Annotated in this window: 46 protein-coding genes (2 of these 46 cut by a window edge); 26 read left to right on the plus strand and 20 right to left on the minus strand. The window is 67.2% G+C overall.

The genetic code is table 11. The annotated features are described in order from the left end of the window. Positions 1 to 785, minus strand: the 5' portion of a protein-coding gene (locus IT355_15740; GenBank protein MCC7054724.1) for a glycosyltransferase family 39 protein. Its footprint begins 784 nt before the window's first position; only the first 785 of its 1,569 coding nucleotides appear in the window; the start codon lies at positions 783 to 785; the stop codon falls past the left edge of the window. Between the two features lie 600 nt (positions 786 to 1,385). Between IT355_15740 and IT355_15745 the strand changes: the two genes are divergently transcribed. Next, a complete protein-coding gene (locus IT355_15745) occupies positions 1,386 to 2,300 on the plus strand; it encodes a sugar phosphate isomerase/epimerase (GenBank protein MCC7054725.1) in 915 nt (304 codons plus the stop codon). 121 nt (positions 2,301 to 2,421) lie between these two features. Here IT355_15745 and IT355_15750 read toward each other — a convergent pair whose 3' ends face one another. Further along, positions 2,422 to 3,825 carry a hypothetical protein gene (locus IT355_15750; GenBank protein MCC7054726.1) on the minus strand — a complete coding sequence of 468 codons (1,404 nt, stop codon included), beginning with the start codon at positions 3,823 to 3,825 and terminating at the stop codon, positions 2,422 to 2,424. A gap of 374 nt (positions 3,826 to 4,199) precedes the next feature. On the opposite strand from IT355_15750, the gene IT355_15755 reads away from it, so the two are divergent. The 4 genes from IT355_15755 to IT355_15770 all read left to right on the plus strand — a co-directional run bounded on the left by IT355_15755 (position 4,200) and on the right by IT355_15770 (position 10,727). Next, the gene (locus IT355_15755) at positions 4,200 to 4,976 is read left to right on the plus strand and encodes a CbbQ/NirQ/NorQ/GpvN family protein (protein ID MCC7054727.1); all 777 of its coding nucleotides are present in this window, start codon (positions 4,200 to 4,202) and stop codon (positions 4,974 to 4,976) included. Beyond that, positions 4,976 to 6,943, plus strand: a complete 1,968-nt coding sequence (locus IT355_15760; protein MCC7054728.1) for a VWA domain-containing protein — start codon at positions 4,976 to 4,978, stop codon at positions 6,941 to 6,943. Before IT355_15755 ends, IT355_15760 begins: the two co-directional genes overlap by 1 nt. Before the next feature lie 754 nt (positions 6,944 to 7,697). Continuing rightward, positions 7,698 to 9,428, plus strand: coding sequence for a hypothetical protein (locus IT355_15765; protein ID MCC7054729.1), 1,731 nt, complete (start codon positions 7,698 to 7,700; stop codon positions 9,426 to 9,428). A gap of 459 nt (positions 9,429 to 9,887) precedes the next feature. Continuing rightward, positions 9,888 to 10,727: a hypothetical protein gene (locus tag IT355_15770; GenBank protein MCC7054730.1), complete on the plus strand. Its 840-nt coding sequence runs from the start codon at positions 9,888 to 9,890 to the stop codon at positions 10,725 to 10,727. An 83-nt stretch (positions 10,728 to 10,810) separates the two neighbouring features. Here the strand turns inward: IT355_15770 and arsA are convergent, their stop codons facing one another. Further along, positions 10,811 to 12,658 (minus strand): arsenical pump-driving ATPase, encoded by a 1,848-nt coding sequence (arsA, locus tag IT355_15775; GenBank protein ID MCC7054731.1) that lies wholly within the window; start codon positions 12,656 to 12,658, stop codon positions 10,811 to 10,813. A gap of 11 nt (positions 12,659 to 12,669) precedes the next feature. Next, positions 12,670 to 13,104, minus strand: coding sequence for an arsenite efflux transporter metallochaperone ArsD (gene arsD / locus IT355_15780; protein ID MCC7054732.1), 435 nt, complete (start codon positions 13,102 to 13,104; stop codon positions 12,670 to 12,672). 145 nt (positions 13,105 to 13,249) lie between these two features. Between arsD and IT355_15785 the strand changes: the two genes are divergently transcribed. The 6 genes from IT355_15785 (at position 13,250) to IT355_15810 (ending at position 19,441) form a co-directional block, all read left to right on the plus strand. Beyond that, on the plus strand, positions 13,250 to 13,648 hold the full coding sequence (locus IT355_15785) for a winged helix-turn-helix transcriptional regulator (protein ID MCC7054733.1): 399 nt from the start codon (positions 13,250 to 13,252) through the stop codon (positions 13,646 to 13,648). A 128-nt stretch (positions 13,649 to 13,776) separates the two neighbouring features. After that, complete coding sequence (arsB, locus tag IT355_15790) at positions 13,777 to 14,820, plus strand: ACR3 family arsenite efflux transporter (GenBank protein ID MCC7054734.1); 1,044 nt, start codon at positions 13,777 to 13,779, stop codon at positions 14,818 to 14,820. Next, positions 14,817 to 15,110 (plus strand): hypothetical protein, encoded by a 294-nt coding sequence (locus IT355_15795; GenBank protein ID MCC7054735.1) that lies wholly within the window; start codon positions 14,817 to 14,819, stop codon positions 15,108 to 15,110. The genes arsB and IT355_15795 overlap by 4 nt, the downstream gene beginning before the upstream one ends. Further along, the gene (locus tag IT355_15800) at positions 15,007 to 15,285 is read left to right on the plus strand and encodes a hypothetical protein (GenBank protein MCC7054736.1); all 279 of its coding nucleotides are present in this window, start codon (positions 15,007 to 15,009) and stop codon (positions 15,283 to 15,285) included. The genes IT355_15795 and IT355_15800 overlap by 104 nt, the downstream gene beginning before the upstream one ends. 6 nt (positions 15,286 to 15,291) lie before the next feature. Next, positions 15,292 to 16,053, plus strand: a complete 762-nt coding sequence (locus IT355_15805) for a metallophosphoesterase family protein (GenBank protein ID MCC7054737.1) — start codon at positions 15,292 to 15,294, stop codon at positions 16,051 to 16,053. Between the two features lie 910 nt (positions 16,054 to 16,963). Continuing rightward, positions 16,964 to 19,441: a hypothetical protein gene (locus IT355_15810; GenBank protein ID MCC7054738.1), complete on the plus strand. Its 2,478-nt coding sequence runs from the start codon at positions 16,964 to 16,966 to the stop codon at positions 19,439 to 19,441. A gap of 91 nt (positions 19,442 to 19,532) precedes the next feature. Here the strand turns inward: IT355_15810 and IT355_15815 are convergent, their stop codons facing one another. Together IT355_15815 and IT355_15820 are read right to left on the minus strand one after the other, a co-directional pair. Beyond that, a complete protein-coding gene (locus tag IT355_15815; GenBank protein ID MCC7054739.1) occupies positions 19,533 to 19,778 on the minus strand; it encodes a hypothetical protein in 246 nt (81 codons plus the stop codon). Between the two features lie 221 nt (positions 19,779 to 19,999). Next, positions 20,000 to 20,323 carry a hypothetical protein gene (locus IT355_15820; protein MCC7054740.1) on the minus strand — a complete coding sequence of 108 codons (324 nt, stop codon included), beginning with the start codon at positions 20,321 to 20,323 and terminating at the stop codon, positions 20,000 to 20,002. Between the two features lie 232 nt (positions 20,324 to 20,555). On the opposite strand from IT355_15820, the gene IT355_15825 reads away from it, so the two are divergent. Further along, positions 20,556 to 20,909 (plus strand): YnfA family protein, encoded by a 354-nt coding sequence (locus IT355_15825; GenBank protein ID MCC7054741.1) that lies wholly within the window; start codon positions 20,556 to 20,558, stop codon positions 20,907 to 20,909. A gap of 142 nt (positions 20,910 to 21,051) precedes the next feature. On the opposite strand, the gene IT355_15830 is transcribed toward IT355_15825, so the two are convergent. Next, positions 21,052 to 21,801: a cation transporter gene (locus IT355_15830; protein MCC7054742.1), complete on the minus strand. Its 750-nt coding sequence runs from the start codon at positions 21,799 to 21,801 to the stop codon at positions 21,052 to 21,054. 146 nt (positions 21,802 to 21,947) lie between these two features. Then, a complete protein-coding gene (locus IT355_15835) occupies positions 21,948 to 22,313 on the minus strand; it encodes a winged helix-turn-helix transcriptional regulator (GenBank protein MCC7054743.1) in 366 nt (121 codons plus the stop codon). A 282-nt stretch (positions 22,314 to 22,595) separates the two neighbouring features. Between IT355_15835 and IT355_15840 the strand changes: the two genes are divergently transcribed. The 5 genes from IT355_15840 (at position 22,596) to IT355_15860 (ending at position 31,635) form a co-directional block, all read left to right on the plus strand. After that, complete coding sequence (locus IT355_15840) at positions 22,596 to 22,970, plus strand: hypothetical protein (protein ID MCC7054744.1); 375 nt, start codon at positions 22,596 to 22,598, stop codon at positions 22,968 to 22,970. Positions 22,971 to 23,211: 241 nt separating this feature from the next. Beyond that, positions 23,212 to 24,534 carry a TolC family protein gene (locus IT355_15845; protein MCC7054745.1) on the plus strand — a complete coding sequence of 441 codons (1,323 nt, stop codon included), beginning with the start codon at positions 23,212 to 23,214 and terminating at the stop codon, positions 24,532 to 24,534. Positions 24,535 to 24,537: 3 nt separating this feature from the next. After that, a complete protein-coding gene (locus IT355_15850) occupies positions 24,538 to 25,824 on the plus strand; it encodes an efflux RND transporter periplasmic adaptor subunit (GenBank protein ID MCC7054746.1) in 1,287 nt (428 codons plus the stop codon). Further along, positions 25,733 to 29,071 (plus strand): efflux RND transporter permease subunit, encoded by a 3,339-nt coding sequence (locus tag IT355_15855; protein MCC7054747.1) that lies wholly within the window; start codon positions 25,733 to 25,735, stop codon positions 29,069 to 29,071. Before IT355_15850 ends, IT355_15855 begins: the two co-directional genes overlap by 92 nt. Positions 29,072 to 29,337: 266 nt before the next feature. Continuing rightward, positions 29,338 to 31,635 carry a heavy metal translocating P-type ATPase gene (locus IT355_15860; protein ID MCC7054748.1) on the plus strand — a complete coding sequence of 766 codons (2,298 nt, stop codon included), beginning with the start codon at positions 29,338 to 29,340 and terminating at the stop codon, positions 31,633 to 31,635. Between the two features lie 36 nt (positions 31,636 to 31,671). Here IT355_15860 and IT355_15865 read toward each other — a convergent pair whose 3' ends face one another. The 5 genes from IT355_15865 to IT355_15885 form a co-directional block, all read right to left on the minus strand. Next, a complete protein-coding gene (locus tag IT355_15865; protein MCC7054749.1) occupies positions 31,672 to 32,145 on the minus strand; it encodes a hypothetical protein in 474 nt (157 codons plus the stop codon). A gap of 104 nt (positions 32,146 to 32,249) precedes the next feature. Beyond that, positions 32,250 to 33,530 carry a hypothetical protein gene (locus tag IT355_15870; protein ID MCC7054750.1) on the minus strand — a complete coding sequence of 427 codons (1,281 nt, stop codon included), beginning with the start codon at positions 33,528 to 33,530 and terminating at the stop codon, positions 32,250 to 32,252. Continuing rightward, positions 33,527 to 34,030, minus strand: coding sequence for a Rieske (2Fe-2S) protein (locus IT355_15875; GenBank protein ID MCC7054751.1), 504 nt, complete (start codon positions 34,028 to 34,030; stop codon positions 33,527 to 33,529). Before IT355_15875 ends, IT355_15870 begins: the two co-directional genes overlap by 4 nt. A gap of 7 nt (positions 34,031 to 34,037) precedes the next feature. Beyond that, entirely contained in the window at positions 34,038 to 35,222 is a 1,185-nt protein-coding gene (locus IT355_15880) for a hypothetical protein (GenBank protein ID MCC7054752.1), read from the minus strand. A 526-nt stretch (positions 35,223 to 35,748) separates the two neighbouring features. Then, positions 35,749 to 36,084, minus strand: coding sequence for a MerC domain-containing protein (locus IT355_15885; protein ID MCC7054753.1), 336 nt, complete (start codon positions 36,082 to 36,084; stop codon positions 35,749 to 35,751). Between the two features lie 370 nt (positions 36,085 to 36,454). On the opposite strand from IT355_15885, the gene IT355_15890 reads away from it, so the two are divergent. Beyond that, positions 36,455 to 36,865 carry a MerR family transcriptional regulator gene (locus IT355_15890; protein MCC7054754.1) on the plus strand — a complete coding sequence of 137 codons (411 nt, stop codon included), beginning with the start codon at positions 36,455 to 36,457 and terminating at the stop codon, positions 36,863 to 36,865. A gap of 144 nt (positions 36,866 to 37,009) precedes the next feature. Here the strand turns inward: IT355_15890 and IT355_15895 are convergent, their stop codons facing one another. From IT355_15895 to IT355_15925, 7 genes are all read right to left on the minus strand, one after another. Then, positions 37,010 to 37,987, minus strand: a complete 978-nt coding sequence (locus IT355_15895) for an alpha/beta hydrolase (protein ID MCC7054755.1) — start codon at positions 37,985 to 37,987, stop codon at positions 37,010 to 37,012. Positions 37,988 to 37,989: 2 nt separating this feature from the next. Continuing rightward, positions 37,990 to 40,419: a cation-translocating P-type ATPase gene (locus IT355_15900; protein MCC7054756.1), complete on the minus strand. Its 2,430-nt coding sequence runs from the start codon at positions 40,417 to 40,419 to the stop codon at positions 37,990 to 37,992. Positions 40,420 to 40,445: 26 nt separating this feature from the next. Next, positions 40,446 to 40,811 carry a four-helix bundle copper-binding protein gene (locus IT355_15905; protein ID MCC7054757.1) on the minus strand — a complete coding sequence of 122 codons (366 nt, stop codon included), beginning with the start codon at positions 40,809 to 40,811 and terminating at the stop codon, positions 40,446 to 40,448. 54 nt (positions 40,812 to 40,865) lie between these two features. Then, positions 40,866 to 44,153 (minus strand): efflux RND transporter permease subunit, encoded by a 3,288-nt coding sequence (locus IT355_15910; protein MCC7054758.1) that lies wholly within the window; start codon positions 44,151 to 44,153, stop codon positions 40,866 to 40,868. A 4-nt stretch (positions 44,154 to 44,157) separates the two neighbouring features. Further along, complete coding sequence (locus IT355_15915; GenBank protein MCC7054759.1) at positions 44,158 to 45,495, minus strand: efflux RND transporter periplasmic adaptor subunit; 1,338 nt, start codon at positions 45,493 to 45,495, stop codon at positions 44,158 to 44,160. Continuing rightward, positions 45,495 to 46,790: a TolC family protein gene (locus IT355_15920; protein ID MCC7054760.1), complete on the minus strand. Its 1,296-nt coding sequence runs from the start codon at positions 46,788 to 46,790 to the stop codon at positions 45,495 to 45,497. Before IT355_15920 ends, IT355_15915 begins: the two co-directional genes overlap by 1 nt. A 385-nt stretch (positions 46,791 to 47,175) precedes the next feature. Further along, entirely contained in the window at positions 47,176 to 49,428 is a 2,253-nt protein-coding gene (locus IT355_15925; GenBank protein ID MCC7054761.1) for a heavy metal translocating P-type ATPase, read from the minus strand. 512 nt (positions 49,429 to 49,940) lie between these two features. On the opposite strand from IT355_15925, the gene IT355_15930 reads away from it, so the two are divergent. The 8 genes from IT355_15930 to IT355_15965 all read left to right on the plus strand — a co-directional run. Beyond that, the gene (locus tag IT355_15930; GenBank protein ID MCC7054762.1) at positions 49,941 to 50,318 is read left to right on the plus strand and encodes a BlaI/MecI/CopY family transcriptional regulator; all 378 of its coding nucleotides are present in this window, start codon (positions 49,941 to 49,943) and stop codon (positions 50,316 to 50,318) included. 21 nt (positions 50,319 to 50,339) lie between these two features. After that, on the plus strand, positions 50,340 to 51,389 hold the full coding sequence (locus tag IT355_15935; GenBank protein ID MCC7054763.1) for a M56 family metallopeptidase: 1,050 nt from the start codon (positions 50,340 to 50,342) through the stop codon (positions 51,387 to 51,389). A gap of 51 nt (positions 51,390 to 51,440) precedes the next feature. After that, complete coding sequence (locus IT355_15940; protein ID MCC7054764.1) at positions 51,441 to 51,956, plus strand: nuclear transport factor 2 family protein; 516 nt, start codon at positions 51,441 to 51,443, stop codon at positions 51,954 to 51,956. Between the two features lie 335 nt (positions 51,957 to 52,291). Further along, on the plus strand, positions 52,292 to 52,984 hold the full coding sequence (locus IT355_15945; GenBank protein ID MCC7054765.1) for a methyltransferase, TIGR04325 family: 693 nt from the start codon (positions 52,292 to 52,294) through the stop codon (positions 52,982 to 52,984). Between the two features lie 568 nt (positions 52,985 to 53,552). Beyond that, positions 53,553 to 53,972 carry a nuclear transport factor 2 family protein gene (locus IT355_15950; protein ID MCC7054766.1) on the plus strand — a complete coding sequence of 140 codons (420 nt, stop codon included), beginning with the start codon at positions 53,553 to 53,555 and terminating at the stop codon, positions 53,970 to 53,972. Positions 53,973 to 54,152: 180 nt separating this feature from the next. Next, entirely contained in the window at positions 54,153 to 55,532 is a 1,380-nt protein-coding gene (locus IT355_15955; GenBank protein MCC7054767.1) for a TonB-dependent receptor plug domain-containing protein, read from the plus strand. Further along, positions 55,490 to 56,851 (plus strand): TonB-dependent receptor, encoded by a 1,362-nt coding sequence (locus IT355_15960; protein MCC7054768.1) that lies wholly within the window; start codon positions 55,490 to 55,492, stop codon positions 56,849 to 56,851. The genes IT355_15955 and IT355_15960 overlap by 43 nt, the downstream gene beginning before the upstream one ends. A 97-nt stretch (positions 56,852 to 56,948) precedes the next feature. After that, on the plus strand, positions 56,949 to 57,671 hold the beginning of the coding sequence (locus IT355_15965) for a hypothetical protein (GenBank protein MCC7054769.1). 789 nt of this gene lie beyond the right edge of the window; 723 of the gene's 1,512 nt are visible here — the first part of the coding sequence; it begins with the start codon at positions 56,949 to 56,951; the stop codon falls past the right edge of the window.

Below are 57,671 nucleotides of genomic sequence, written 5' to 3' on the forward strand. Positions count from 1 at the left end.
CCGGCGAGGTTCTGCAGCAGCGACACGACGGGGGTGGTGCGGCCAGCGGCGCGGCCCGACTGGAACCGGAACGAGATCCAGTCGTGCTGCGCGTTCCAGGTGAACACCGGGATCACGCAGGCCAGCGCGATCCCGATCGCCACGTACGGCGCGGGGTGCCGCAGCCAGCGTCGTGCGCGCGCGTCGGTGGCGACGAAGGCCAGCAGGCCGGCGCCGAGAAGTGCGGCGTGGTACTTGGACAGCCCCGCGGCACCGAGGGCGATGCCGAGTGCCAGCCAGGCCGTCCACGGCCCGTGGCGGGCGGGTTCGCGCCCGTTGCCGGCGGACACCGGCACGGCGTGCGCGAAGGCGAGCGCCGCGGCCGCCGTGGCGCAGAGCAGCGGGCCGTCCGGCAGCACCCAGCCGCCGCTGCTGAAGCCGAAGACGGGCATGACCTGCGCGACGGCCAGGGTCCAGAGCCCGGCACGTTCGCCGAAGAGCCGCGCGCCGAGCCGGTAGAGCAGCCACGACGTGGCGACGAAGAGCAGCACGAACGGCAGGCGGAGCACGAACGGCGATTCGCCGCCGATCGCGGCGGCGGCGTGGGTGATCCAGAAGACCGCTGGCGGGTGGTCGAAGTAGCTGGCCGAGAGCGTGCGGGCGATGACGGCCTCGTACGACTCGTCCACGCCGAGGGGGAGGAGCGCGGCGGTGAGGAGGCGGAGGGCGGTGGCGGCGCCGAGGACGGTGAGGGCGCGGCGGTGTGTGATGTCGCGGGCGCGCGGGTCCGGGTGCGGCAGGGGCATCCTCGTCGGCGGTGCAGGGCGTGCCGGCGGTGGGTGACGGCGCGGTCTCGGAGGGAAGAGGGTAACCGTGGCCGCGCCACGGTCCAAGGGCGGCCGCGGCGGCCCGGATTCAGCGCGCCATGCGGTGCGCGCCAATCGGTGACAGTGCACGAATTGCCAGCGCCAATCGGTGACAGTGCACGAATTGCCAGATCCGGTGACGAAATCCGGTGACAGTGCACGAATTCTGGAAATCCGGTGGGTGGAAATCCGGTGACAGTGCACGAATTCTGGAAATCCGGTGACAGTGCACGAATACTCCTGTGGAAATCCGGTGACAGTGCACGAATTCGCGAAATCCGGTGACAGGGGAAATCCGGTGACAGTGCACTAATTCGCCGAAATTCGGTGACACGAAATCCGGTGACAGTGCACGAATTCTCCTGAAATGCGTGCACTGTCACCGGATTGGGCCTGTCACCGATTTGGCCTGGAATGCGTGCACTGTCACCGATTTCGCTGTCACCGATTTCGCGGCCCGGAATTGCCCCGGTGTGCCCGATCCGCGAGTTTCGTGCACTGTCACCGAATTGCACCCCGCCTCCCCAGGAGCCTGTCCCGATGCAGTCGCCCCGTGCCGTGAAGCTCCCGCTCGCCAGCGCCCTGATCTTCGCGCTGGCCGCCTGCGGCAAGCCACCCGCACCGCCGGCCGATTCCACGGCCATCGCCACGTCGCCGGCCAGCGTGGCCGGTGACTTCCGGGCGCCGCTCGGGGTCCAGTTGTGGAGCTTCCGCACACTCTCCAAGGACGTCCCGGCGATGCTGGCGACGGTCCGCGGCATGGGCTTCACCCACGTCGAGACAGCGGGCCTCTACGGCAAGTCGCGCACGGAATTCGTCGAGGCCGTGCGCACGGCCGGCCTCACGGCGACCTCCATGCACGTCGGGTACGACGACCTGAAGAACCATCCCGACAGCGTGATCGCCGACGCCAAGGCACTCGGCGCACAGTACGTCGGCATCGCCTGGTACCCGCACGACTCGACCGGCTTCACGCTCGCCAACGCGCGCCAGGCCGTGCAGGACTTCAACGCCTTCGGGAAGACCCTGAAGGCCGCCGGGCTCACGTTCTTCTACCACAACCACGGCTACGAGCCGGTGCCGCATGGGGACGGCACGTTGCTCGACCTCATCATCACGGAGACCGATCCGTCGCTGGTGAGCTTCGAGATGGACGTGCTCTGGACGTGGCTGCCCGGCCAGGACCCCGTGGGGCTGATCCGCAAGTACCCGGGGCGCTTCAAGCTGATGCACATCAAGGACATGAAGCCCGGCCTGCCCCGCGGCTCACTGGCCGGCGGGATCGCAGACTCGCTGAAGGCGCCGATCGGTGCCGGCCAGGTGGACTGGCCCGCACTGCTGCAGGCCGCGGAGCGCGACGGATTCACGCAATTCTACGTCGAGGACGAAACCACCGACCCGGTGCACAACGCCCCGCTGAGCATCACGTATCTCCGCGGCATGAAGTACCGGTAACACGCCGCACGCGGCGCCGGCGCGACACCAGGGCGTCCGGGGGGCTCCACGCGGTTGCACCCCCCTGACGCCCGACCGGACGCCGACTGCGCAGTGGTCCCGCCCGCGACGGTCGTCTCCGTCAGGGACGCCGTGTGGCGAATGCTGCAAAACGCGCGTCGAACACGGGCGTGGCCCTGTCCACCGCATCCCAGGTGTCGGCATCCAGCTGTGGCTCGTCGTGGCCGAATGGCCCCTTCCGCGCGCCGAACACCGCGATCAGGTCTGCGGTGATCCACACATCGCCTAGCCGGTGGAACCACTGGTACGCGAGGCTGCGCAGCGCGGCATCGTCGACCAGGTGCGAGTCCCAGAGGCCGCGCGGCATCGCCGCCGCCGCAAGCTCCGAGCCGGTCGCCCCGCGGTCCCGCACCCGCGCCAGCAACCCGGCCTGCGTCGCGAACCGCGACTCGTCGAGCAAGCCGCGGGTCGCCGCATAGCCGATGAACAGCGCCGCGCCGGGGGTCACGACGTCCTCCAGCGACAACGCCGTCTCGACCGCGACATGCGCACGCACGCGCGCATCGAAAGTGAGGTGGAGCGCGACCTGTGCGCTGCGGTCGAGGGCCATGTGCCAGAAGGGGATCGTCGCCACCACGTCGGTGGCGAACTCCTTCTCCATCCCGGATGGTGGCCCCAGCACCGCGCTCACGGCGTCGGCATCGGTGGCACCCCACGGCACGCCGAGCACATCCTCCGTGATCGCGGCACGGACCCAGACGCGCGCCAGGTACGGCACGAACGACCTCGCGGTCTTCTGCACCGGCGGGTACAGCTCGTTCTTCAGGTCGTGCGTGAAGAGCAGTTCGAGTCCCTGTTTCGTCGCCGAGACGTCGGCCCGCGTGGTGTACTCGCTCGTGGACGACGGCACCTTCTTCTTCAGCACCGTGGTGACGTACTCGACGAGTTCGGGGGCATCTGCACGGAGGCCCACCAGTGCCGCCACCGCTCCGAGGCGGGGACCGAGTCGTGCGAGCGTCGGCGTAGGCGCACGTGAGACTCCCGCGACGGGTGCCGGTGCTGCGTCCGGTGCCCCATCGAGCCAGGCTGCGAAGTCGAATTCCCGGGCTGGCGGCACCGTGATGGCGTGGTCCTTCAGCCACCGGGCCAGCGCCCGTCGCCCCCGCACGCCGTCGTCGTCGTCCAGCTCCCAGATCCCGGTCTCTCCCTGCGCCCACGTGTGCAGGAAGTCCTCGAGGCTGTTCGCCACCGTGCGGCGATCACCCTCGGAGCCGAGGAGGACCACCGCCTGCTCCAGCCACGCGAGCAGCGAACCGTCGGGCAGCTGGAGGAAGGCGAATCCGGCACGCTGGAGCCTTGCGGCGTTGGCCTCGTCCCAGGGCGCAGGAATCTCTTCGGCGATCATCGAGCTCACGCCCATGAGTGACCCCACCGACTGGGTTCGAACCCAGTCGCCGAGCATCGTCAGCAGTGGAGGGATCGTGTGGCCCGGCGGCGCCTCGGCGAGTGCGACGGTGTACGGCATGCGTGGGAATCCCTGGCTGGAGGGCCATTCGGTGACAGTGCACACATTGCTGGGAGCTGGTACAGTGTCACCGTTTCTCGCTCCGCGTCACCAGCCCGGGGCATCCCGGTGGGGCGTTCCGGTGGCAATGCAGCGAGAGCAGGAGAATTCGTGCACTGTCACCGAATTCCGTGTCACCGAATTCCGGAGAGCAGGAGAATTCGTGCACTGTCACCGAATTCCGGCAGTGGGGCATTCCCGTGGGAGTGCAGACGACTCAGGGAAATTCGTGCACTGTCACCGAATTGCAGGGACCCTCACCGTTGCGCGGCGCCGCAGCCACGGATACGCTCCGCGAATGACCGAGACCACTGGCGCGCCAACGCCACTGCCGCATGGCTGAGGCGCCCTACTACCTGCCGACCGGCGCCGAGGTCGGCGTGTTCGAGGCATGCCACCGGCGCGGGATGCCGGTGATGCTCAAGGGGCCGACGGGGTGCGGCAAGACCCGCTTCGTCGAATACATGGCGTGGAAGCTGGGGCGTCCCCTCGTGACGGTCGCCTGCCACGACGATCTCTCCGCCACCGACCTGACGGGCCGATACCTGATCCGCGGCGGCGAGACGGTGTGGGTCGATGGGCCGCTGGCCGTCGCCGCGCGCACCGGTGCCATCTGCTACCTCGACGAGATCGTGGAGGCACGGCAGGACACCATCGTCGTGATCCACCCCCTCAGCGACGACCGGCGCGTCCTGCCGGTCGAGAAGACCGGTGAGACGGTGCAGGCCGCGCCCGGCTTTCAGCTGGTGATCTCCTTCAACCCGGGCTACCAGCACGCGATCAAGACGCTCAAGCCGAGCACCCGCCAGCGGTTCGTGGCGCTGGAGTTCGACTACCCGGAGGCGGCGCGTGAGGTCGAGATCGTCATGCACGAGAGCGGCGTCCCGCGGAAGGTCGCCGCGAACCTGGTCCAGCTCGCACAGCGGGTGCGCCGCCTGCGCGACCAGGGCCTGGCCGAGGTGCCGGGCACGCGACTCCTCGTGGCGACGGCTCGGCTCGTCGCCGGAGGTGTGCCCCTGGCGGATGCGTGCCGCGCCGCGTTCGTCGCGCCGCTGACCGACGATGCCGACCTGCTGGCCGCCATCGACGACCTCGTGGCAGCGTCACTGTAGTGGCGCCACGCGGGCGCTCCGGCACCGCGGGCCGCTTCTGGTGGCGCGTCAAGGGTTTCGCTGCCCGACACCGCGAACGCCTCGCGCCGGCGACGACCGCGACGAGCGACACGACGGAGCTCGATGACCTTCGGCGGCGGCTGGAGCTCATGCTCTTCGCACTCCACGGGCGCGCCGTCAGCATCCACGATGCGCCGACGCCCGAGTCGTCCATGCTGGACCGCGTCAAGCGGAACCTCGTGCCGCGACACCTGCGCGACGATCCCATCGCGTGGACCGACGGCGACATGGTGCTGCTCCCGCCGCGGCTCCGCGATCCGCGCGGTGATCCCGCCGGCGGCGTCGCCCAATACCGGCTGCTGGCACTGGTGCAGGCGGAGCGGATCGTGCGCGGCACGGCGAGTGTGCTGCCCGCGCTCGCGGAACCGCTCGAGCGTGATCTCTTCCTGTTGCGCGAATCCATGGCGGTCGAGGCGCGACTCACGCGCGACATCGGCGGCCTGGCCGAGCCCCTCGCGCACGCGCGCCGCGCCGCGCTGAGTGCACGCCCGCCGCTCGGTGCCCTCACCGCGACCGAGCGCGGCGTCGAAGCGATGGTGCGCGAGGCGCTCGACCCGCAGGCGGCGGAGCACGATCCGGCGCTCGCCGACAGCACGCCGGCCGACTCGCTCGCCTGGGCGCGCGTCATGAGCACCTCGCTCAGCGGAGCCTACCTCGGCCTCGCGCCGGTGGCGCACTGGGGTGGGGTCAAGGGTTCGGTGCAGGCGCCTGCCTCGGACGACGACCCGCCGGGCCGCGACGAGAACGCACCACGCGGCGGCATGCTGCCGCTCGAGACGCGAACGGGAGACCCGCACCGCGACGGCCGTGAGAGCGACCGCGACGACCCGACGACCGAGGGCGACGCGAGCACCGACGAGCGCAGCGCGCTCGCGACGAAGCGCGCGTCCGACCCGGCCAGCGACGACGCGGAGGCGACCGAGTCGCGGGGCGCAGCTGATGCAGCGTTGCTGCAACCGAACGACGAGCGCCCGCCACCGCGCGAGCCCCACGGATCGCCGGGCGATGCGGAGCCGGGCGTCCAGTATCCCGAGTGGGACCTCAGCGAGGGACGGTATCGTCGGAACGCGGTCACGGTGCGCGAACGCGTCGCGGAGGAGGCGGACACCACCTGGGCCAGCGACACGCTGCGCCGGAACGCACCGATGGTCCGCCGCATCCGCGAACGCTTCGAGCCGCTGCGCGCGCAGCGGATCCGGCTCGGCCAGCAGCGCGATGGCGAGGAGCTCGACCTCCAGGCGTGCGTGCAAGCCATCGTCGACGCGCGGACCGGGCACACACCCAGTGACCGCATCTACACGTCCGTGCGGCCCGCGCGTCGCGCCATGACCATCTGCCTCCTCGTCGACGTCAGCGCCTCGACCAGGTTTCCCGTTCCCACCGGGCAGCGCATCATCGACGTCGAGCGCGAAGCGGTGCTGCTTGCCAGCGAGGCATTCGACGCCCTCGGCGACGACTACGCGCTGCTGACCTTCTCGAGCCGCGGGGCGCGAGACGTTCGCGTCCAGACGCTCAAGGACTTCCGCGAGCGCAACGGGTCCGCCGTGCACCGGCGCATCGGCGGGATCGAGCCGGGCGACAACACGCGCCTCGGTGCGGCGGTGCGGCATGCGGCCGCACGCCTCGTGCAGCAGCCCCTCGGACGGCGGTTGCTGCTCATCCTCTCCGACGGCCGCCCCAACGATTTCGACGGCTATCATGAGGCCGCCGGCGTCGAGGATTCACGTCAGGCGATCCACGAGGCGCGGGCGGCTGGCGTCTTTCCGTTCTGCATCACCATCGACCAGCAGGACGGTCCGGAGTATCTCCCCCGCATCTTCGGCCCCAGCGGGTACACCGTGCTGCGCGAGCCTGAGCAGCTGCCGCTGGCGTTGGTGCGTGTGGTGCGGCAGCTGCTGGTGCGGTAGCGGCGATCGCCACCGTGGCACCACCTGCCCGACACGTCGGCGCGGCGAGCTGGCCGCCGGCGGCGACGCACGCGGCACGCACGCGCCCTGAGAGCGTTCGCACGCGTTCGACGACGCGATGCCCCGGGGCCAGGATGGCCCCGGCGGTGATCACGAGGTCCGTGACCGGTTCGGTCCAAGGTCACGGAATGACAAAGCTGGCAGCGCCAGGTGCCCGGACGCCCTGCGTCCCCGCCAGTCGCCCCCGGTTGGCACGGAGGACCGCGGGAACCGCGTCGCGGTCTGGGACGGCCGTGGGGCAAGGGTGGCAGGCGGCGTCATCCCAGAATCTGGTGCCTCCGCTCCGCATGGGGCATGCAGGCCGGTGGGGAAAACGAAAGCCCGGCCGCCAGTTTCGGCAGCCGGGCCCTCATCCATTGCCCCTCCAGGGCTCGAACCTGGACTCTTCTGATCCAGAATGTGGCTGAGAGGGGCCGTAGAGATGACCGGCCGAGCCGCTCCCGACCGGGGTACGACCCGACCGCCGGGCCTGCCGCCGCACCCGGTCGACGGCTGCGGCAGTCCGCCTTCTCGGGCGCACCGCGCGCGGGCGTCATGCCGGCTCAGGGACCTCTGCCCTACGCGACCGATCAGCGCTGAGCATACGGGCACGCACCGCGTCAGGGCGAGGGCTGATCGCTCTTCGCTATCATCTCAGCATGCGGCGAAGCGACGAGAAATGCCAGCGCTCGGCGCGCGGAGGTCTCGCGTGTCCATGAGCGGCGTCGACCCGACGGCGCACCTGCTGGGCCAGCCCGATGGAATCGAGCACGCCATGCGCGATTTCCTTGCGGCGCCACCCGGGGTCGTCCAGCACGCCGCAGGCGAAGCGGCGGCGATTGACGTCGTCGCCTCGATTCTTGCCGCGCAACACCGTCGGTCCGGCTCAGCCGTCCGCGACGCCGCCGCCTGCGACATACTCCGTCAGGCCATCACGCGCACCCAGCTGGTCCGTCGGCCATCGCGCCAGGGCACCTTCAGTCGCTATCAGTGGCTCTGGTACCTGCGTCGGGCCCCGAACACCGCCTTCGTCGGCGGCGTCGCATCGACGCTCCCTTACGCGCGCGCGGTCACGGAAGCCCTCGCCGTCGCCACCACGCCTCCCGCGGTCCTGCATCGCGTCGCGGGGCCTGAGGGGCACTTTCCCCTCACCCGCGACGCCCTTGACGCGGTGGCGTGGCTCATCGGCTACAGCCGGGTCGTGGTCCAGTTGCACAGCACCTACCGACGCTGCGCGAAAGGCAGCACGCTCATCCTCGACGCCGAGCGTCTGCGTGCGGGCCAGAATCTCGACTCGTGTGACGATGCGACGCGCCAGGCGGTGCGCACGTACGATCTGCGTCTCGACCACCACGGCCCGGAGACCGTCTTCGCCGCGGACGTGGTGGCCTTCGGCGCGCGCGGGTTCGGCGTCCCTGACGGCGACCTGCTCGGTTTTGCCCATACGGATACGATGCAGTGCAGTCAGGTCCTCCCCGGTCCCCGTGGTCCCTGGGTGTGTCGCTATCTGCCCCAGCGGCTGACCACGACGGCGCTAGAAGCGCTACTCGACGATGCACGCCTGAGGGCACCCGGCCTCTGGAAGGTCGACGCGGTAGATCCCATCGCCATGCTCGCGCTGGGTGCCGTCGTCACGCGCGGCGCCACCGAAAACCTCGTGACGGTGATGGCGGCGGGCTATGCGCTGATCCATGTCGATGTGCTTCGTGAGGAGTGGGCCGCACCGTACGCGACCGAGATCGCGGCGCTCCGGCATCGATTCCCGGCGTGGGCCGATCTCTTCGAGTCGGACCTCCTCGCGTTCCTGCGCCGCTGTATGGCGAGCCCCGCGCGAATCTGGCCCCTCGGGGGCATTCCACTCGCGTTTCAGGCCACGCCGGACCACATCGGCATCGATCTCGCTGCGGCGACACGCCAGTTCCTGAGCACCGTACGCTTTCCGGCGAAGGAGGGCGATGTGCCCAACGCGCGGAGCCACACGCTCGAGACGCAGGTGCAGGCGCGAATCGATGCCAGCGCATGGCGCCCGCCGCCGGCCCTCCGCGCCCTTCGAGGTCGGAAGCTGAAGCTGGGCGGCCGCGTGATCGGCGAGATCGATGCCCTCGGGGTCCGCGATGGCATCGCGCTCTTGGTATCGTGCAAGAGCATCGCCTACACGGACGCGCACGAACGTGGCGATTATGGGTCGGTCACGAGTGCCACGAAGAAGATCCTGACGGCGCAGAGCGAGAGCGAGGCCCTGCTCGGCCAGCTGCGCGCGACGCCGGCGGGCGGCAACTACGACTTCTCCGGCGTGTCCGCGCTGCACGGCGTGGTCGTGACCCCGCACGTGTTCTACGTCCCGAGCCCGCACGTCGACGCGATGACCCTGCCGGGTCTCCGCGCGTATGCGACCGTGGCCGAGCTGCAGCAGTGGCTCGACAGGCGCGCGATGGAGGCACCGTAGGCGGGCGGACGGGTCGTCTGCGCAAGGCGTCGGTGGCTCTTCCGATGGCGGGTTGGCGCCTCACGGCGAGTCCAGCACGCGCATCCCATCCTCCCTCTGCTGGAACGGTTGTGCATCTAAAGAGGCGCGCTCGCCCCTGAACATGCTCCTGCGCGGCATCGGCCCCACCGCGGGCCACGGCGGGATGCCAGCCGTGCGCGTGGATCATGGATGCGCTGCGTTCCGATCCCGGCGGACTGCGACGCCCCCACCGGCGTCCACGCCGGCCTCCGGCCCCGGCCCCGGCCCCCCCCAGCGACATGGCCAGATGCTACGGCAGCGGCGACCCAGCCGCGGCTACCCTGCGGCCCTACACTGGCCTGGAGTGGCCCCCACGACCGCAGTTGGTCGCCGGGATCCGACCACGCGGAAGCTTCCGGCCGGAAGCTTCCGCCTCATGCATCACAATGGAGTTCCAGCATGCCGAATGTCCCGAGTGTGAGCGCGCGCGACATGATCGCCGCCGTCGATCAGCTGTGCGCGGAGAACGACGGCGCGTTCCCCGCTCCGCGCGCCGTGCGCGACCGTGCGCGGGGAGGGAGCCAGGAACGCGCCGAAGCGGCGATCCTCGCCGTGGAGATCCGGCAAGGCAGGACGCCACACCTGCGCGGCACCCTGCCCTCCGATTTCGAGGCTGAGTTGCCGCCCGCAGCTACCATCGCGAGCTTGGCGCCTGCGGTGCTGTCCGACCTCCCGTGCATCGCGCAAACCACGGCGGAGCAGTGCTTCGCGGCCATCGGCGTCGCGTTCAAGGCGCAGGTCGATGGGATCCGCACGCTGTACGATGCGGCGGTCGCGACGTTCGTCGAGCAGACCACGGCCCTGCACGCGCGGCTCACGGTCGCCGCGCGCCATGCGGATGATCAGGAGCGACTCGCCCGCGAAGAGACGAATCGTCATGCCGCTGAGCGCGGCGAACTGCGCGAACAGCTGAGCGCTGCCCAGAGCGACGTTCGCACGGCGGAGCGCGAGCTCATTCTGCGCGCGCAGATGCATGACTCCGCGCTGACGGACGTTCGCGCTGCGGCGCGCGTGAATGACGAGCGGCAGGCGAAGCTGATCGAGCAGCTGACGAAGGACCTCGCCGCGGAACGCGACGCGTGCCGAACGGCCGAGCGGGCCGTCGCGAGTCTCACGGCGCTGAACGACGGTCTGCGCGCGGAGAACGCTCGCGTCACCGCGGAGCTGGCCGTTCACGTTGAGCGTGCGGCAACCGCGTCACCGCAGAAGCGTACCCGCGCCACGGCAGCCGCGCGGTAGCGCGGTAGCGCGCTCGCACGCAGCGCCAGCGTGACGCGAATCGGGAGCGGCGCAGCAGAAGAAGTCTGCTGCGCCGCGCGTTTTCAGCTATTTGCGCGCCACGGCACCACCCACGCCTGACCCGCTAACTCCCGCCGGATCCGCGCCAGGTGCGGCGCCTCGAGCGCAGCCCGCGCCGCCAGCAGCGGATGCCGCGTCCCACTTGCCGACAGGCTCGCATTCACCACCCACCCGAACGGCTCGATCCCCGCGCGCCGCAGATCCTCCTGCAACCGCGACGCCTCGTGCACCGGCGTCGCCTCGGCCAGCGTGACGAGCAGCATCTTCGTGTAGACCGGATCACGCAGCCGCGGCAGCAGCGCGCGCACCGCCTCAGGTACCTGCATCGCCGCCGTACGCGCGATCTCGCGATGGTACGCCTCCGCCGCGTCGAGCAGCAGCAACGTGTGTCCGGTGGGCGCCGTGTCGAGCACCACGAACGCACCCTCCGCTTCCGCCACCGTGCGCGCGAACGCGCGGAACACCGCGATCTCCTCCGTGCACGGTGACCGCAGGTCTTCCTCCAGCAACGCCTGCTCCCCCGCATCCAGTCCGCCGACCACGCGCGCCGCCTCGTTCGCCGTCGCAATCACCTCGGCCGCGTACGACGCCGTCTCGGCCACCGGGTCAATGCGACTCACCGTCAGCCCCGCAACCGCCGCGTCCCCAACGGCGGCCGCGATGTGCGCCGCGGGATCGGTGGTGGAGAGGTGCACACGATGCCCCGCACGTGCCAGCGCGAGGGCCAGCGTCGCGGCGAGCGTCGTCTTGCCGACCCCACCCTTCCCCATCGTCATCACCACACCGTGTCCGTCGGCGGCGATGCGTGCGATGAGTGCCTCCAGCGAGCCGAATCCAGCAAACGCGTCGCCGTCGATGGCGCGCAGCGAGATCGGTGTGTCGACGGTCTGGCGCAGTGATGCACTCTCGGCATCGACCGTACTCTCGGCCGCCCGCGCAAACGCACGCAGCGCATTCACGCCGGTCAGGTTGCTCGCGATGAGCGGGATGTCCGCACTCGGCAAGCCACGCAGCGCCGCCGGCATCGCGGCCACGGCTCTCCGCTGCCGCGCGATGAACGTCGACGCGACGGCATCACCATCGGCATCGCCCGTGAGCACGCCGTTGATGACGAGGCGCTGATTGCTGATACCGAGCGCGGCGAGTTCACCACCCGCACGCGCCGCTTCCCGCAATGCACTCACGTCGGGACGCGTCAGGAGCACGACGGTCGTCGACGTCGGATCGCCAAGCGCCACCACCGTCGCCGCATACTGCGCCTTGTGCTCCTCGAGGCCGGCCAGCGGACCAAGGCAGCTCGCACCACTGCTCGACGTTGCCAGGAATCCGCTCCACGCCGACGGAAGACTGAGCAGGCGCAACGTGTGGCCCGTCGGTGCCGTGTCGAAGATCACGCGCTCGAAGTCGCGCGTCAGTGCCGGATCGGCGAGCAACGCAGTGAATTCGTTGAACGCCGCGATCTCGACCGTGCATGCGCCGGAGAGTTGTTCCTCCATGCTGCGCACGGCGGCGTCAGGCAGCACGCCGCGGTACGGACCCACCATCTTCTCGCGGTAGGTCGCAGCCGCCGCTTCGGGATCGAGGTTCATGATCCAGAGCGTTGGCACACAGGGCACCGGCGTCGGCGTGGTACCCGCTTTCATGGCGAAGACGTCGTCGAGATTGGACGCCGGGTCGGTGCTGACAATGAGCGTCCGGCGTCCGGCTTCGGCCAAGCGCAGCGCCGTCGCGCTGGCCACGGTCGTCTTGCCCACACCGCCCTTGCCGGTGAAGAACAGGTGGCGCGTCGTGTGCCCGACCCACGGCGCGGTGGGTGCTGCCGGTGCAGGCACGCCCACTCTGCCTGCGCGCGTCGTGCTGATGGTAGTCATGACGATTCCATTCAGCAGCAGCCTGAGCCGGGCGCGCAGCACGACCCGCCCGCGTCCGCGACCGGCGCCGGCGTCAACTTGGCCACGAGCTCATCGCGCGTCGGATAGCGGCCGTACGTCAGCACCGCGTCATCGACGAGCACCGCCGGCAGAGCGCCATCGCCGAATGCCTGCATCAGGCCCTGTACTCGCGCGCTGGCGACGAAGGCCTGCGGCTCCTGGCTCAGCCCCTTCCGGACCACCGTGACGCCTTGAGCGCTCAACCAGCGCAGGTCACGGGCGATGCGCAGGAGTTCCGGGTCGACGCCGGGGCCGCACAACCCGGTCTCGCAGCACATCGCCGGGTCGAAGACGGCCACGGTGCCGGTCATCGGGAATTCCGCCGTCGGCGCTGAGATAGCGACGGTGTCCGACGTGTCGTCCTGCAGAGGAAGCGAGCGAGCCATCGGGTACCTCATGGGGAGAAAGGCGATCACCGGCCGGAGGACCACAGGTGGCCATCGCCGGAATTGACATCTCATATTCGCTCAAGCAAGTTGCATGCGCTTGCACGAATATGAAAGTCCTCGATTCCCTGACGGTGCCGCTCACATGACCGCCTGCGCAATTCCAGAGACCGCCGGCGCGCCCGACACCGGCGCGGACCTCGACGACCTCGACGCGCTCTTCAAGGGCTTCGCCGACCCGACCCGCATTCGCGTCATGAACCTGCTGGTCGCCGGCGAACTGTGCGTGTGCGACATCGTCGAGATACTCGCGCTGCCGCAGCCGGCGGTGTCTCGGCATCTGGCGTACCTGCGCCGCGCGGGCCTCGTCGAGGCCACGCGCGAGTGGAAGTTCGCGCATTATCGCCTCGCAGAGCCGCGGCATGCGGTGCATCGCAACATGCTGAACTGCGTGCGCACCTGCTTCACCGGCGTCACCGCGCTCGATGCCGAGCGCGCGCGAGCCCAGGCACGAGTCGCCGAGCGCACCGCAACGCCCTGCTGAATCGCTCGTATCGCGCAACCGCGGAGCGACACCTCGCATCAGATCCCACGCAGACAATGAGCAGCACCACCACCGCCCGCGCGCCGCTGTCACCGCGGAACGCGCCGTCCAATCTCGACGCACGCATCCTGCGCCGCCTCTCGACGCTCGACCGCTTCCTGCCGCTCTGGATCTTCGCCGCGATGGCGCTCGGCCTGCTCCTCGGCCGCATCAACCCCACGCTTGGCGCGACACTCGACCGCGTGCAGCTCAACGGCGTCTCCGTGCCGATTGCCATCGGCCTGCTCTGGATGATGTATCCCGTGTTGGCGAAGGTGAAGTACGAAACCATCGGCGCGCATGTGCGCGACACGAAGCTGCTCGGCACCTCACTGCTGCTGAATTGGGTCATCGGCCCCGTGCTGATGCTCGGCCTCGCATGGCTGTTCCTGCCTGACCTGCCCGCGTATCGCAATGGCCTGGTGCTGATCGGCCTCGCGCGCTGTATCGCGATGGTGCTGATCTGGAATTCGCTCGCCTGCGGGTCAGGTGAATTGGCTGCGGTGCTGGTGGCGCTGAACTCCGTGTTTCAGATCCTCACGTACTCGGTGCTGGGCTATCTCTTCCTGACGGTCATCCCGGGCTGGTTTGGTGCCAATACGGCGGCGCTCAACATCTCGATGGGACAGATCGCGACCAGCGTCGGCATTTTTCTCGGTGTGCCGCTGGTCGCCGGCTATCTCACGCGGAAGGTGCTGCTGAAGGCGAAAGGAGCCGCGTGGTACGACGGCGTGTTCATGCCGAAGTTCGGACCCACCGCGCTGCTTGGGCTGCTCTACACCATCGTGCTGATGTTTGCGATGCAGGGCAACCGCATCGTGACGCAGCCGATGGACGTGGTGCGCATCGCGATCCCGATGCTGGTGTACTTCGGCGTGATGTTCGGTGTGGCGTTCTGGCTGTCGCTGCGACTCGGCTTCAACTACGAGACCACCGCCTCGCTATCGTTCACCGCCGCGGGCAACAACTTCGAGCTGGCCATCGCGGTCGCCGTCGCGACGTTCGGCATCACGTCAGGCGAGGCGCTCGCGGCCGTGATCGGCCCGCTGATCGAGGTGCCGGCACTGGTTGGCCTCGTGTACGCCTCGCTGTGGGCGCGCCGTCGCTACTTCCCTGCAACACCGGCGGTATGATGAGCGACGCGCTGCGCATCCTCGTGCTCTGCACCCGCAACTCGGCACGCAGCCAGATGGCCGAGGCGCTATTCGCGACGGCTGGAGCCGGGCGTATCACCGCTGCGAGCGCGGGATCGGATCCGGGCCCCGGCGTGCATCCGCTCGCGGTCGAGGCGCTGGCGGAACTGGGAGCCGTGGGACGCCGTGATCACGGTCTGCGACGCCGCACGCGACGCGTGTCCGTACCTGCCGACGGCTGCACTGACGGCGCACTGGGGCCTCGAGGATCCCGCAGGCGTCAGCGGTGATCATGCGGCGCAGCTGCAGGCGTTCCGTGCCGCACGCGACGTGCTGCGAGATGCCATCCGCGACTTCCTCACAGCGCTCGACGCGGATAGGCCCGACGCATTGCGCCAGGCCCTCGATGCCGGACGCGCACGCATCGCACGACACTCCACGACCATCACCACCGACTCGCACTGACCCGTCATGCGCTACGCCCTCATCTCCGACATCCACGCGAACCTGCACGCCCTGGACGCCGTGCTGGCCGACATCGACCGTCGCGGTGACACCGACGCCACGTTCCATCTCGGGGATCTGGTCGGCTACTCGTCGAACCCGAACGAGGTCGTCCAGCGCCTCGTCGCGCGCGGCATCAGCGGCATCGCTGGCAACTACGACTCGACCGTGGCAACGGACTACAAGCACTGCGGCTGCAAGAGCGAGACGCCGCGACAGGAGGAGCTGGCGCACATCAGCTACGAGTACACGCGCGGCGCGGTGACCGCCGAGACGAAGCGCGTGCTGGGTTCCCTGCCCTTCTCGATGGACATCCGGCCGAACGGTGGCCATGCCTCCGGGCCACGGCTGGTGCTCGTGCATGGCACGCCGACGCTGAACACGCTGTACTGGACCGAGGATCGTCCGGATGACTTCTGCCTGAAGATGGCTGCGAGCGTGAACCTGAAGCCAGGCGACGTGATCGCGTTCGGGCACACGCACAAGCCGTGGCATCGCGAGGTGGAGGGGATCCACTTCATCAACACGGGCAGCGTGGGGCGGCCGAAGGATGGGGACTGGCGCGCGGGGTATGTGCGGCTGGAACTCGGGACCGGTGCGGCGACGGTGGAGTTCGTGCGCGTGGAGTACGACGTTGAGGCGGCGGCGCGCGGGGTGATCGCCGCGGGATTGCCGGAGGAGTTCGCGGACTTCCTGCGCAGCGGGGGCAAGCCGGCCGTCCAGGTCTGACGGTAGCGGGCGATTGAGGGACGACGCCACGGGATCGCGTGCTTCTGCGGGATCCCGTGGCGGTCGAGTTCGACGCAAGCCAATGCGACCCGACGGTGACACAAGCGGAGGTTCTCTGGGTGCGCGCTGGTTGTGCACGACGCGCGGCGCGTCACAGACATTCGACGGACGATCAAGGCGTTGCCCGCCGTTGTCTTACTCCGTGATCGTCCGTCTGCCCGAATGACGGTGAGAGTGATGCAGTCGCGAAGTACAACCACAATCAGCGACTCGATACCGCGTCCAGTCGAAAAGCAGTCGCTGATCCGTCACCGCGGGTAGCTCGGCACGCTAGCGAGAGCACAGCCGGCGTGTTGCGGAAGGCGGCGGCGCATGCACGACGAGAGAATACCGCCGTTCACGCTGTGTTGTTGACGCGTGCGCGAGCGACTCGCGCCCCGCTCAGCGTAATCCGTTGCCATGACCTGACTTGACCTGAACTCGCGTCAGTGCCCACGCCGCGTTGTTGTCGATCAACCTGCGAATCTCCCCAATGAGGATGCCATTGAAACCCAACAATGATGCCCTCCAAGTTCGTGACCTGAATTGACCTGACCGTCCGTCCCCACAGACGTCGACACGTCCCGCCCCCCCACAACACGCGCGCACCCTGCCGGTGGTCATACGCTGGCGGCATCCCTCCCTTGGAGCGCGCACCATGTCTACGTCACATCCGGCACGCCGACGCACCGTCGACCCCCTCAGCATCACTGAGCCTGTCGGCTTTCTCCACCTCGAGGCGCGGATCACGCCGCACCTCGCCACCGGACTTCGTTCCCGCGCCTTCGGGGACGGCGCACACGTCGGCACTTGGGCACCCGCCACGTTGCGTTCGGCATGGAGCACGATGAGGACCGCGCTGATCGCGGCGATGGAGGCGACGCTGCCTGCGGACGAGCGCTCGCCGGCGCGTGCGCTGCACGCCCTGCGCACCGGCGAGCAGGGCGCTGATGTCCGCTGCCTCCTGCCTGACTTGCCTAGCGTGGCCGCCAGTCTGCGGAAGCCAGGAGCATCGGCTGCGAATGCTGCGAATCAGGTGAGAATGCTGCGCCGCGCGCTGATTGCCGGATGCACAGACCGGTCGCCACTTCGAGTGAAGCTCGCCGTCCTCCCTGACGACTGGGCCCGCTACATCGCGTCCATCGATGCGCACCATCCGCGGATCCGCGAAAGCATCCGCAGCGGCGTGTTCAAGCTCGCGACCGCCGCCACCACCGCCGGAGTCCGTTCCCCTGTGGACATGCCAGCGGACGCCCGCAAGATGGCGTCGTGGCTTCGGGATCGGTTTCCGGCCGACGGTGACTACTTCGCAGTACGCTCTGCCCTGACGCGCCTCGCGAAGCTGAAGGTGGCGGACGTCGCCATGATCACCGTGCCCGCCCGCCGCTCCGCCGCGATGCGATTGGACGCCGATGGCGCAACGCACGCGGCCATTGCCGACAGCGTGACACCGGCACTCGCGAAATTCGCGCGCGTTTGGGACAAGGTCGCGGGACGGGGACAGACCGGGTGCGCCCCCGACACGCTCGGGAAGCTCCGCCTTGGCTTGCAGCGCTTCATCACGTACGCGGCGCATGCCGAGCGTGCCGGCGTGCTGCCGCGGGGCCTTGCACAGCAGCCGACGATTCTGGACTGGTGGAACACCGAAGTCGCGGTCGCGCTCGCGACCGCAGATCACGCACGCATCGACCTCGGACCGCAGGAAGGTGATGACGACATCATGGACACGAGCAACACCTCCACCACCGACGTAGGTCCGGTGAGCACGAATGCGATAGCGGCGGTGCTCGCGTGGGCTGCACGCAATGGTTTGATGCCGAAGGCCGCCGTGCTCGCGAGCGGCGACCTCCCCCGGTCGGTGCTCGCGGAGCTCGAGTCGATCTGGCGGATGACGGTGCACTGGATGAAGGATGCAGAACGCCGCGGCCGGGTACACGCGTCGACACTGTCGGCCTATCACACCGCGCGCGCGTCGTATGGCCGCGCGCGTGCAGAGCTGCGCGCCGGAGCGGAGGACGGCGACGACGTTCTGACCATCAAGGACAAGGAAGAGGCAGCACAGATGCACTCGCTGCCCTTGCTCCTGGCCGTCGTGTTGCCCTACTGGACGCTGGTGCATCTCCCACGCTTGCAGGCGCAGGTGGACGCCGTCACACGCAAGCTCTCGGCGCTGCGCGACGCATCACCGGTTGCCACGCACTGGAGCGATGGCAGCCATCGCGACGAGATCGTCGCGCGTCGGGCGCTCACCAGCGCCATCCGCGCCGGGTTCGTCTTCGTCGCGTTCATCGGCGACCCGCTTCGCATCAAGAATCATTGGGCCGCTCGGTTTGGCACTGACGACGCCGAGGTGATGATCGAGGCGGAATTCACCACGGAGGGCCGTATTCGTCGCATCGTTCGGATGCATTCGCGCTTCGGCGGCGAGAAGTTCGCCAGCGCGCGTAATTCACAGGCGATGCTCAAGACGCGGGACTACGGCACGCGGTCGTGGGACTGGCCACAGGTGGTCGTCGACCACGTCTGGCTCAGGCGATACGTCAACGATGTCTGGTTCCCGTTGCTGCAGCGGGCTGGCGTGCTGCCGGACGGTGCCACGGTGCAGTCCGCGCTCAGCGAGAACCGGTACGCGCTCATTCCGACCGATGGCGGGACGCAGCGCCACGCCGATGGCGCGACGGCGCGGCGCGAGCGCGGCGCCGTCGCGCGGTACGCAACTTCGCAGAGCGTCCGTGCATTGTTCCGCGAAGCGTTGCTCACTGGCCTCCGAGCCTTCGGCGACTCGGCACTGCCGCTGACGGGTGAGAGCGTCCCTGCGGATGATGAGGCCGCAGCGCGCCGGTGGCCATGGATCCTCGCACCGCACATCGTGCGGCTGTGGTGGGTGACATACTGTCTCGGTGTGCTGAGCAAGAACGGATTCTCGCTGCGACGGACCGACCCTGAGACGGGGGAGAGTCATCTCGTGAACCCCATCGACATCGCGCAGCGCGCAACGACGGACACGCCGAAAACCATGGAGAAGGACTACGAGGCCTGCTCCGACGTCATGCACCAGCGGACGATGCGCACAGTGCGAGATTGGATGCATCCGCGCGCATACACCGAGGTGACGGACTACCTCGTGATGCCGGATCGACGCCCAAACTTCGCGACGATGTGGCGTGCGTGGTCGCGCCAACGGACCGACGACGGGATGGGCATGTTGCCGCCTGAGATGATCCGTGCCTTCACCGAGCGCGAGCGCGGCACCGACCTTCGGGTGCCGCAGATGCGCCGGCGTGCCGTCGGTCAGCGGCCGCCGGCACGGCGGCGCAAGTCGGGAAAGGCCTCGGACGTCGAAGCGTAAAGCACTGAATCCGTGCGGCAGTGACCGCGGACGGCAGGACACAGACACGATGAGGGGAGGCGCCGAGCGTACGTTCGCTCATCGTGGTAGGTCAGCCGACGCTGCCTTCGTCCGGTGGAAAGAGGAACGCGAGCAGCTCATCGTGATGCTGCTCGAGCAGATCACGACGGATCAGCCACGCGCTCTTGCCGTGCTTCGGAGGGACCGGGAGTCGTTCTGCACCCTGAAGCGTGTCTGCCCGCACGATACCCAGTCGCTGCTTCATCGGCGTGGGCAGGATGTGCCGTTGGAGCCAACGACGCTTGCATTCGGGCATGCCAAGCTGCTCGGCGAGCATTGCAAAGGTGAGCCAGTGGCGGAGGCTGGGGCGTCCGCGCCGCGGTGACGTCATGGTGATCGGCAGGTCATGCACCAAGGGTCGGCGCGCCGGCCCGCCGGCCGCCAGCCCTCATCCGGGCCATACGCATGGACGTGACTACGCAAGCCGAGTTGGCGACCTCGCGGTTGGACCTCCTGTGGTGCACAGCGCCCGCAAGTGCCGTCGCTTCCACGACCGCACTATTGTTGCGGCGAGCTCCCCGCAAGAAACGGAGCCAGCAGGTCACCTGCCGCGTCGAGGGCGGTGTCCGGGACCCGTACGTCAAGGGTGACCGCTTCCTCGCTGGTGGCCACGGTAAACCGCAGGAACGCGCAGCACTCCTGCTCACGTCGCACGAGTTCGCGGACCGGCACGACCGCGTCCGCGGCGTAGACGAGCGTGAGCCGACCGCCCACACGCCGATACGACCGTAGTGACGCGGTATTGAGCGCGGCGATCCATGCGAGACGATTCGTGTAGTCGGTCGCACCCAAACTGCAGGCCAGTGGTGCCTCTGTGGTCATCGTGCGGGGTCTCCGGAAGTGCCGTGCAACGGCGATCAAGCGCGAGGTCCAGCAGTGAGTGTTGACCGTGCCGGGCAACGCTGCACCTTCAGGACAGGCACACCGCACCCTTTCCCGCGACACGCACGATGCCCCGCATTCCACGACAGGCCACGCGCACGACACGTCCGTCGGCTTCCGAACTGCCGATCAGTCCTGCGGAACGCCGATGTGACGGATTCGCACGCCAATGATGCCTGTCGACCTGCTAGCGCGGACGGCGGCCATCTACGTCGCCGCCGCTGTCGCCGAAATCGCCGGCTGCTTCAGCCTGTGGGCCTGGCTGCGCCTTGGCAAGAGTGGATGGCTCCTCCTGCCGGGGGTACTGTCACTGGTGCTCTTCGCCTGGCTGCTGACGCGGGTCGACGCGGCGGTGGCTGGCCGCGCCTACGCCGCCTACGGTGGCGTGTACATCATCGCGTCGCTCGCGTGGCTGTGGATGGTGGAGGACGTGCGTCCAGATCGATGGGACCTGACTGGTGCGGTACTCTGCCTCGCTGGCGCGGCCATCATCCTGCTCGGCCAGCACGCGACACGTGCACCGTAGCCAGCTCGACGCCACCTTCCGCACCGGCGAGCACAGCGAGTGGCGGTGATGGGGCGCGTGTTTCGTCTGCATCGAAAGTCGAGCCAGTCGTGTGCCGTCCGCGTCCACGTCTCGGCAGCGAGAGTGAGTGACGCACGCGAGCCTACACCTGCTCTCGGGCGTGCTGGCTGGGCTCGACGTCACCAGCCGCGGCGAGATCACCCCGCGCATCACGGATGATCGCCCCTGCCGACTGCATGAACAGGCTGCCGATGAGTAGCGCGACGACGATATCAGGCCACGCGCTGCCGGTCCACGCAACCAGCCCCGCGGCGATCACCACCGCCACGTTGCCCAGCGCGTCATTCCGTGAGAACAGCCAGATCGCTCGGGCGTTGGCGTCACCGGTGCGGTGCGGGATCAGCGTCAGAGCCGCCGCCACGTTGACGCCGAGCGCCACTAGCCCGAACACACCCATCAGCTCGGCCTCAGGCGGCTGCCGCTGCACGATGCGATAGATCGTCGTCCCCAGCACGCCAATCCCGAGCGCACCCAAGAACACTCCCTGCATGAGCGCCGCACGCGCACGAATGGCCGGTCGCCAACCGAGGGCGATCAGGCCGAGAAAGCTGATCAGGCCATCACCGAGGAAGTCGAGGGCGTCGGCTTTCAGAGCCTGTGATCCAGACAGGAAACCGCCGATGGCCTCCACGACGCCGTACCCGGCGTTCAACACGACCACGACCCACAATGCCCGACGGTAGGCGCGCGACGCAGTCGTCGCGGAGGTCGCACTGGCGGCGCCGTCGTCCGCGGTGCGCTCGACGGCGGCAGTCACTCGGTCGAGTCGATATCCAATGCGAGCCACGGCCTGTTCGACGGCCTCCGCCACGCGGGCATCACGCGTCGACATGGACAGGATCTGCGATGCGACGGACACCTTGACGTCCTGCAGCCCAGGCACGGTGCGAGCCGCCGTCTCGATCTCGCTGGCATCGTGCGCACAGTCCATGCCCGTGACACGGAAGCGCAGCACGAGCTGCGGTACATCGGTGTGACTCATGCGGGTCGGGATGACCCTTCCTCGATGTGCCCCAGGCCTTCTGCGACCAGGCTGGCGACGTGCGAGTCATCGAGCGTGTAGTAGGCCATCTTACCGTCCTTGCGAACGCGAACGAGGCGCAGCTGCCGCAGCGTGCGCAGCGAGTGAGAGACTGCCGATTCCGACACGCCCACCAGCGTGGCTAAGTCGCAGACGCAGAGCTCCGCTTGTGCCAAGGCCGTCACGATCTGCAGGCGCGTCGGATCACCGAGCGCCCGGAAGGTTTCGGCAAGCGCGACCAGGGTGGTGGCGGCAGGCGCAGTCCGTCGGACGTGCGCCACCTTCGCATCGTCGACACACAGCACCTCGCAGCGGTCGGACATCCCAGTCGGCTCCGCAGTCGTGACGGGCGTCCTGATGCTGAGTGATCCGTCAGGACGACGTCGGGGTTGCGTGGTCGGCACGGGGCTCCTAGGTTAGCTGAACGACTGAACGAACGTTCATACGACGAACAGGATAGTCTGGACCGTACGGCAAGCGCAATCACCGCCACGGCTCGCCCCATCCTCGCTCTCGGTGAGCCAGTCCCCTGCACCACGTCCGCCCTCACGTCCGATCTCCGGTCCACGATGCTCCGCGCGCTCCGTCGCTCCACGCCTGCTCCGATGCTGCGCCGCCTGATGGCGCTGCTGCTCGGCGTGTGCGTCAGCGTCATGATCGCGGAGCCGTTGATCGCCGACCAGTGTGACGATGTGGTGTCCCAGTCGGCGACAGCCGGTAACGCCGGTGGTCTGACCAAGCGCGTCGTATCCGTCGGCGTCGACAGGTCGCCGCAATCCACCGACTCGGAAATTCCTGACGGGCATGCGCTGCACCTGTGCCACTGCAGCCACGTGCATAGCGTCACCTTGGCGACCGGACAGCACATTACGGATCGCGTCGACATCACGGACACCACCATCGTCGGCCATTCCGTGCGTCTGCCATCCAGCGTGGTCGTCGAGCCGCAACGCCGTCCTCCGCGAGCGCACATCGCGTAGTCGCGTCAGCGCCCTGCAGATCCTACCGCACCTGTAGCCTCCTCCTGAGAGCAGCTGACGCCCAGTCGCGTCCGTCCACACCCGTGCCGATGCACGAGGTCTGTGGCTGTGCTTCCTCGAGGAATTCATGACCATTGCTTCACCAGTATGCCGCGCGTGCGGAGTCGACGCGCGCGCCTCCACACATTCGCGACCGACGCGGCACGCGCCCCGTCCCGCGACGAGACGACTTTGGACTCTCGTGATCGCGAGTGCGGCGCTCGTCACGCCATCGCTGGTCGATGCGCAGCTGACGCGGGATTCGGCGCAGGTACAGAGGACGCAGGACAGCGTCCGTGTGACTCGGGCGCTGGAGCGCATCAGCGACGCGGCACGCATCGGCAGTCCGACGCTTCGTGCCGCGCGTGCCACCCGCGATCTCGCCGTCGCGCGGGCTGCTGCAGCGGGTCCGTCGTCGCCCGCATTCGTCTCCGCGGGACTCTCTGAAGCGCCGGCGCGGACACTGGACCAAGGCAACCTGCGCCTCGAGGTCGGTCGTGACCTGATGACGGGGCCGCGCCGTCGCGCAGAACGCGCGCTGGCCGACATCGACGTCCGTGCGGCCACCATCGCCATCACGCTCGAGGAACGACGCCTTGCCGGTGTGGTCCTGCGCGATGTGATCCGTGCAGCGGGTGCGCGCCGGATCGCCGTGCGACTCGCGGGTGAAGACCAGCTGCTCATGGGAGCGGAGGACGGTGTGCGTGGCCGATTCGGTGTCGGCGAGGCGCGCTATGTCGACGTGCTGCGTGTTCGCACCGAGCGCCTACGGGTGCAGACATCGCGAAGCGCGAGTCTCGCGGAGGTCCGTGCCGCACGCGCCGGGGTGATCGCCGTACTCACGGGCACGGACGCCGTCGGTGGAGTGGATGCGTTGCTGGATTCGGTGGCTACCGAGGGACTGGCTGACGCGTGGCGCGCGCTGTTGCCTCCGGTGCCGGCACTCGACTCGTTGATCGCCCTGTCCGAGGAAGCGCAGCTGGCCACGACGAATGCCGCGCGCGTGGACGCGACACGTGCGCTGGTGCTGGCCGAGCAGCGTTCCCAAGTCAGCGCGTACGCCGGTATCCAGCGGATCGGCCAGGCCAACAACGGCCCGACGTTCGGGCCGTCACTGGGCGTCACGATGACGCTGCCCTTCTCCGCCGCCCGCAGCAACCGACTCGCGCTCGCCGCAGCGACGCAAGGCATCGCCACTGCGGCCATCGTCCGCGAGGGGGCCGTGATTGCGGCACGCGCGCGCCTTGCTGCGGCGCGTGAACGCTACAGCGCGGCGCTCGAGCGGCTGGCGACCTTCGACGCGGCGTTGCTTCGCGGTGCCCGTGACGAACGCGAGAGTGCGCTGTCAGCGTACCGGACCGGCAGTCTTTCCCTGATCGAACTGCTTGACTTCGAGCGCGCGCTGTCACGCGCCGAGATCGAGCGCATTCACACGCTGGTCGACGCGGCCGACGCGTGGGCTGACCTCCTCGGCGCTGACGACGGTAGTGCTGCGCGCGCCTTTCCTCCGTCCGATGGACGCTGACCGATGATCACCTCGACTCCTGTCCTCGACGCGATGCACGCGTCGTTCTTCCCGTCGCTGCTGACCCGTGCCCGAATCACATTCGGCATGGTCGGCACGCTGACCCTGATGTCCCTCGCCGGTTGCGGCAGTGACCGTGGTGCGCCGGCGACGCGCGCCGATACGCCACCAGCCGGTGACGCTGCCGGACGCGAGGTGACCGCCGGTGCACAGACCGAAGAGCACGAGGGTGAGCACACCGAGACGGACAAGGTCACCCTGTCGGAGTCAGCGTTCCGCACAGCGCAGATCGACGTGCAACTGGTGATGGCGGGTTCGGCGCTGAACAACGCCGACGGACTGGTGGTCCCGGGACAGGTCGAACTCGACCCCCGGCGGATCGCGCTCGTGTCCTCGCGCACGCCTGGTCGCCTGGAACGGTTGTCAGTGGTAGAGGGTGATCGCGTCGGCGCCGGCCAGACGGTTGGTGCCCTGTTCAGCACCGACTTCCTGACGGCGCAGGTCGACCTGGGCCAGGCAACGCGGCGCGTGCAGACGCTCGCAGGTACGCCGGACGAAACCGGTGCACGCGCGCTCGCCGACGCCGCCCGGCGTCGCCTTCGATTGCTCGGTGCGAGTGAGGCGGAGATCAATCGCGCGGCCGCTGGCGGCGAACCTGCCAGCACCATGTCCCTCCGCTCGCCAATTGGCGGCAGTGTCATCGAAGCGCATGTGCTGCCCGGCGCCGCCGTCGAGGCGGGCGCACCGGTGTTCACGGTGGCCGATCTCTCGGTGATCGACGTCGTGGCGGAGGTTCCTGAGCGGAACCTGCCGCAGGTGCGCACGGGGCAACGCGCCACGATCACCATCGCGGCGTTCGCCGACATGCAGTTCGAGGGGCGTGTCGAACGACTGCGCGATGCGTTGAACCCGGAAACCCGCACGCTGCGCGCCGTGATCCACGTACCGAACGCCAGCCGTCGACTGCGCCCCGGCATGTTCGCCACCGTCCGCCTCGACGTCCCGAGCGCGTCGGGCGTCGGTGCCGGCGCACAACCAATCCTCACGATCCCCGAGAGCGCCATCGTCACCGACGGCGAGCGCCGGTTCGTGTTCGTGGAGACCGGCCCGCGCGCGTACGAACGCCGGGAGGTTCGCACGGCACCACTGTCTGCACCAGGATCCGCGACGCAGCGCACCGCGCTGGTGAGCGTGCAGGATGGGCTCCGAGCCGGCGAGCGCGTCGTCGTCCGCGGCGCCTTCACGCTCAAGAGCGAACTGGCAAAGGCGGGCCTCAGCGATGAACACTGACGTGCGCAAAGACGACATGCCTGTGGGCCCACCATCCGATGCGCCGGACGGTCTCGTGGAACGCATCGTGGCCTGGTCGATCCGACAGCGCGTCACGGTGCTGGTGCTCGTGCTTACCGTCGCCGCTGCCGGATTGTGGGCATTGCGGACACTCCGGGTCGACGCCTTCCCCGACCTCACCGATGCGCAGGTGCAGGTCCTGATCGAGGCACCCGGTCTGTCACCGGTCGAAGTGGAACGACTGATGACGTTCCCCATCGAGGTCGCGATGAACGGGCTTCCCGACGTGACCCTGGTCCGTTCGGTGAGCAAGTATGCGTTCGGCGCCGTCACGGTCGTCTTCGAGGACGGGACCGACATCCAGCGCGCGCGCACACTCGTCAGCGAGCGACTGCAGGGGGTGCGCGACGCACTTCCGCGCGGGTCCAACGCGACGCTCGGACCGCTCTCGGCGGCGAACAGCGAGATTTACATGTACACGGTCGAGTATGCGGGCACGTCGAAGGCGGGCGATACGCTCGACACGCGTGCGCTCCGCACCTTGCAGGATCGCGTCATCCGTCCGCAACTACGCACGGTGCCGGGCGTGACGGAAGTCAACAGCTTCGGTGGCGAAGTGCGTCAGGCGCAGGTGGTCGTGCGGCCGGACCGGCTGGTGAGTTTTGGCCTGACCCTGCACGATGTCGTCGAAGCCGTGGAATCGAACAATGCCGTGGCGGCGGGTGGCTATCTCGAACACCGCGATGAGCAGTACATCCTGCGTGGCCTCGGTGCGGCGGCGACACTCGACGACCTGCGGAACACGGTCATCCGCGCGAGCAGCGCGGGCGTGCCGGTGCTCATCGGTGACGTGGCTGATGTGCGATACGGTGCCGAGTTGCGCCAAGGCGCGGTGTCACACGACGGCCGCGGCGAGGTCGTCAGTGGCATCGTCATGATGCTGCGCGGTGAGAACGGGCGCGAAGTGGTGCAGCGGGTTCGCGAGCGCGTCGCCGACATCAACCGCTCACTCCCGCGTGGGGTGCACGTCACCGCCTATTACGACCAGACGGATCTCGTCGCCGGCACCTTGCGCACGGTCCGCACCAATCTGGTCGAAGGCGGGCTGCTGGTGATTGCCGTGCTGCTGCTTTTCCTCGGCAACGTGCGTGCAGCTCTGCTGGTCGCCGCGACGATTCCGCTGTCGCTGCTCTGCGCCTTCCTCGGCATGCGCTGGCTCGGGCTCTCGGCGAACCTCATGAGCCTCGGCGCCATCGACTTCGGCATGATCGTCGACGGCGCCGTCGTGATGACCGAACACTTCGTCCGCACCCTGCATGGTGACGAGGAACGGGGCGAACTGCCGGATACGCGCGAGGGAATCACCGCTCGCCTGCTGGCCGCCGCCCGTGAGGTGGCACGGCCGATTGCATTCGGCGTCCTCATCATCATGCTGGTGTACGTGCCGATCCTCAGCCTGCAGGGGCTCGAGGCCCGCATGTTCCGGCCGATGGCAATCACCGTGGCGATTGCACTGTTTGGCAGCTTGCTGCTGGCGCTCTGCTTCATCCCTGCGGCCAGTACGTGGGTCTTCCGACGCGGTGCGCGTGAATCACGCATCGCGCAGCGTGTCGAACGCGCCCTCGACCGACGGTACGCCGGAGCCCTTGGTGCAGTCGCAGCGCGACCGACGGTGACCGTCCTGAGCGCACTCGCGATCCTGGTCGCCACGCTCTTCGTCTTGCCACGGCTTGGCACGGAATTCCTGCCACAGCTCGACGAGGGCTCGCTCCTGATCGCGGCAACGAAGGACCCGACGATCTCGCTGTCTCGTTCCGTCGCCATGCAGCACGAGTTGGAGCGGACCGTGCGCATGTCGCCTGAGGTCACCACGGTCGTGAGCCGCGTCGGTCGTGCGGAAATCGGGAGCGACCCGATGGGCGTCAATCAGGCCGACATCTTCGTGATGCTGAAGCCGCGTGACGGCTGGCGTCCCGGCGTCAGCAAGGATTCACTGGAGCGCGAGATCACGGCACGCCTGGAGGATCGTGTGCCGGGCATCGCCATCGGCATGACGCAACCGATGCAGATGCGACTCGACGAACTGATCTCCGGCGTGCGGGCCGATCTTGCGGTCAAGATCTTCGGCGATGATCCGGTCGTCACGCGGGCCGTGGCCGAGCAGGTGGCAACGGTCGTGCGCAGCGTGCGCGGCGCTGATGAAGTGCAGATCGAACAGACCGCCGGCCAGGGATACCTGAACGTCCGACTCGACCGTGCGGCGATGGCCCGATTCGGCATCCCGATGGCGGAAGTGCAGGAGGCGCTCGAGACCGCGGTAGGCGGACGGCCCGTGTCGCAACTGGTCGAAGGCAGCTACGCGGTCGACGTCGCGGTCTACTACCCCGAAGCACTGCGCACATCGCCCGAGGCCATCGGCGCGATCACGGTGCCCACGCCCGCCGGCGCAGCCTCAGGCGGTGCCCGCATTGCACTGTCCCAGATCGCCGACATCCGGCTCGAGAATGGTCCGGTGCAGGTCAGCCGCGAACGTGCGCAACGCTACACGCTCGTGCAGTCCAACGTGGCTGGGCGCGACCTCGGGGGCTTCGCTGCGGACGTCCGCCAGTCCGTCGACAGCCGCGTGACGGTACCGCCGGCCGTGTTCGTGACCTACGGCGGCGCCTTCGAGAATCAGCAGCGCGCGATGGCGCGTCTGCAGGTGGTCGTCCCCCTGTCGATTCTGCTGATTGCGCTGCTGCTATGGGTGTCGCTGCGGTCGTGGTGGTTGGCGGGCCTCGTGCTGGTGAACCTGCCATTCGCCGCCGTCGGCGGTGTGCTCGCCCTCTGGATGCGCGGGCTGCATCTCTCCGTCTCCGCCAGCATCGGATTCATCGCGTTGTTCGGTGTTGCGGTGCTGAATGGATTGGTGCTGCTGACGACCGTCCAGCGTGCGCGGGCGCGCGGCGCATCGGCCCTCGACGCAGCTCTGCACGGAGCACGCGAGCGCCTGCGTCCGGTGCTCATGACGGCACTGGTCGCGAGCCTCGGCTTCGTCCCCGTCGCCCTCTCGCACGGGACTGGCGCAGAGGTGCAGCGCCCGCTGGCCACCGTGGTCATTGGAGGCCTCGTGACATCGACATTGCTGACGCTGTTCGTGCTGCCGACGTTGTTCGCGGCCATCGAAGGGTGGCGCACGAGACGGGCTGAGGTCCGTCGGCGGAAGATCGGCGAGACCGATGTGACCGTCCCGGAACTCGCAACGTGAGTCACGCCCGCAGATCGGCAGCACGCTCCCTCACCTCATCTTCAATGTCACCGAACATTCGGCTCGACCTGCCCCTGCTGTTGCCCGACGTGCAGGACAGCCGTGATGCCTGCGTCGCACGACTGCTGACTGCACTGCAGGCACGCCCAGGGATCACGCAAGCGCATGTCCTCGACGTGGGCGCCACCGAGCCCGGTTCCAGCGTCCCAGCGACGACGCCGACGCTGTGCCTGCACTACGACGCCGACCGGGTGACGCTGACTGAACTGGAAGGGTGGGCACGGTCGGCGGGTGCGTCGATCAGCGAGCAGTTCTCACACCTCTTGTTGCCGATTCGACTGATCGCCACGGAGGATGATGGTGGGCGTCTGGAGTCGCTATTACGGGCCGTACCTGGCGTGACGGCGGCCTCGGTCAGCCTCGCGGCGCAGGTCGCACGCGTCGAGTTCGACCGACGCATCACGTCGCGCGAGCGCATCGATGCCGCATTGCGCGCTGGATCGGCGACGCCTGCAGCCGGCGCGCGGGGTGTACTCGACGCTACGGAGGCGGCACCGGCGGCGGTACCACGCGAAGTTGACGGTCACACGGCAGAGGATGGCCACGACCACGACGCTTCCGTGGCCGCTACTGGCGAGGCAGCCGAACCACGGGGCTGGTATGCGCGCAACCGTGAGCTTGCGTGGAGTCTGTTGTCCGGTGTCCTGCTGCTCGCCGGCTGGCTGGTCGAGCGGAGTGCGTCCCAGCCGCGCTGGCTGGTCATCGCGCTGTTCGCGGTGTCGTACATCTTCGGTGCCCGCGATAACGTCGGCCATTTTCTGGCCGACCTGCGCCGCGGCAAGTTCCACTTCAACAGCGACCTGCTCATGGTCGTCGCGGCGGCGGGGGCCGCCGCGTTGGGCGAATGGGCAGAAGGGGCGTTGCTGCTCTTCCTGTTCAGCCTTGGTCACGCACTCGAACACTATGCGCTGGGCCGAGCTCGCAACGCGATCACGGCACTCGCCGAGCTGGCCCCGTCACGCGCGACGGTGCTCCGCGACGTGAATGGCGCGCGACGCGAGGAGGAAGTCCTCATCGCTGCGGTGCGCCCAGGTGATCTCGTCGTCGTGAAGCCCGCTGAACGTGTACCGGTCGATGGCACGGTGCGAGAAGGCCGGTCGGGCGTGAATCAGGCGCCGATCACCGGCGAGAGCGTCCCGGTGGACAAGGCGCCTGGTGATTCCGTCTTTGCCGGTACCGTGAACGGTGAAGGCGCGCTCGTCATCGATGTCACGGTGGCTGTCGGCGACCGCACGCTGGATCGTGTGATCAAACTGGTCTCCGAAGCCCAGACGCAGAAGGCACCCACGCAACAGTTCACCGAGCGCTTTGCGCGCGTGTTCGTACCCGTCGTCCTGATTGGTGACGCATTGCTGATCGTGGTTCCGCCGTTGCTCGGACTCCTGTCGTGGCCCGAGGCGTTCGCGCGTGCGATGGCAGTGCTCGTCGCCGCGTCGCCGTGCGCCCTCGCGCTTGGCACGCCAGCGGCAGTCCTGTCCGGGATCGCGCAGGCCGCCCGGAACGGTGTGTTGATCAAGGGCGGTGCGCATCTCGAGGCGCTCGGCGGCATTCGCTCGCTGGCGCTCGACAAGACCGGCACCATCACGGTCGGCGAACCCTCGGTGACGGACATCGTGCCGATGGGTGGCGTGGACGAGCGCACGTTGCTGACCAATGCGGCCTCCGTCGAACGGCGCTCACAACATCCGCTGGCGAAAGCCGTCGTGCGTGCGGCTGAGCAACGCGCCCTTACACTCCCGGATGCTGGTGAAATGCAGTCGATCACGGCGCGAGGCGTGCGCGCACCAGTCGAAGGCGCGACGGTCGAGATCGGACGCGCCTTGCTCTTTGAGGATGCCGCAGTCGCGGTGCCCGCTGAAGTCCACTCCGCCGTCGCGCGTCTGGAGCAAGCGGGCCGCAGCACGATGATCGTGCGACGCGTCGGTCACACACCGGAATTCCTCGGCGTGCTTGGACTTGCCGACGAACCTCGTGCGAACGCACGGGAGACCCTGGTCGCACTCCGACGCGCCGGCATCGACCGCATCATCATGCTGACGGGCGACAACGCCGGTGTGGGCAATGCCGTTGGCACCGCCGTGGGCGTTGATGAGGTGCGCGCGGGATTGCTGCCGGAGGACAAGGTGACCGCGATTCAGGAGCTCGCGCTGAAAGGACCGGTGGCGATGGTTGGCGACGGCGTCAACGACGCGCCGGCGCTCGCACATGCCACGGTCGGCATCGCGATGGGGGGTGCGGGTACGGCGGCGGCGCTGGAGACCGCGGATGTCGCACTGATGGGCGACGACCTGAGTCGACTGCCATTTGCCATCGCGTTGTCACGACAGTCGAAGCGCATCATCCGACAGAACCTGTTCGTCTCGCTTGGGGTGATCGCCGTGCTCGTCGTGGCAACGGTCAGCGGCCTGGCCAGCATTGGGCCCGCCGTCATCGCGCACGAGGGCAGCACGCTCGTCGTGATCGCCAATGCGCTGCGACTCCTGCGATTTCAATTGCCGCGTTGAAGGCTGAGAGCGAACCAACCTCGCGTCGGCAGTGGCCTAACCGCCAGGCCGACGCGACTGGTACGCGAAGCCGCTCGCGACCAGCTGGCGCCAGCGCCTCTGTCGGTGACGATAGAAGACCTGGGCGAACAACCAGATGAGCGGCGTCAACATCCGCGCCCGCACGTCGACCTGATCCCGATACAGGATGCCGCCCGTCGTCGGCTCGATGGTGATCAGGTGATCCCACACCGGGATCATCGCACTGTGTCCTGCATCCCGAAGCGCAAAGCCGCGCTCGGCGGGCGGCATCGAGATGACGATGGCCTGTCGGCCGAGCGGTAAAAATCGCAAGAGTGTCAGCGACACCCAGTGGGTACCGGCTGTCCACGTCTCCGGCAGCGGCGCTGCACCGGCCGACCGGAACGACACCAACGGGTACGCGACGTACTGCAGCAACCGTGTCGTCATGACCTGCGAGACCGCCTGATCGACCGTGCAGGGGAGCACCGTGGCAATGTCGATTTTCATGCGATAGGGATGCGGGCGTTCGGAGCGATGGGTCACCGCGGGATACAGTCGAACTGCGTGTGCGCCATCCTGTTCGCAGTGGCGCACGCTGTGTGGGCGGCTCGTCAGAAGTATGTCGCGAACCCCACCTGCCAGCCCGCGCGGCGCACTGTCGGATTACCCAGAAGGTCGCGATGCCATTCCCGCCGATAGTTGGCCTTGAACACCGTGCTAGCCGATGGACGGAAGCTGAGTCCGGGGACGATGGCACGCACGTCATCCCGGATCGGATCGCCGGTCGACTCAAAGGTGCCGACGTTGTAGTCGATGTACTCGAGCCTGAGCGCGGCGTTGACGACCGCGCCGCGGATACCCGCGACGCGCGGCTTCCAGATCGGCACCACGGCGTCGACGTGTGCGCCATGCTGCCGTGAGCCGAACACTTCGATCAGACTGGCCGGCACGGCGACCCGTGTCATCGCCGCCTCGCCACGCAGCGTCATCGGACCGACGGCCACCGCGGCGTCGAGGGCGGTGATCGAGAGGCGACGTCGGTCGTCGACATCGGCGCCATCGACCCGGAACGTGTTGTAGATCGCACCGTAGTGCGACAGCCCGACTTCACCATTCCGCCCGCGCTGCACCGCCAACCGGCCCGAGAATGCGGGAGAGCCGTTGTTGTCTTCCGCGAACTGTTCCGGGCGCTTGCCTGCCGCCAGCAGCGTCCGGCCTTCAGCGTTCAGAATGACACCGTCGCCGAGCCCGTTCGTGAGGTACGCGTCGTACGTCACCGTCACGCCGGGCAGGCCGCGGAGCGGGATCCGCCCGAGAGCACCGAAGCCGATTTCAGCCAGTGTCGCCGGAATGATGCGTGTCGAGACCAGCGGTCGATCTACAAACTCCCACCGTGGTGAGTCGTGGTTCTGGTTGAAGGCGCCGAGCGGCGGCAGCAGGATGCCGGCCCGCAGGACGAATGCCGGATCAATCCGGAAATCCAGCAGTGCCGCCTCGATGGCGATTTCCTCCGTGCCTTTCTCGAACTCCAGCTCCGCGATGAAGCGCAGCCGCTGTCCCACGGATGAGAACAAGAAGATGTTGAATCTACGCATCTCCATCGAGAAGCCGTCGCTGATGCCATCCTGCGTGAAGTGATTGCTGTTTCCTTCCGCATATCCGCCGATGGCGGTCTGGCCGAGCGCGCCGATGAAAGGTCGTGAGTAGATGCTGCCTTGCACGCCGCCCGTGTCGCGCGGGAGGCGCGCCGCACGACTGGCGCTGTCAGCTTTTGTCGTGTCACGCTGTTGGGCGGACGCGAGTGAGGTCATCACGGCAAGGGCAGTGAGCACGGCAACGAACAGCGCGACCGGTCGTGCACGCGAGGGCGGAGGCGGACGCAGCGCGCTCATCGTGTCGCCGGGGATGTGATGATGTACACGCTCGTCGCGTCGCTCGTGACGCGGTAGCGCTGCAGCGGACGCTCTGTCGGCCCCTGCAGGATCGCGCCATCAAACGTGTATTCACTGCCATGGCAGGGGCACTGCAAGGTGGTCGCTGCTGGCTCGACCTGGCAACCGCGATGCCCGCACCGAGTCGACACGGCGATGAACTCGCCGCTGCTCGCGCGATGCAGGTAGATCGGGAGCTCCGATGCGGGATCCTCGACCATCAGGGCGCCGGTACGCTCGAGGTCCACGCGTGGCACGATCAACCGGTCACCCTGCCGGACAGGCGTCAGGTATCGCACGCGTGTGGCAGCGCAACCGGTGACGGTGTTCGGAAGCGCACCGACGAGCAGTGCCCCCGCCACGATCTCGCTGCGACGCAGGAACTCACGACGGCCGATGCACGGCGCGGCCTCAGTGAGATGCGACCGGGGTGAACCCGAGGTGTCAGCATTGTCGCTCATAGGCGTGTCACAAGGACTGGAGATAGGCGAGCAACCGCTCCTGTTGCCCGGCGGGCAAGGCGTTGAACGCCGCGCGACTGCGCGACCCTTCGCCGCCGTGCAGGCGAATCGCATCGCGCAGCGACGTAGCGCGACCATCGTGGAGATAATGCGCACGACCGCCCTGGGACCGCGCCGCCAGCCCGAGTCCCCACAGCGGAGCAGTACGCCACTCAGACGGTTCGGCATCGCCTTCCGTGTACCCGTCGTTCAGCTCCGGTCCCATGTCATGCAGCAGCAGGTCGGTGAACGGCGCAAATTCGACGCGATCCAACTGCGCGATGTCGGATCGACCGGTCGTCATCGACGGGCGGTGGCACGACGCGCATCCGATGGCGACGAATGCCTCTTCCCCCTCGAGCACGGCGGCGTCGGCGACCGAGCGCCGTGGCGGGGGCCGCAGCGTGCGCAGGTAGAACACGACGGCGCTGACGACAGCGGAGCTGACCTCGGGGTCGGGTACGTTGTCGACTGCCTCTGCGCCGAGTTGCCGGTTGTACAGATCGCGTGGCAGGAGGTCCGTCGTGACCCCCATGTCTTCGGCATAGGCGAAGACGGTTTGCTGGACGAGGTTGACCACACGCGCCTTCTTGCCGAAGCGACCGATGTAGGCGCCGTTATGCACGCGCGCCGGGGTCGCTCCGCCGGCGACGGAGGTACGTGCCACGATGCCGCCGAGGAAGTCCGTCGAATCGATGCGAGCCACGCGCCCGGAGACACCGTCGCCATCGGCGTCCGACGGATCCGCGAGGGCGAGGATCGTGGCGTCATCGACCGCCTCGAGAAAGCCGAGTCCGGTGACGGCTGGCGCGGTGAAGCGTGCCACGGCTGTGACGCCGGCTGGCAAGCGCTCAGCGAGGTAGCCGGCAATGGCGCGGTTCTGGAGTTGTGGCCCGCCCTCCGATTCCATGGGGTTGAATCGGCCGTTCTCCATGACGCCGAATCGCGTCAGGTCGAAGACCGGATGCCCCTTCCCCTCGCCCACGTGACAGCCGTCGCAGCTGGTGGCGACGAACAGCGGGCCGAGGCCGTCGGCGGGCGTGAATCGCCGGCCGAACTCGCCATCGCCGGCGGCGTGGAGGGAGAGTTGCGCACCGGCCAAGCCCTCGACCGGGCCATCGAGCAGCAGTGCGTCGTCAGGGGCGCCGGGCATGAGCACATCGCCGCAGCCGCTGAGCGCGACGCAACAGCACACTACCAAACTCAAGCGCTGCAGCAGCGCGGCGGAGTGACGCTCTGGGTGTGTCGGACCTGAAGATCGCATCGAGCCCACCCTTGTGGAGCTTAGAACCAGCCGAGTTGCGTACAGCAACACTGTATATTTCGCATATCCGAAACACAAGTCATTGCTACACTAATCCCTCTCTCGATCCTCAGGTTGCGGGGGAAGGGCCTGCAGGCGCCAGCAATCCCCCCGGAGCACAGGGCGGGCGGCGCGACGCGCAGTGTTTGACACCGACGGGAACCAGCCGCTGACCCAGCCAGCTCTCTGGATGTGCTCGGGCGTCCGCGTGGACCGGAGTGTGCGAATTTCGGCGACGTGGAATTGGCTGCGTCGCAGGCCGATCACCGCGACACTGTCTCCTCATGTGACGCGTGGCAAGCGCACCGCGAGACCGCCGCGCCGCTCGCCGCGTGCGGCCTTCTGGAGGCGACATCGGCAGCACCACTGATGGAAGTCAGCGTCGCGCGCGACGCAGCACCAGGTTCCATGTCGTGGCGATCAAGAGCGCGGCGGCGCCGGCGTAGATCATCTGCATCGCAGGGAAGCCGTGGACGAGGATCACGCCGCTGGCCATCGAGACTCCACCGGCAGCGCCCAATACCAACGGGCCGATATGTCCATGGCACTGCCGCCCGCGCCAGAACCCCCACGTCGCGATGCCCAGGGAGGCGAGCATCACAGGCCAGAGCACCGCATCGCTCCGCAAAAAGCCGAGCCCCAGCGCCGTGACGGTGCCCACGATGATGGGTGTTCCCGCACAGCAGAGCGCGGCGAGGACAGCGCCGATCACGCCGGCGCCATCCGCTGCGGTGGCGACACCGTCACCTCCTCGCCTCGTAACACCCAGACCAGTCACGACAGTCCCACCGGCGTGCAACACGACGCCCCATCGCCATCGCCCTGCATTGGCGGACACACGACGCTGCCGAAGGAGCAGAAGACGCAGCAGTCCCCGGCATTCGGTCGCAGCAGCACCTTGCAGCTCGCACACTCGTGAAAGAACCGGCAGGCGTCGGTCGGCATCGTGAGTTCGTCGACGTGCCCACAGTCCGGGCAGGTGAGGCGCGACTGGAGTTCCATGACGGATGAGCTGAGGGGCAGGTGCAGGACTGCGGCGGAGGCAGTACCATACCTCCGTACCCAAGTACGGAGTCAAGACCATGGCACCCGTGCCAGCATCCGGAATGCTGATCGGCGCCTTCGCCGCCGCGGTCGGCGTCGGCATCGAGACGGTGCGGTATTACGAACGGCGCGGCCTGTTGCCGACATCAGTTGCAGAGCGCGGGCGCGGTCGACGGTATGATGCGTCAGCTGTGTCCAGACTGACATTCATCAAGGCCGCGCAGGATCTTGGCTTCAGCCTCGATCAGGTGGGCGCGCTGCTGCGGTTGAACGATGGTCGCCATTGCGGCGAGACCAGACAGCTCGCGGAGTCCAAGCTGCGCGCTGTGCGCCAGAAGCGTGAGGCATTGCTGAAGATCGACCACGCGCTGTCGATGCTGATTGAGCAGTGCGGGACGACTCGTGCCACGGAGCACTGTCCGTTGATTGCGGCTCTGTCCGCGACATAGGGCATCGCGAGCGCCGATGGATGGGCGATGCTCGCGCACGAGGCGTGACGCGGATCGGTGTGACGGCGCAGTGAGCTGCCCCGTAATCATTCGGCCGAATGTGCTCGACAAACAGACGCGTCAATCGGAGGCACGGAGCCTGCATTATGACCGAGCTCCTGCACGCAATGTCAACACCGAAGAGATCTGCGCTCGCACCCACGCGGGCTGCACCAGCGGTAGCGCATGACTCGCCCCGACGTAGACGCGCAGCAGACAGTCCCGGTGCGACGACGCGAGTTCACGGATCGGTCCGACCGGCGCACTCTCGTCGCGATCTCCGTGCAGGCATAGCATCGGGATCCGGCCCTCGACGGATGCGAGATCTGGTGTCAGGTCATAGTCGTAGATGACCTCCCACAGCGTGGACGTGGACGAGCGCCACGTCATCTGGTTCAGGTCTTCGGCCACCTCGCGAGGAACATCCCGAATGAGCGAGGGGAGCGCCCAACCAAGGAGACGACGGCTCACCAGACACGCGATGGCCGCCGGGATCATGTGCGTCATGATCCATCCCTCCGCGCCACGGCGACCGAAGTACCCCTTCGCGCTTTCGGTACGTCCGAAGTACGGCATGCTCACGAGCACCAACTGTGCGATTTCGTCGGGGTATCGGGCTGCATAGGTGACAGCCAGGCGTGCACCGAGTGAGTGACCGACGAGCACCAGAGGACCAGTTGCCGCGACGGGTTGCAGCACCTGGCGCAACGCCGCGATGTGCCGGTCGACGCTGTACTCCTCCCACGGCTTCGGTGAACGACCGAAGCCGAGCAGGTCAACGAGCAACAGACGGGCATTTGCGGTCAGCGCCATGACGCGCGTCTTCCAGAAGCGTGTGGTCGCGCCGAGGCCGGGGAGAAACACGATGGTCGGGCCGGCGGATGGTGGCGTCGCCTGCAAGGGCTCGGTGTAGAGCGGACGCCGGGCGTCAGCGCCATCGTCCCCTTCGCTGACGGCCACTGCACCGCCGCCCACGACCGCGACCCCCAACACCACACCGATGCGCTTGAGCGCAGTACGACGTGACTGCACCGGACCCACACCCGCGCGCTCCTGCCGCCGGCCCGCGTTGCTCCTATCCATGCTCAGGCAGTCGCGAGGCGATTCCTGCGACGCCGCCCTGCGCTGCGCAACAGTTTTGACACCTCGATGATCGTGACCGGCACCAGTCCGGCGCCTATCGTTAGTGCGCAGTCGCGCCACGACAGCGGCGTGATCTGCAGCACTCGCTGCGCGACGGCGACGTGATGCAATGCGTATTGCAGGATGACCGACGCGACGACCACGACCAGCAGCCGAAGATTGGTGAAGGCACCGACCTCCCAGAGCACCTTGTCGGCACTCCGTGCCGAGAATGCGCGGAAGAGTTCCCCGAACACGAGGACGGAGAACGCAAGATTGCGCGCCTCCGCCAGCTCGCGTGACCGGAGCGCCCACAGGTAGACGCTGAGCGTGACCGCTGCCTGCAACACGCCCGTCAGTACGATGAATCGCCACTGCGCCACGCCAAGCATTGGCTCGTCCGGCGACCGCGGGGGACGCATGAGCACGTCCTTCTCCGGCGGGTCGAGCACGAGCGCCAGCGCTGGCACCCCGTCCGTCACGACATTGATCCACAACAGTTGCAGCGGTACGAGGGGAAGCGGGAGGCCGCTCAGCGCCGCAACCAGCATCACCGTCAACTCCGCCATGTTGCCCGACAGCAGATAGACGAGCGTCTTGCGGATGTTGTCGAAGATGCCGCGACCCTCGCGAATCGCGGCCACGATACTCGCGAAGTTGTCGTCGGCCAGCACCATGTCCGATGCTTCCCGGGTGACTTCCGTACCGGTCTGCCCCATCGCGATCCCGACATGCGCTTCCCGTAACGCCGGTGCATCATTGACGCCATCGCCCGTCATGGCGACGACGGCACCGCGCGCCTTCCACTCGCGAACGATACGGATCTTGTCCTCCGGCGTCGCACGGGCATGAACGACGTCACCAGCCGCGTCGCTCCCGGTCACGATGCCGAGTTCCTTCGCGATAGCCGCCGCAGTCAACGGATGGTCACCGGTAATCATCACCGTGGTGATCCCTGCGCGCCGCGCCGTCGCAATCGCTTCGATGGCCTCCGGTCTCGGCGGATCCGCAATGCCGATCAAGCCCTGCAGCGTTGCCCGCGTCTCATCACCGGCAGGCGCGACTGCCACCGCCAGGACGCGAAGGCCGCGTTCCGCCATTGCGATGTTCGCGGCCTCGACCCCATCCGGCTGCGTCTCGCACAATGGCAGAATGCTTTCGATGGCACCCTTCAAGTACACTCGCCGATCCTCCCGCTCAATCGACATGCGCTTGAGGAGCGTGTCGAAGGGTTTCTCCGCGACGCGCGGATTGCTCTCCTCGATCTGCGCACGATGGATGCCCCGCTCGGCGGCCGCGATCAGGATCGCGAGCTCGGTGGGATCACCAACCCCATCGACGCCGTCCTCCCGCAGCTCGGCGTCCACACATGCGGCAGCGGCCGCGAGCAGCTCCTGACCGTCACCACCCCAGACGTCGCGGACGCGCATCACACCGGTCGTGAGCGTCCCCGTCTTGTCTGTGCAGATGACCGTGGCATTCCCCAGCGTCTCGACAGCCGGCAATCGCCGCACCAGCACATGACGTGACGCCATGCGTTGCACGCCAACCGCCAGCGCGATGGTCACCACGGCCGGCAATCCCTCAGGCACGGCCGCAACCGCCAGCGATACCGCCACCATGAATACCTCGATGGCCGGCCAGCCACGGATCACGCCAGCGAGGGCGACGATGGCAACGATCCCACCGCAGATGAATAACAGCGACTTGCTGACGCGAGCCAGGCGGTCCTGCAGTGGCGTCGCACTCTCCTCCGCCGTCGCCAGCAAGTGCGCGATCTTACCCAGCTCGGTCTTCATCCCGGTCGACGACACGATGGCCGTACCAGTCCCCGTCGAGACTGACGTGCCCATGAAGACGAAGTCCCGACGTTCGGCGAGTGGTGTGTCGGGGCTGGTCAGCGTCACGTTCTTCTCCACCGGCGCGCTCTCGCCAGTCAGTGCCGCTTCATTCGTCGTCAGCGCATTCGCCTCCACGAGCCGAGCATCTGCCGCCGTCACGTCGCCGGCTTCCAGCAGAAGCGTGTCGCCGGGCACGACCGTCGCGGCGGGCACCAGCTCGACCCGTCCATCACGCTTGACCCTCGCCCGGGGAGCGGTCATGGACCGGAGTGCGAGCACGGCGCGTTGCGCCCTGAACTCCTGCATGAAACCGATGATCGCGTTGACCACGACGATTGTCAGAATTGCCCCGGCGTCCAGCCACTCACCGAGCACCGCTGAAACCATACCCGCTGCGAGGAGCAACCAGATCACGGGACTCGTGAACTGGCGAAGGAAGAGCGCGGCGGCCGACGCAGCGGGTTCGAGCGCGAGCTCGTTCGAGCCGAACTCGCGCAGCTTGCGCTCCGCCTCCGATGCCGACAACCCGACCTGCGGCGAGGTCGAAGTCACGTCTGCTGGGCCAGGGTGCGGAGCCATCAGCGCAAGTGACCAGCCATGTCCTCACAGGACTCTGCGCTGCGGGCACACATGTCCGCACACTCCTCCATCATCGCATCGCCAGCACCGAGCGAACGGCAGAAGTTCTCACAGATTCGACAGGCCATGGCACAGACGCCGCACACGGCATCGTGAATCGGCGATCCGCGCAGGACCAGATCTGCGGCCGTCGCGCAGAGTCGTGCACAGTCGAGCATCGCGGTCTGATGCTCACGTCCTGCATGCTCCCCAGTCATCTCGAGGCAATGCGCCGCGGTCAGGGTGCACGATGCGTACGTGTTGAGGCACCGTCTCGCGCAGTCCTGCATCATGACATTCTTCTGTTGGTGGTCACTGTCGGACATCGTCCCTCCCGTCGATTGTTGCTTCCGTCACAAGACCCCCGCGGCAGGCCGACACTAGGCCAGCGACGGTACCGTCGGATCGCTTGGTGCCATGCGTCCTGGGCCGTCGGTACGATTCGCACGAGCCGCGGCCACCAGTTGCCGTTCCTTGACCAGTGAGTAAATGGCCGGTACCACTAGGAGGGTCAGGATGGTGCTGCTCACCATGCCTCCAATCATGGGCGCGGCGATGCGCTTCATGACGCTCGCACCCGTACCGGTGCCCCACAGGATCGGCAACAATCCGATCATGGTCGACGCAACGGTCATCATCTTGGGCCGCACGCGTTCGACGGCCCCTTCGATCACGGCCTCGTAGAGGTCCTTCACCGTCGGCACCTTCCCGTCAGCACTGCGCTCGGCCCACGCGCTATTCAGGTAGACGAGCATGATGACGGCCGTCTCGGCCGCCACGCCGGCCAACGCGAGAAAACCGACCGTCACCGCCACCGACCACTCGTAATCGAGCGCCCACAGGAACCAGATGCCGCCGATGAGCGTGAACGGAATCGAGAGCATCACAATCAGCGTCTCGCTGATGCTACCGAAGTTGAAGTACAGCAGCAGGAAGACGATGGCCAGTGTCGCGGGGACGACGAGCTGCATCTTTGCCGTGGCGCGCTCCATGTACTCGAATTGCCCACTCCATGCCATCGTGTAGCCTGCCGGAAGGACGAGATCACGACTGACCACTTGCTTCGCGTCGGCGACGTAGCCCCCGATATCCGTTCCCTCGACGTCCACATACACCCAGGCAGTGGGCTGCGCGTCCTCCGTCCGGACGACCATTGGGCCCGAGACCTGACGGATGGTCGCGACCTGACCGAGCGGGATCTGGGCGGCACCGCGACTCGGAGCACGGCTGTTGGCGGTTGCCATGCCATCGCCCATCGACGCGGGGGCTGTACCTGCGTCGTGGCTCACGGGAACGAGGACGGACGCCAGTCGTTCGGGCGTATCGCGCAGTTCCTGTGGGTAACGCACACGGACGCCGTATCGCTCGCGGCCCTCGACGGTCTGCGTGATCGTCATCCCACCGATGGCAGCCGCAATCACCGTCTGGATGTCGCCGACGTTGAGGCCATGGCGCGCCGCGGCGACGCGGTCGATGTCGATGTCGAGGTAATACCCACTGACGGCTCGCTCGGCGAATCCGCTGCGCGTACCGGGCACCGTCTTGAGGAGTGACTCGAGCTCCTTGCCGAGCCGCTCGAGCGTGGCCAGGTCCGGCCCGAAGAGCTTCACACCAACGGGGGTGCGGATGCCAGTCGCGAGCATGTCGATGCGCCCCTTGATCGGCATCGTCCAGGCATTCGTCACCCCAGGCATCCTGACCGCCGAGTCCATGGCGGCGACGAGCCTGTCATAGGTCATACCGTCTCGCCATTCCGACTTCGGCTTGAGCGAGATCGTGGTCTCCGCCATGTCCAGTCCCGCTGGGTCCGTGGCGGTGTTCGCACGTCCCGCCTTGCCCCAGACGCTGGCCACTTCAGGGAATGACTTCAGGATCGCGTCCTGCTGACGCAGCAATTCGCGCGCTCGGGCAACGCTGATCCCAGGCAGCGTTGACGGCATGTACAGGATGGTGCCCTCCTCGAGCGGTGGCATGAACTCGCTGCCGATGCGCTGGAATGGGATGTACGTCACGATCAGCGCGGCCGCCGAGAGGCTGATCATTCCCCAGCGGTGCGCCATCACCCATGCGAGCACCGGGCGGTAGCCGCGAATCATCGCGCGGCTGAGTGGATTCTTCGCCTCGCGATAGATCTTGCCGCGGATGAACAGGCCCATCAGCACCGGCACGAGCGTGATGCTGAGCAGACTGGCGGCGGCCATCGCAAACGTCTTCGTCAACGCCAATGGCTTGAAGAGGCGACCTTCCTGACCCTCGAGCGTGAAGACAGGGATGAAGGAGACCGTGATGATCAGGAGCGAGTAGAACAGCGACGGACCGACCTCCTTGGCCGAGGTCAGTACGATGTCCATCCGCTCGCGTGTCGTCAGCGTGGCAGTATCGATGTGTGTCGCACCCGCGGGCGCCCGACGCTCGAGGTGCTTGTGCATGTTCTCCACCATCACGATAGCCGCGTCAATCATCTCACCAATCGCAATGGCGATCCCGCCGAGTGACATGATGTCCGCGCCAATGTCGAAGGCGCGGAGGCCGATGAAGGCAATCAAGACACTGATCGGCAGCGTGATCACCGCCACAAGCGCGGAGCGCACGTGCAGCAGGAACACGACGCAGATGACCGCGACGATGATTGCCTCCTCCAGAAGCGTCTCACGCACCGTCCCGATGGACTCCTCGATGAGGGCGCTGCGGTCATAGACCGGACGCACGACGACCCCCGGCGGCAGTCCCGACTGGGCATCGCCAAGCTTTGCCTTGACGCGCTCGATGGTGGCGAGTGCATTCTCACCGAATCGCATCACGACGATCCCGCCGACCGCATCACCGCGCCCATCGAGGTCCGTGATGCCACGGCGGACGGCAGGACCGACGGAGACACGACCGAGTTCGCGCACCCGGATCGGCGTGCCTGCCTTCGTCGCACCAACCACCACATTCTCGATGTCGCCAATGCCGCGCAGGTACCCGAGCCCACGCACCATGTACTCGCGCTCCGACAACTCCATCACCATCGCGCCGACGTCACTGTTGGCCGCCTGGATGGCGCTCATGACTCGAGTCAGCGGAACGCCGTACGCCTGCAGCCGCGTAGGGTCGATATCGACCTGATACTGCTTCTCGAAGCCGCCAACACTCGCCACCTCGGCCACGCCGGGTACTGCGGTGAGCGCGTACCGGAGATACCAATCCTGCACACCGCGGAGCTGTGCGAGGTCGAGGCGGCCGGTCGTGTCTTCGAGGGCATACTGATAAATCCAGCCCAGGCCCGTGGCGTCAGGACCGAGTGTCGGCGAGACGTTGGCAGGCAGCCGGCCCTTGATGCCGTTCAGATACTCGAGGACGCGCGACCGCGCCCAGTAGAGGTCCGTTCCGTCCTCGAAAATCACGTAGACGAAGGAGACACCGAAGAATGAATACCCTCGTACCGTGCTTGCACCGGGGACCTTGAGCATCTCGGCAGCGAGGGGATAGGTCACCTGGTCTTCGACGATCTTCGGCGCCTGCTCGCCGTATTCCGTCTGCACGATCACCTGCACATCGCTGAGGTCGGGCAACGCCTCCAGTGGTGTGTTCCTGATGGCCCAGATGCCGCCGAGCGACAGCGCCAGCGCCATGATGCCGACGATCAGGCGATTCTGCGCCGACCACTCGATGAGTCGATTCAGCATCGCATCACCTCGGCCGGTGTCCTGAGTGCGCTTCGGAGGTGTCCGACGGGTTCGCGCGCGCTGGCGAACGTGTCGGCCGTGCCGGCGGCTTTGGTGACGTCCTCGGCGCCGCCGTCGGCGGTATCGTCATCTCCATCCCCGGCATGTCACCCATACCACCGAGCGCCGTACCCAGGTTGGACTCCGCATCCACCAGAAAGGTCGCCGAGGCCACCACGGTATCGCCGAGCTGTAGCCCGCGCATCACCTGGATACGTTCAGCTGTAGCCACCCCGAGCGTGACGCTGCGGGGCTCGAGCTGACCGTCAGCGCGGCGTACAAACACCAGCTGACGCTCGCCTGTAGCCAGCACTGCGCCGCGCGGCACCGTCAGCACGGCCGCACGCGCCGTCCCTGTGATGTTGACGGTGGCGTACATGCCGGGCTTCAGTCGCATTCCCCTATTGGTCACCTGCGCGCGCACCCGCGCCGTCCGTGTCTCCGGGGTCAGGGTGGGATAGATGTATGCGATGCGTCCAGTCCATCGCTCTCCAGGGTACGCATCCAACTCCGCATCGACGACCTGACCGACACGGAGACTGCGGAGGTCCTGCTCGTACACTTCGGCTTCGATCCAGACCGTGCTCAGATCGGCGACGCGAAAGAGTGCATCGCCGGCCATGATCCGCTGTCCCTCAGTCACCGCCTTTTCCGTGACGACTCCCTCCGCGCCCGCTCGGAGCGTGAGCGTCCGCTGCACCCGCCCTGTGCTTTCGATGCGCGCAATCTCGTCAGCGGAGATGTCCCAATAGGCGAGTCGCCGACGCGCCGACACGAGCAGATCATCGGCTCCAGATCGGGTCTCCGTCGTTGCCTCGGCGACCTCACCGGAGAGTCGCTTCGCAAGCAGCAATTCCTCTTGCGCGCTCACCAGCATCGGCGAGAAGATCGCGAGCAACGGATCGCCACGTCGCACCTGGAGACCGGTGAAGTTCACGTACAGCCGTTCCACCCACCCATCGACCTTCGGTGAGATGGTGCGCACACGCGTCTCATCGACCACGACCTGGCCGGCCGCACGGATCTGTCCGGAGAGCTCCTCGAGCGTCACCGCTGCGAACGTGACGCCGATACGGCGCGCCTGATCTGAACTCAACATCACTGGGGCCGCGCTGTCGGCGCCTCGCGCCATCGCCGTGTGGTCCTCGCCTGCGGCGTCGGGCGTCGATGGCGTTCGCGTCACCCACCACGTCACGCCAAGCGCCGCAATGGGCAGCAAGACGACGGCCACGATACGTAGCACGCGCCAGCGTGGCTTGTCTTTAACGGGGGTGACGGGCGCTTCCTTGCCGATCTCTGGCATCAGCGGGACCCTCCATCACGAGCTGGCGGGGATCGGCGCGGAGACACCGGAGGCGCTCCGACGAGCGGCTGCCCCACGATCATCTCCAGATCGCCCCAGGCACGTCCTTCTGCTGCGTCGAGGGCCAGCAGTTCCTGACGGTATCGGTTCACGGCCATGCGATTGTCGATGACGGTCATGAAATCCACGCCACCGGTGCGATACGACGAGAGCGATGATGTCGTAGCCGCTTCCGCCTGTGGCAGGATGCTGGAGCGGTAGAGCACACGCAGTCGACGCGCGCTGGTGAGCGCCGCGCGCACCTCCGTCAGGCGGCTGCGCGTATCTGCACGCATGGCGATCAGTTCTGCTTCGGCCATCGCGCGCATCGCCACGCTTTCCTCACGCATCCGGAGCTGTCGTGATCCGGCAAAGATGGGCAGCGATGCCCCGGCCATCAGGCTGCCCATGCGGTCGATGCCCATGGGCATTCGGCGCTGGCCGTATTGGACGCCGAGCTGCAGGTCGGGCCAGAGTTCGCGGCGCGCCAGGGTCGCATCTGCGGCTGCGGCTCGTACGTCGGCTGCTCCAGCCGCAAGCATGGGCTGCGTTTCGGATGCCGCCTGCACGAATGTCTCCACGCTCGGCACCTCGTCTGGAAAGGCTGGAAGTACCGAACGCCCGGCGACGGCGTCGGGGGAGGTGTCTGCGGCCGCCGCCAGCCGAGCACTCGCGCCCTCGAGCATGGCCTCCATCCGGACGATCTCCTCATCCATCCGGGCGATTTCCACGCGGGCGCGGAGCACGTCGGCCTGCCGTCCATCTCCGACGCGATACATCGCGGTGGCGACGGCCGCCACATCCTCCAGCAGCCGCCGCGTCTGCCGTGCAATGGTGAGCGCGCCCTCGAACTGGTAGCGCTCGTAGAACGCCATTGCGGCCGCGGACCGCGCCGTCCACAGCGCATCCGCAGCACGTGCGTGCACGGCATCAGCGCGGGCGCGGGCTGCGCGGCCAGCAGCGGACAGTTTCCCGGGAAACGGGACCATCTGCATGAGCTGCAGCTGCACCATGCCGAGCGCCTCATCGGGCCGGAGCGAGGGCAGCGAGTAGTTCATGAAGCCCACCTGCAGTTCGGGATCCGGCGGACGCCGCACGCCCGGGATCCGTGCATCAGCGGCGCGCGCGAGGGCTCTTGCGGCTTGCACGCGAGGACTCCGACTCGCGACCAGCGCATACACCGAGTCGAGCGTCAGCGCCGACGGAGCACTCTCGAGCGGGGGCACGACTTGGGCGACTACCGGCGTGCCCATCACCGTCCCGATGAGGAGCACGCCGCAGGCTCGTGGCACAGACCACCGGGACCAGACGCCTCGATCACCTCGATGCGCCCTTGCAGATGCTGCAGTGGTCTGACACCAGTGGTGGTGTCCGCCGTTCACATCCGACAATGGGATCACCTCGAAGGGGGCAACGCTCCCGGCACGGCGCGGCACCGCGCGCGTTGACCGGTCCATCAACGCGTCACGTGGACTCCTCTGGTGCTCAGGTTCACGATACCTCCACGCGGCGAGCCGCTGCGTCGGGGTTTTGACAGACCCGTGTCCGTGTTCGCCTGACACTTGACACTCGGCCTGAGGTACGTCGCATGGCGCGCCGCCGTCTCGACTCGGCGCTGATGTGAGTTCGAGGCGACCGCGCTCACAACGACGTGCGACGAAGGAGCTGCGCATTGATCGCCACGATGATCGTGCTCAGTGACATCAGCACCGCCGCGAGCGCTGGCGTGAGGAGAATCCCCCACGGCGCGAGCGCGCCGGCGGCCAGCGGAATCGCCACTACGTTGTAACCCGCCGCCCACCAGAGATTCTGGATCATTTTGCGATAGCTCGCGCGCGACAGGGCGATGATCCGCGGAATGTCGCGCGGGTCACTGCGCACGAGGACCACGTCGCCCGCTTCCACGGCGACGTCCGTGCCGGCCCCGATGGCAATGCCGACATCGGCGGTGACGAGCGCCGGCGCGTCGTTGACGCCATCGCCGATCATCGCAACGCGCTTTCCCTCCTGCTGCAGTCGCTCGATGTGCGATGCCTTCTCGTCAGGGAGCACCTGCGCCAGTACCGTGTCGATTTTGAGTTCCTTGGCGACCGCATCCGCGACGGCTTTTGCGTCGCCGGTCATCATGACCACCTCGATCCCCGCCTCGTGAAGTCGATTCACCGCCTCCACTGATTCTGGCCGGATCGCGTCTGCGACGGCAAAGGCGGCGAGCGTCCGCTCACCCTCGACGAGGTAGATCACTGCCTGTCCCCGTGTTGCCGCTGCCTGCGCAAACTTCACGAGCGATGCGGCGGGCGTCACCTTCAGCTGGGCCAGCAGGTTGGGGCCACCCGCCGCCAGCGCCCGTCCCGCCACGGTCGCGCGCACGCCGCGCCCGGGAATCGCTTCAAACGAGGTCGCGGCACCAGGCGTGATGCCTCGGTCGGTGGCGCTCAGCACAATCGCACGCGCCACTGGATGCTCGGCGTCGTGTTCGAGCGCCGCGGCCAGTGACAGCGCGTCCTCCTCGGAGAGCCCCCCGTCCGTCGCCATCGCGACCACGCGGTGTTCACCAAGCGTGAGCGTCCCGGTCTTGTCGAAGACGACCGTCGTCACGCGTCGCGCTTCCTCGAGACCGCGTCGATCACGGACCAGCAGGCCATTTCGGGCACCGAGTGTCGTGGAGATCGCCAGCACGAGCGGCACGGCCAGCCCGAGCGCGTGAGGACACGCGATCACGAGTACCGTGACGAAACGTTCGATGGCCACCGCGACAGTCGCCCCGCTCAGCAGCCACGCGACGAGGGTGATCACGCCAGAGCCGAGCGCCACCCACGTCAGCCAGAACGCAGCTCGATCCGCGAGCGCCTGGGCGCGTGATCGCGAGGTCTGCGCCTGCGCGACCAATCGCATGATTCCGGCGAGCGCGGTGCGATCACCTGTGCCCGTCACCTCAATCCGGAGCGCACCGGTGCCATTGATCGCGCCTGCGATCACCGTGGCACCGATGTCCTTCGGCACCGGCGCTGACTCTCCTGTCAGGAGCGCCTCGTCGACGCTGCTGCGACCATCACGGACCACGCCGTCCGCTGGAACGCTCGCTCCCGGTCGCACCAACATGATGTTGCCGATGACGAGGTCGTTGACCGAGACCTCCTCGAGCGCTTCGCGACCGTCGGCGGCCACGGTCACGCGCGTCGCCATGTCGGGCAGCAACTTCGCGAGCTCACCCAACGCGCCCTGTGCCTGCGAGATGGACCGCATCTCGAGCCAGTGGCCCAGCAGCATCACGGTGATCAGCGTGGCCAGTTCTTCCCACAGCGGCATGCCGGGAAAGCCGAGCGTTACCGCCAGGCTGAAGACGAACGCGACACTGATCGCGAGGGCGATGAGCGTCATCATGCCGGGCAGCCGATCCGCGATCTCGCGCGCGGCGCCTTTCAGGAACGGTGTCCCGCCGTAGATGAAGAGCACCGTGCCGAACAGCGCCGGTACCAAAGTGCTGCCCGGGAAACCGGGTGGTGCGTATCCGAACGCGCTGGGCAGCATGTGGCCCCAGACGAGCGTCGGCAGCATCAGCGCCAGTGACCACCAGAACTTGTCCCGGAACAGGGCGACCGAGTGACCGGCGTGCTTGTCGTGGCCTTCATGACCCGCGGCGGGGCCGCCATGATCGTCGTGTCCGCCGCCGCGCTTCGGGTCGTCAGCTCGGGTCACATTCGACGGCTTCGACGTGGCGTTCGCGTGTGTCGCGAGGTTGGAGCCCTGCGCCGCACCCTGCTCCCCGTGCGCGGGATGATCACGAGCGACGTGTGGTGCCACGACGTCTGCGTCTGGGCCATCACCGCTCGTGACGCTCGGGTGGCCCGCGCCATGATCGGCGTGCTCTCTGGTTGACGATGGATCGGTCATCCGCCGCGTACTGGCTTCGACCAGCCACCGCCGCCAGAGTGGGATCTCCTCGACGTGTGCCTGAGACTACCCGGAAAATCACAACGCGTCATGTTCGTGCCCTCGAGGGAGCCTTCAACGTGCGACACGGACAGGACCAGTCATGGTCATCGACGCTGAACCCGCAGTGAATCGCCGCGGCATTTACCCGGTCGTCGACAGGATGCCGATGCAGTGCTTTTATGCATGATAAAGGATGAGTGCAACCCACGGCCCTCGTGCCTCACGGCCAGGGCGGGCAGAGTGCCCGGGCCGGGCCGGCCCGGCCCGGCCCGGCCCGGTTCCCGCCTTGTCCGACTTGCCCGGCTCGTGCAGTTTATGCATCATAAAGCGAGCGTCCGAAGTCCCACCCACACCCGAGCCGCGTGCCCAGCAAGCGCAGCACTGGAACTGCACCGCGCGGCATTCGCGTCGCGCCGACGTCGCCGCTCCCGCCCCAGTTGCACGACACCATCCGTCTCTCAGCCGACGGCTTGGCGAAGGTGCTCGGCGATCTGGAAGCGCGCGTGATGGCGGCCATGTGGCGCCTCGGTGCGCCTGCCACCGGGCGCGCGGTTCACGCGCAGGTCGCAGCGACGCATCAGGTGGCGCTGCTCACGGTGATCACGGTCCTCAACAAGCTGGTGCGGAAGCATCTGCTCCGACGCGAGGAGCGCGACGGGCTGCTGCATTTCGAGGTCACGATGACCGAGGCGGCCTTCATGGCGCATGCGAGTCGCCGCGTCGTCGAGGGGATCCTGTCATTCAGTTCGGATGCCATGGCGGCATCGCTGGTCGACGTCCTCGCCGAGCGTGACCCGGATCAGCTGGCGGAACTGGCGCGCCTCATCGAGGAGCGACTGAAGTCGTGATGACGTCGTGTGTGCGAGTCGATGCCTGACGGCAGCGCCCACACGCTGACGCTACGTCGCGGCGTCGACGAGCGGGAGGCGCGACATCGGCGAAGGCTGTTGTTCGTCATTGGCATCCTGCTTCTCGCCGCGACGAGCCCCGTGATGGTGCACCACGCCACGGGTGAGATCGGGACACTGCTCGACGGTCGCGACCACCTCTGGAGCATCTGCCTGATCGCGCTGCATCAGCTGCTCGACCCAGTGCATTCCGTCTTTCACGTACTGCTCATCGGCGGCGTCGCGTACGCCGTGATTGACCGTGCCCGTGCCTGGTGGCGCCTCCGTACGACGCTCGGCCTGATCCTTGCGCGGCCCGTCGTCTCGACTGACGGAACATTCGTCGCGGCACGCGCAGCGGCGGTGCCAACGGACTCGATCCGGCTCGTCGATGGGCTGCCAATTCCCGCCTTCACCATCGGCTGGTTCCGTCCCGTCATCCACGTCAGCACGGAGCTGGAGGGTCAACTTTCGCAGGCGCAGCTCGCTGCGGTGCTGGCACACGAGTACGCCCATGTCCGCCGACGCGACCCGCTTCGCCTCACGGTGCTGCGTGCGCTGGGGTGTCTGCTGTTCTGGCTGCCCGCCATGCGACGGCTGGCTGCCGATGTGGCGGACGACGCGGAGATCATCGCAGACGACTTTGCGGTGCGCGGCGATCCTGTCGCGCTGGCCTCCGCGATCCTGGCGCTCGCGCAGTGGCGCGCGCCGGGTCGCACCGGCGGTGCGTCGTTGCAGCACGGCGGCGCCATCGTCGGTTTCCATCGTGACGCCATGCTCGACCGGCGGATCAACCGTCTCCTCGGCAACCAATCGAGCATCACCTCGCAGGTGACGAAGCCATCGCTGTTCGGCGCCGGCGTGGCCCTCCTGCTCGCGTGGGGTTCAGGCCTTGCCGTGGCCCACCCGATGACCAGCCACAGTGACCACTGCACGCACACGCGACTGGCGGCGTACGAACATGTCTTCTGTCTCGTTGGCCACACTGCCTCGACGGCCCGCGATTGTCCACATCATGGCGACGGCGGCTGACGCGCCGTCGTTCGCCACGCCAGCTCTGACTCTTCGTCTTCCGAGCCGCATATGCATCGCTCCGTGATCCACCTCATCGCCGTCGCCACTGCCATCACGATTGGCGCACCTGCGGCGCATGGCTCCGTGCGCGATGACGCACACGCATCCGACTCGACGCGGGCGTCGACGATGCCGGCGACGGTGACGGATTCCGCCGACGTCGCCGGCGTCGTCAATGCATACCACCGCGCGCTGGCCGCCGGTGACAGCGCCGCCGCCATGACGCTGCTGGCGCCTGATGCCATCATCCAGGAGAGCGGCAGCGTGGAGACGCGAAGCGACTATGCGGGGCACCACCTCCCCGGCGACATGCGCTTCGCGCAGGCATTGCCCGGCGTGCGGAGTGCGCAGCGCGTCGTCGTCGTCGGCGACGTCGCGTGGAGCACCTCGACCAGTGTCACCAAGGGGAAGTACCGTGACCGTGACATCAATTCCGTGGGTGCGGAGTTGATGGTGCTCGGGCGCGTTGATGGTGTGTGGCGGATTCGCGCCATTCACTGGTCGTCGCGGACACCACGTGCGTGATCCAAGGCTGAACGTGCGGGCTCACCTTTTGAGAGTCTTGGGCTCTTGCAGACGAAACGCTCAGCAGACGCTCACACAACTTGTTCATTCAAGTCCGCCCCTCTCCCAGCGCGTGAATCGCACGCTTGATCCACATATTGCACAGCGTTCAACATGCTCGTCGCGCCCGAGGCCGTTGTACAATCGATGATCCGTGTCCGCACCAACTCACCAGAGGTTTGCATATGGAATTAAAGGCTGCCATCGGAAAGCTAGAGCGCCTTGGACCCGTTCAGTCGTTGCTTCGGCGTCGCTATGTCCGGCGATTCGCAACCGTCCATGGCACGAATTGCTGGTTGGGCGTCTACGGCAGCTTCGAGGAGGCGCTGCGCGCGGCACCGCAGACCGCACCGGTCGGGTACAATCATGCGTCGGCGGCATCGCTGTACGAAGATATGGTGAATCGCGTCCAGGCAAAAGACTATCCGGCGCTCTACTGGTTGCGTCGGACGCTCGACCGCGCGTCGACGGTGTTCGATTTTGGTGGAAACGTCGGGATATCGTATTACGCGTATCAGAAGTACCTGGCTGGCTGCGGGCCGTCACATTGGACCGTCTGCGATGTGCCAGCGGTGATCAATGCCGGAAGCCGACGGGCTGTCGAGCAAGGCGCCACAGCGCTCCAGTTCACCAGCAGTTTTTCAGACGCGTCCGGTTGCGATGTGCTCTTCACGGCTGGCACGTTGCAGTACATCGAGTCACCGTTCGACGCGCTCGTAGAGACGCTTTTCAGGCGTCCGGCGCACATTGTGGTCAACATGATGCCGACGTTACCGGATCGCACGGTGATCACGCTGCAGAATATCGGCATCAGCTATTGCGCATACCGGATCATCGAGCGCGGGGCGCTCGCACCGGCGCTGCAACGGCTGGGCTACGTTCTCGAAGATGAGTGGATCAATCCGGAGACCCGTACTCGCATGCCTTACGCGGACGATATGCCTGGGATCACCTGGATCGGTCAATATTACCGGCTGGCGGTTTCGTGATTGTCTCACGAGAGCCATTGGCATCGCCTGATCAATCGTCGCACAGCGGTGCTGAGCGCGCTAGCGCTCGGAGTCGTCATATGCACGGTTTCCGGGCGACATGCGGTTCGCGTAGGCGCTCGCATGGTTCGGAGTGCGCAGCGGGGGCCGTCGGCGGCGGCGCGTGGGACACCTCGACCAGCGTCACCAAGGGTGAGTACCGTGACCGCGACATCAATTCCGTGGGTGCAGAGTTGATGGTGCTTGCACGCGTTGGTGGCGCGTGGCGGATTCGCGCCATTCACTGGTCTTCGCGCACGCCGCGCAGCTGATCGTCCGCACCATCGTTCGCACTCACGGTCCGCTGGCATCACCCGTTCGCCCGTGCCCGCGGTGCCGCATGCCGGAGCACGTCCACCCGTTCATCACCTGACCCTCTGCACCGAGCGAGCCTCCGATGCGTCCCGTGACTGCAGCGCTGTCCACGCTACTTCCCGCCATTGTCCTGAGTGCGATTGTCGCGCCTGCCGCAGCGTCTGCGCCGGCCAACGATGGCACACGCTCGTCGACTGCTACGCCTGCCGCCAGCATGTCCGACAGCACGGACGCCATCGCAACGCTCCGCGCCGTCTTCGCCGCAGCGGAGCGCGGTGACCTGCTCGCGCTGGACTCGCTGTATGCCGGTGAGAGCCTGACCGTGGTGGAAGGTGCGGGCATCAACCGCGGCTGGGCTGACTACCGCGATCATCATCTCGGTCCTGAAATCAAGGTGATGAAGAACTTCGTGTACCGGCCCGAGGAGATCGAGGTGCACGTCGCCGGCACGACCGCATGGACGACGTTCCGGTACACGCTCAAGGCCGACATGAACGGCCGGTCGATTGACAACGTCGGACGTGGCACAGCGATCCTGATCCGGCGAGGCACCGCCGCCAATGGCCGGTGGGTGGTGCGCCACATCCAGACGAGCTCGCGCGCGCGGCGTGCGGGTGATCCGCCCGCGACCTGACCGTCGGACCTGACGACGAGAAAAGATCAGGGGCTTTCGCGCACGCCGGGGCCGCTGCACTTTACGAGGAGTAAAGGAGCGGTCATCTTCGGGCTCATGTGCGGCGGAACAGTCGGTCAGCCGGCGTGTCGCCCTCGTCTCATGGTCACCTGGCACGCGGCCGATGCAGGCGGCCGCCCGATGCACGGGACGTACACCTTCTCCGTCGACGCACCGACCCCGAAACGATGCGACGCGTGTGACGGTGAGCTGTCTCTTGACGCGCGCCTTGCGTCCGCATTCAGCATCAGCAGAGAGTGGTGGTATCGCACAGTGTGGCTGTTGTTCGATGGACCTAGGACCGATGAACGCGTCGTATCCTCGCTCGCCGTTGAATGCCCACCCTCGCCGGAGGCCGATTCCGAGCTCGAAAGGCGTCGCGCCGGCTTGCCGCCCATTCTCTGCACGCAGCACCGCGCTTCCGCGGCGTTCAGCACAATCCGCGAATCCACCCATCACCATCTCCTCCCCATGCCCACCTTCGTCAAGCTTCAACGCTCGCGGCTACATCGCAGAGTGATTGCGCTCCTCGGCCTCGCCTCCGCCCTCGCGGCAAGTCCACTCGCGGCGCAGGAGACAGGAGGCGTCGCGACTGCGCGCGGTCAGGTCGTGACCCCAGCTGGAGTTCCGGTACCGCGCGCGACCATCGAGTTGCTGCCCGCCGCGGGACGCGCGGGACGCACTGTGCGCACCGATGACAATGGACGCTTCATGTTGACGACACCCGCCGCCGGTCGTGCGCGACTGCGTGCGACGTCCATCGGATACGTACCCTCGAGCGTCGAGGTCGACCTCGTCATCGGGCGCGAGGTGACGGCGAACATCACCCTCGTCGCAATGCCGTCGGTCCTGAATCAGGTCGTGGTGTCCGCCTCGCGCAGCGGCCAGGAACTGGCCAAGGTTCCCGCATCCGTCAGCGTCGTCTCGGCGGACGTCATTCAGGGGACTGGTCGTCGTAACACGAGCGTGGAAGAAGCATTGCGGAACGTGCCGGGCGTCGTCGTCCGCGACCAGCTTGGCGGTGCTTCGCGCGCCACCATCGCGATCCGCGGTGCTGGCTCCTCGAACACCTTCGGTATTCGCGGCATCAGGCTCCTGATCGACGGCGTGCCGAAGAACAATGCCGGCGGCTCCGGACAGGATCTGGCCAACCTGGACATGTCGTCCATCGCCAGCATCGAAGTGCTCCGTGGCCCTGCGTCAACGTTGTACGGGAATCAGGCCGGCGGTGTCGTCTCCATGACGAGCGAGGCCGGAGGCGAGACTCGGCGGCAGGGCAGGTCCTCGGCGGGAGCTTCGGCTTCGCCCGCGTGCACGCCAAGGCCACCGGCGACGCATTCGGTGGAACCGTGGGATACCTGTTCAGCGCGTGGCGCACGCAGCAGGACGGTTATCGCGACAACTCCAACTTTGACCAGACGGGGTTCTCGTCCAAATTCGTCTTCAAGCCGGACGCAAAGAGCACGATCACCGCAGTCATGTCGTACGACAATCTCGGGCAGGACGTGTCTGGTGGCCTGACCGAAGGCGAGATGCGCGCGACCCCGCGCATCGCGGACTCCACCTCGTTCGCGCGGGTGGGCGGCGTGCGTCTCGACAACTTCGGGCGCTTCGACGAATTCCGCTTCGGCCTGAATGTGCAACGGGCACTGACGGCGACCGAGCAGTTCGAGACACAGCTGTTCTATGTGCCGCGGACGATCCACGAAGGCCCTGCCCTGACACAGTTCATTCAGCAGGGCTTCGAGAACCGCGGCGTGACCGCACGCTTGCTGTCCACCCGGCCCATCGGTTCAGTTGGGAGTCGCTTCACGACGGGCGTGGACTTCCACGACACGCCCATCCAGACGACGACCACCGGACGGCCCGGCACGGCGGCGGCGGGCACCGCCTTCTCCTCGTTCGACGAACAAGCCACCGCGGTGGGCGTCTACGCGTTGGAGGAGCTCGCCCTCGGCACGAAGGTCACCCTGACGGCCGGCGCCCGGTACGACAACATCCGCTTCGCGCAACAGAACAAGCTGCGGAGCGCTCAGACGGAGCCTCGCACCTTCACGCGGACGACGCCCAAGATCGGCCTCACGTACCGCGTGAACCCCTCGCTCTCCACCTTCGCGAACTTCAGCGAGTCGTTCGAGGCTCCGGTCATCGGCAACCTGCGAAACTCTCCCCGGACGGATGGGGAGTTCATCACGAACCAAGTGGTGAAGCCGCTGACGATCCGGACGCTCGAGGTCGGGACGCGAGGCGTGGTTGGTCGTGGCTCCTTCGAGCTCACCGTCTTCACGCAGCGGCTGCGTGACCAGCAGGTGAACGTGAACTTCGTGCGTCCTGCACCGCTCACCGGACAGTTCGGTGCGCTGGTCAACGCCGCCGAGGTCAAGCAGTCAGGTGTGGAAGCAGGAGCCAAGGTGTCGCTCACGAGCGCACTCACCTTGGCCGGCACATACACATACTCGGACTTCAGCTACTCCCGCTACGAAGCCGGTCCGAACAACTTCAGTGGCAATGAGCTCCCCGGAATCCCGAAGCACAATGGATTCGTGGAACTGCGTTATCAGGATTCACGTGGGCTGTCGGGCGGAATCGAGTACCAGTCGGTCGGGAAGTTCTTCGTGAATGATGCGAACACGGCCGAGAATGCGGCGTACTCGCTCGTCAACCTTCGGGCGGGCTGGGCACTGCAGCTCGGCCGCACGCAGTTCGCCCCCTTCGTGGCGGTGAACAACGTGTTCTCCGAGAAGTACTCGTCACAGCCGCAGATCAACGCTGGCGCAGGTCGATTCTTCAACCCGCTCCCCGAGATCAACTACGCGATGGGGCTGAAGATCAATTGGTAGCTGACCGTCGACGTCGCACTGGTGCTCGTTTGCACCAGTGCGACGTCGTCGACCGTTCGTCATGGGCATGCGATGTCTCTCACGTTCCCATTTGTCCGTGTACCGGGTCGCCACCAACGGGGAGCATGCCGTGATTGCATCACGAGCGAAGGGACAGATTGCCACCTGGCATCGGTGGCTGGGCTTGGGGCTGACGGTGCCGCTGCTCGGATGGATCATCTCCGCCGCGGTGATGATGCTCGTCTCGATGAATGCACCGAATGGCCTCGCGGGCATTTACGCGCTGAATCCCTACAACTCGGTGGACGTCCGACTGGATGCGGCGACGGTGGATCCGAACACGATCCTTCAGCAGCTCTCGTCAGTCCATCACCTCGAGCGCATCTACTGGCTGCGACTGCAGTCTCGTGGTCCGCATCTCTGGTACGTCGTGAAGCCAACTCCCTTCGCGCTGGCCATGGTGTTCGATGCGCGCACCGGAGAACGTCTGGACCCGCTCCCGGACTCGTTACTCGCGACCGTGGCTGGCGAGGCGCTCGTCGGTGCCCGAGTCGTGAAGCTGGAGTCCGCGACCGAGTACAATCGCTACTACACGGTTGATCGCCTCCCGGTTGTCCGAGCGCATGTCGACGGACAACAGGAAGCCCGGCTGATCCTCTCGCGTGACGAGGGCCGCACGCTTCGCCGCTTGAACGCGGAGTCCGAACGCTTCGAGTGGTGGTATCGCGCGGCCCACGTCAATCAGTTCAGCGCCCACATGGGCCTCTGGACCACACTGCTCTACCTTTGCGGCGCCGCGGTGATCGTGACCAGCGTGTTC

It is taken from the genome of Gemmatimonadaceae bacterium (assembly GCA_020851035.1).
Lineage (GTDB): Bacteria > Gemmatimonadota > Gemmatimonadetes > Gemmatimonadales > Gemmatimonadaceae > JACMLX01.

Excerpts from the sequence above, each read along its gene's own strand:
- IT355_15820 (MCC7054740.1), bottom strand. The coding sequence starts at position 20,323 with ATGACCACAGAGGCACCACTGGCCTGCAGTTTGGGTGCGACCGACTAC.
- IT355_15925 (MCC7054761.1), bottom strand. The coding sequence starts at position 49,428 with ATGACCGATCCATCGTCAACCAGAGAGCACGCCGATCATGGCGCGGGC.
- IT355_15960 (MCC7054768.1), top strand. The coding sequence starts at position 55,490 with ATGTCGTACGACAATCTCGGGCAGGACGTGTCTGGTGGCCTGACCGAA.
- IT355_15895 (MCC7054755.1), bottom strand. The coding sequence starts at position 37,987 with ATGGATAGGAGCAACGCGGGCCGGCGGCAGGAGCGCGCGGGTGTGGGT.
- IT355_15850 (MCC7054746.1), top strand. The coding sequence starts at position 24,538 with ATGATCACCTCGACTCCTGTCCTCGACGCGATGCACGCGTCGTTCTTC.
- IT355_15910 (MCC7054758.1), bottom strand. The coding sequence starts at position 44,153 with ATGCTGAATCGACTCATCGAGTGGTCGGCGCAGAATCGCCTGATCGTC.
- IT355_15880 (MCC7054752.1), bottom strand. The coding sequence starts at position 35,222 with ATGCCCGGCGCCCCTGACGACGCACTGCTGCTCGATGGCCCGGTCGAG.
- IT355_15870 (MCC7054750.1), bottom strand. The coding sequence starts at position 33,530 with ATGAGCGCGCTGCGTCCGCCTCCGCCCTCGCGTGCACGACCGGTCGCG.
- IT355_15755 (MCC7054727.1), top strand. The coding sequence starts at position 4,200 with ATGGCTGAGGCGCCCTACTACCTGCCGACCGGCGCCGAGGTCGGCGTG.
- IT355_15795 (MCC7054735.1), top strand. The coding sequence starts at position 14,817 with ATGATGAGCGACGCGCTGCGCATCCTCGTGCTCTGCACCCGCAACTCG.
- IT355_15890 (MCC7054754.1), top strand. The coding sequence starts at position 36,455 with ATGGCACCCGTGCCAGCATCCGGAATGCTGATCGGCGCCTTCGCCGCC.
- IT355_15815 (MCC7054739.1), bottom strand. The coding sequence starts at position 19,778 with ATGCTCGCCGAGCAGCTTGGCATGCCCGAATGCAAGCGTCGTTGGCTC.
- IT355_15940 (MCC7054764.1), top strand. The coding sequence starts at position 51,441 with ATGCATCGCTCCGTGATCCACCTCATCGCCGTCGCCACTGCCATCACG.
- IT355_15905 (MCC7054757.1), bottom strand. The coding sequence starts at position 40,811 with ATGTCCGACAGTGACCACCAACAGAAGAATGTCATGATGCAGGACTGC.
- IT355_15955 (MCC7054767.1), top strand. The coding sequence starts at position 54,153 with ATGCACGGGACGTACACCTTCTCCGTCGACGCACCGACCCCGAAACGA.
- IT355_15935 (MCC7054763.1), top strand. The coding sequence starts at position 50,340 with ATGCCTGACGGCAGCGCCCACACGCTGACGCTACGTCGCGGCGTCGAC.
- IT355_15745 (MCC7054725.1), top strand. The coding sequence starts at position 1,386 with ATGCAGTCGCCCCGTGCCGTGAAGCTCCCGCTCGCCAGCGCCCTGATC.
- IT355_15835 (MCC7054743.1), bottom strand. The coding sequence starts at position 22,313 with ATGTCCGACCGCTGCGAGGTGCTGTGTGTCGACGATGCGAAGGTGGCG.
- IT355_15830 (MCC7054742.1), bottom strand. The coding sequence starts at position 21,801 with ATGTCGACGCGTGATGCCCGCGTGGCGGAGGCCGTCGAACAGGCCGTG.
- arsD (MCC7054732.1), bottom strand. The coding sequence starts at position 13,104 with ATGGCTCGCTCGCTTCCTCTGCAGGACGACACGTCGGACACCGTCGCT.
- IT355_15950 (MCC7054766.1), top strand. The coding sequence starts at position 53,553 with ATGTCCGACAGCACGGACGCCATCGCAACGCTCCGCGCCGTCTTCGCC.
- IT355_15825 (MCC7054741.1), top strand. The coding sequence starts at position 20,556 with ATGCCTGTCGACCTGCTAGCGCGGACGGCGGCCATCTACGTCGCCGCC.
- IT355_15840 (MCC7054744.1), top strand. The coding sequence starts at position 22,596 with ATGCTGCGCCGCCTGATGGCGCTGCTGCTCGGCGTGTGCGTCAGCGTC.
- arsA (MCC7054731.1), bottom strand. The coding sequence starts at position 12,658 with ATGACTACCATCAGCACGACGCGCGCAGGCAGAGTGGGCGTGCCTGCA.
- IT355_15915 (MCC7054759.1), bottom strand. The coding sequence starts at position 45,495 with ATGCCAGAGATCGGCAAGGAAGCGCCCGTCACCCCCGTTAAAGACAAG.
- IT355_15810 (MCC7054738.1), top strand. The coding sequence starts at position 16,964 with ATGGAGGCGACGCTGCCTGCGGACGAGCGCTCGCCGGCGCGTGCGCTG.
- IT355_15750 (MCC7054726.1), bottom strand. The coding sequence starts at position 3,825 with ATGCCGTACACCGTCGCACTCGCCGAGGCGCCGCCGGGCCACACGATC.
- IT355_15875 (MCC7054751.1), bottom strand. The coding sequence starts at position 34,030 with ATGAGCGACAATGCTGACACCTCGGGTTCACCCCGGTCGCATCTCACT.
- IT355_15805 (MCC7054737.1), top strand. The coding sequence starts at position 15,292 with ATGCGCTACGCCCTCATCTCCGACATCCACGCGAACCTGCACGCCCTG.
- IT355_15865 (MCC7054749.1), bottom strand. The coding sequence starts at position 32,145 with ATGAAAATCGACATTGCCACGGTGCTCCCCTGCACGGTCGATCAGGCG.
- IT355_15770 (MCC7054730.1), top strand. The coding sequence starts at position 9,888 with ATGCCGAATGTCCCGAGTGTGAGCGCGCGCGACATGATCGCCGCCGTC.
- IT355_15765 (MCC7054729.1), top strand. The coding sequence starts at position 7,698 with ATGAGCGGCGTCGACCCGACGGCGCACCTGCTGGGCCAGCCCGATGGA.
- IT355_15855 (MCC7054747.1), top strand. The coding sequence starts at position 25,733 with ATGGGCTCCGAGCCGGCGAGCGCGTCGTCGTCCGCGGCGCCTTCACGC.
- IT355_15785 (MCC7054733.1), top strand. The coding sequence starts at position 13,250 with ATGACCGCCTGCGCAATTCCAGAGACCGCCGGCGCGCCCGACACCGGC.